Source organism: Levilactobacillus hammesii DSM 16381 (genome assembly GCF_001434395.1).
Classification (GTDB): domain Bacteria; phylum Bacillota; class Bacilli; order Lactobacillales; family Lactobacillaceae; genus Levilactobacillus; species Levilactobacillus hammesii.
This window is the reverse complement of the sequence record NZ_AZFS01000064.1, coordinates 221,633-273,808: the sequence shown is the minus strand read 5'-3', so window position 1 is coordinate 273,808 and position 52,176 is coordinate 221,633. Positions and strand designations below refer to the sequence as shown.

The 52,176-nt window shown below is 49.2% G+C and carries 55 protein-coding genes, 1 tRNA gene, 1 pseudogene and 1 riboswitch; of the genes and pseudogenes, 22 read left to right on the top strand and 35 right to left on the bottom strand.

The annotated features are described in order from the left end of the window. Positions 1 to 624 precede the first annotated feature (624 nt). Complete coding sequence (locus FD28_RS13285; RefSeq protein WP_157059895.1) at positions 625 to 795, bottom strand: hypothetical protein; 171 nt, start codon at positions 793 to 795, stop codon at positions 625 to 627. Positions 796 to 1,060: 265 nt separating this feature from the next. Here FD28_RS13285 and FD28_RS11700 point away from each other — a divergent pair, with 265 nt between their 5' ends. After that, entirely contained in the window at positions 1,061 to 1,255 is a 195-nt protein-coding gene (locus FD28_RS11700; protein ID WP_057735221.1) for an LBP_cg2779 family protein, read from the top strand. A gap of 471 nt (positions 1,256 to 1,726) precedes the next feature. On the opposite strand, the gene FD28_RS11690 is transcribed toward FD28_RS11700, so the two are convergent. From FD28_RS11690 to FD28_RS11675, 5 genes and pseudogenes are all read right to left on the bottom strand, one after another. Further along, the gene (locus FD28_RS11690) at positions 1,727 to 2,239 is read right to left on the bottom strand and encodes an O-acetyl-ADP-ribose deacetylase (RefSeq protein ID WP_057735219.1); all 513 of its coding nucleotides are present in this window, start codon (positions 2,237 to 2,239) and stop codon (positions 1,727 to 1,729) included. Positions 2,240 to 2,243: 4 nt separating this feature from the next. Further along, a pseudogene (locus tag FD28_RS13585) lies at positions 2,244 to 2,471 on the bottom strand (hypothetical protein); the annotation flags it as partial. A gap of 33 nt (positions 2,472 to 2,504) precedes the next feature. Next, positions 2,505 to 2,834 (bottom strand): hypothetical protein, encoded by a 330-nt coding sequence (locus tag FD28_RS11685; protein WP_057735218.1) that lies wholly within the window; start codon positions 2,832 to 2,834, stop codon positions 2,505 to 2,507. Positions 2,835 to 2,846: 12 nt separating this feature from the next. Further along, on the bottom strand, positions 2,847 to 4,013 hold the full coding sequence (locus FD28_RS11680) for a hypothetical protein (protein WP_191982175.1): 1,167 nt from the start codon (positions 4,011 to 4,013) through the stop codon (positions 2,847 to 2,849). Positions 4,014 to 4,134: 121 nt separating this feature from the next. Then, a complete protein-coding gene (locus tag FD28_RS11675) occupies positions 4,135 to 5,109 on the bottom strand; it encodes an asparaginase (RefSeq protein ID WP_057735217.1) in 975 nt (324 codons plus the stop codon). Between the two features lie 93 nt (positions 5,110 to 5,202). On the opposite strand from FD28_RS11675, the gene FD28_RS13275 reads away from it, so the two are divergent. The 5 genes from FD28_RS13275 (at position 5,203) to FD28_RS11655 (ending at position 9,459) form a co-directional block, all read left to right on the top strand. Next, a complete protein-coding gene (locus FD28_RS13275) occupies positions 5,203 to 5,352 on the top strand; it encodes a hypothetical protein (RefSeq protein ID WP_157059894.1) in 150 nt (49 codons plus the stop codon). Between the two features lie 58 nt (positions 5,353 to 5,410). After that, a riboswitch (purine riboswitch) is annotated at positions 5,411 to 5,509 on the top strand. 127 nt (positions 5,510 to 5,636) lie between these two features. After that, a complete protein-coding gene (locus FD28_RS11670; RefSeq protein ID WP_057735216.1) occupies positions 5,637 to 7,007 on the top strand; it encodes a nucleobase:cation symporter-2 family protein in 1,371 nt (456 codons plus the stop codon). Between the two features lie 189 nt (positions 7,008 to 7,196). Next, positions 7,197 to 8,093, top strand: a complete 897-nt coding sequence (locus FD28_RS11665) for an ABC transporter ATP-binding protein (RefSeq protein WP_057735215.1) — start codon at positions 7,197 to 7,199, stop codon at positions 8,091 to 8,093. After that, entirely contained in the window at positions 8,086 to 9,309 is a 1,224-nt protein-coding gene (locus tag FD28_RS11660) for an ABC transporter permease (RefSeq protein WP_057735214.1), read from the top strand. The genes FD28_RS11665 and FD28_RS11660 overlap by 8 nt, the downstream gene beginning before the upstream one ends. 77 nt (positions 9,310 to 9,386) lie before the next feature. Further along, positions 9,387 to 9,459: transfer RNA gene (locus FD28_RS11655), tRNA-Ala, on the top strand. A 600-nt stretch (positions 9,460 to 10,059) separates the two neighbouring features. Here FD28_RS11655 and FD28_RS11650 read toward each other — a convergent pair. After that, a complete protein-coding gene (locus FD28_RS11650; RefSeq protein WP_057735213.1) occupies positions 10,060 to 10,803 on the bottom strand; it encodes a LysR family transcriptional regulator in 744 nt (247 codons plus the stop codon). A gap of 116 nt (positions 10,804 to 10,919) precedes the next feature. On the opposite strand from FD28_RS11650, the gene FD28_RS11645 reads away from it, so the two are divergent. Next, on the top strand, positions 10,920 to 11,318 hold the full coding sequence (locus tag FD28_RS11645; protein WP_057735212.1) for a tautomerase family protein: 399 nt from the start codon (positions 10,920 to 10,922) through the stop codon (positions 11,316 to 11,318). Between the two features lie 161 nt (positions 11,319 to 11,479). Here the strand turns inward: FD28_RS11645 and FD28_RS13270 are convergent, their stop codons facing one another. From FD28_RS13270 to FD28_RS11605, 9 genes are all read right to left on the bottom strand, one after another. Next, on the bottom strand, positions 11,480 to 11,683 hold the full coding sequence (locus tag FD28_RS13270) for a hypothetical protein (RefSeq protein WP_157059893.1): 204 nt from the start codon (positions 11,681 to 11,683) through the stop codon (positions 11,480 to 11,482). 391 nt (positions 11,684 to 12,074) lie between these two features. Continuing rightward, positions 12,075 to 12,437, bottom strand: a complete 363-nt coding sequence (locus tag FD28_RS11640) for a nuclear transport factor 2 family protein (protein ID WP_057735211.1) — start codon at positions 12,435 to 12,437, stop codon at positions 12,075 to 12,077. A gap of 35 nt (positions 12,438 to 12,472) precedes the next feature. Next, on the bottom strand, positions 12,473 to 13,075 hold the full coding sequence (locus FD28_RS11635) for an NAD(P)H-binding protein (RefSeq protein WP_057735210.1): 603 nt from the start codon (positions 13,073 to 13,075) through the stop codon (positions 12,473 to 12,475). Positions 13,076 to 13,157: 82 nt separating this feature from the next. Then, on the bottom strand, positions 13,158 to 14,498 hold the full coding sequence (locus FD28_RS11630) for an MFS transporter (protein WP_057735209.1): 1,341 nt from the start codon (positions 14,496 to 14,498) through the stop codon (positions 13,158 to 13,160). 169 nt (positions 14,499 to 14,667) lie between these two features. Continuing rightward, positions 14,668 to 15,711 carry a zinc-dependent alcohol dehydrogenase family protein gene (locus tag FD28_RS11625; RefSeq protein ID WP_057735208.1) on the bottom strand — a complete coding sequence of 348 codons (1,044 nt, stop codon included), beginning with the start codon at positions 15,709 to 15,711 and terminating at the stop codon, positions 14,668 to 14,670. A gap of 14 nt (positions 15,712 to 15,725) precedes the next feature. Then, positions 15,726 to 16,208, bottom strand: a complete 483-nt coding sequence (locus FD28_RS11620; protein ID WP_157059892.1) for a flavodoxin family protein — start codon at positions 16,206 to 16,208, stop codon at positions 15,726 to 15,728. 152 nt (positions 16,209 to 16,360) lie between these two features. Next, positions 16,361 to 16,789 (bottom strand): MerR family transcriptional regulator, encoded by a 429-nt coding sequence (locus FD28_RS11615; protein WP_057735207.1) that lies wholly within the window; start codon positions 16,787 to 16,789, stop codon positions 16,361 to 16,363. Positions 16,790 to 16,809: 20 nt separating this feature from the next. Further along, positions 16,810 to 17,463, bottom strand: coding sequence for an NAD(P)H-binding protein (locus tag FD28_RS11610; RefSeq protein ID WP_057735206.1), 654 nt, complete (start codon positions 17,461 to 17,463; stop codon positions 16,810 to 16,812). 2 nt (positions 17,464 to 17,465) lie between these two features. Next, positions 17,466 to 18,047 carry a flavodoxin family protein gene (locus FD28_RS11605; protein ID WP_057735205.1) on the bottom strand — a complete coding sequence of 194 codons (582 nt, stop codon included), beginning with the start codon at positions 18,045 to 18,047 and terminating at the stop codon, positions 17,466 to 17,468. A gap of 497 nt (positions 18,048 to 18,544) precedes the next feature. Here FD28_RS11605 and FD28_RS11600 point away from each other — a divergent pair, with 497 nt between their 5' ends. Then, positions 18,545 to 18,742 (top strand): hypothetical protein, encoded by a 198-nt coding sequence (locus FD28_RS11600; protein ID WP_057735204.1) that lies wholly within the window; start codon positions 18,545 to 18,547, stop codon positions 18,740 to 18,742. A gap of 359 nt (positions 18,743 to 19,101) precedes the next feature. Beyond that, on the top strand, positions 19,102 to 19,908 hold the full coding sequence (locus FD28_RS11595; protein WP_057735203.1) for a hypothetical protein: 807 nt from the start codon (positions 19,102 to 19,104) through the stop codon (positions 19,906 to 19,908). 59 nt (positions 19,909 to 19,967) lie between these two features. Here the strand turns inward: FD28_RS11595 and FD28_RS11590 are convergent, their stop codons facing one another. After that, positions 19,968 to 20,315 carry an ASCH domain-containing protein gene (locus FD28_RS11590; protein WP_235806896.1) on the bottom strand — a complete coding sequence of 116 codons (348 nt, stop codon included), beginning with the start codon at positions 20,313 to 20,315 and terminating at the stop codon, positions 19,968 to 19,970. A 238-nt stretch (positions 20,316 to 20,553) separates the two neighbouring features. Between FD28_RS11590 and FD28_RS11585 the strand changes: the two genes are divergently transcribed. Genes FD28_RS11585 through FD28_RS11570 form a run of 4 tightly spaced genes read left to right on the top strand, consistent with a single transcriptional unit; the run spans position 20,554 to position 24,335 of the window. Next, positions 20,554 to 21,666, top strand: a complete 1,113-nt coding sequence (locus FD28_RS11585; protein ID WP_057735202.1) for an ABC transporter ATP-binding protein — start codon at positions 20,554 to 20,556, stop codon at positions 21,664 to 21,666. Beyond that, positions 21,629 to 22,468, top strand: a complete 840-nt coding sequence (locus tag FD28_RS11580) for an ABC transporter permease (RefSeq protein ID WP_057735201.1) — start codon at positions 21,629 to 21,631, stop codon at positions 22,466 to 22,468. Before FD28_RS11585 ends, FD28_RS11580 begins: the two co-directional genes overlap by 38 nt. Then, positions 22,465 to 23,268, top strand: a complete 804-nt coding sequence (locus tag FD28_RS11575) for an ABC transporter permease (protein ID WP_057735200.1) — start codon at positions 22,465 to 22,467, stop codon at positions 23,266 to 23,268. The genes FD28_RS11580 and FD28_RS11575 overlap by 4 nt, the downstream gene beginning before the upstream one ends. Beyond that, positions 23,265 to 24,335 carry an ABC transporter substrate-binding protein gene (locus FD28_RS11570; protein WP_057735199.1) on the top strand — a complete coding sequence of 357 codons (1,071 nt, stop codon included), beginning with the start codon at positions 23,265 to 23,267 and terminating at the stop codon, positions 24,333 to 24,335. The genes FD28_RS11575 and FD28_RS11570 overlap by 4 nt, the downstream gene beginning before the upstream one ends. Positions 24,336 to 24,389: 54 nt before the next feature. Here FD28_RS11570 and pstB read toward each other — a convergent pair whose 3' ends face one another. The 4 genes from pstB to FD28_RS11550 all read right to left on the bottom strand — a co-directional run bounded on the left by pstB (position 24,390) and on the right by FD28_RS11550 (position 28,009). Continuing rightward, entirely contained in the window at positions 24,390 to 25,193 is an 804-nt protein-coding gene (gene pstB / locus FD28_RS11565; protein WP_057735198.1) for a phosphate ABC transporter ATP-binding protein PstB, read from the bottom strand. Between the two features lie 11 nt (positions 25,194 to 25,204). Continuing rightward, positions 25,205 to 26,092, bottom strand: a complete 888-nt coding sequence (pstA, locus tag FD28_RS11560; protein ID WP_057735197.1) for a phosphate ABC transporter permease PstA — start codon at positions 26,090 to 26,092, stop codon at positions 25,205 to 25,207. Then, positions 26,082 to 27,035 (bottom strand): phosphate ABC transporter permease subunit PstC, encoded by a 954-nt coding sequence (pstC, locus tag FD28_RS11555; protein ID WP_057735196.1) that lies wholly within the window; start codon positions 27,033 to 27,035, stop codon positions 26,082 to 26,084. The genes pstA and pstC overlap by 11 nt, the downstream gene beginning before the upstream one ends. A gap of 83 nt (positions 27,036 to 27,118) precedes the next feature. Continuing rightward, positions 27,119 to 28,009: a phosphate ABC transporter substrate-binding protein PstS family protein gene (locus tag FD28_RS11550; RefSeq protein WP_057735195.1), complete on the bottom strand. Its 891-nt coding sequence runs from the start codon at positions 28,007 to 28,009 to the stop codon at positions 27,119 to 27,121. Positions 28,010 to 28,287: 278 nt separating this feature from the next. Between FD28_RS11550 and FD28_RS11545 the strand changes: the two genes are divergently transcribed. Further along, positions 28,288 to 28,638 (top strand): hypothetical protein, encoded by a 351-nt coding sequence (locus tag FD28_RS11545; protein WP_057735194.1) that lies wholly within the window; start codon positions 28,288 to 28,290, stop codon positions 28,636 to 28,638. Between the two features lie 405 nt (positions 28,639 to 29,043). On the opposite strand, the gene FD28_RS11540 is transcribed toward FD28_RS11545, so the two are convergent. Beyond that, positions 29,044 to 29,247 (bottom strand): hypothetical protein, encoded by a 204-nt coding sequence (locus FD28_RS11540; RefSeq protein WP_057735193.1) that lies wholly within the window; start codon positions 29,245 to 29,247, stop codon positions 29,044 to 29,046. A 65-nt stretch (positions 29,248 to 29,312) separates the two neighbouring features. After that, on the bottom strand, positions 29,313 to 29,576 hold the full coding sequence (locus FD28_RS11535) for a PTS sugar transporter (protein WP_057735192.1): 264 nt from the start codon (positions 29,574 to 29,576) through the stop codon (positions 29,313 to 29,315). Positions 29,577 to 29,729: 153 nt separating this feature from the next. Between FD28_RS11535 and FD28_RS11530 the strand changes: the two genes are divergently transcribed. Genes FD28_RS11530 through FD28_RS11520 form a run of 3 tightly spaced genes read left to right on the top strand, consistent with a single transcriptional unit; the run spans position 29,730 to position 33,699 of the window. Then, positions 29,730 to 32,093 carry an ATP-dependent DNA helicase gene (locus tag FD28_RS11530; RefSeq protein WP_083478186.1) on the top strand — a complete coding sequence of 788 codons (2,364 nt, stop codon included), beginning with the start codon at positions 29,730 to 29,732 and terminating at the stop codon, positions 32,091 to 32,093. Continuing rightward, positions 32,090 to 32,782 (top strand): hypothetical protein, encoded by a 693-nt coding sequence (locus tag FD28_RS11525; RefSeq protein ID WP_057735190.1) that lies wholly within the window; start codon positions 32,090 to 32,092, stop codon positions 32,780 to 32,782. Before FD28_RS11530 ends, FD28_RS11525 begins: the two co-directional genes overlap by 4 nt. Then, positions 32,779 to 33,699: a sce7725 family protein gene (locus FD28_RS11520; protein WP_057735189.1), complete on the top strand. Its 921-nt coding sequence runs from the start codon at positions 32,779 to 32,781 to the stop codon at positions 33,697 to 33,699. Before FD28_RS11525 ends, FD28_RS11520 begins: the two co-directional genes overlap by 4 nt. A 444-nt stretch (positions 33,700 to 34,143) precedes the next feature. Here the strand turns inward: FD28_RS11520 and FD28_RS11515 are convergent, their stop codons facing one another. Further along, complete coding sequence (locus FD28_RS11515; RefSeq protein ID WP_057735188.1) at positions 34,144 to 35,187, bottom strand: lactonase family protein; 1,044 nt, start codon at positions 35,185 to 35,187, stop codon at positions 34,144 to 34,146. 140 nt (positions 35,188 to 35,327) lie between these two features. Between FD28_RS11515 and FD28_RS11510 the strand changes: the two genes are divergently transcribed. Further along, positions 35,328 to 35,783 (top strand): GNAT family N-acetyltransferase, encoded by a 456-nt coding sequence (locus FD28_RS11510; RefSeq protein ID WP_057735187.1) that lies wholly within the window; start codon positions 35,328 to 35,330, stop codon positions 35,781 to 35,783. 153 nt (positions 35,784 to 35,936) lie between these two features. Here FD28_RS11510 and FD28_RS11505 read toward each other — a convergent pair whose 3' ends face one another. The 3 genes from FD28_RS11505 to FD28_RS11495 form a co-directional block, all read right to left on the bottom strand. Beyond that, positions 35,937 to 37,517 (bottom strand): APC family permease, encoded by a 1,581-nt coding sequence (locus FD28_RS11505; RefSeq protein ID WP_057735275.1) that lies wholly within the window; start codon positions 37,515 to 37,517, stop codon positions 35,937 to 35,939. Between the two features lie 96 nt (positions 37,518 to 37,613). Continuing rightward, positions 37,614 to 38,321: a VIT1/CCC1 transporter family protein gene (locus tag FD28_RS11500; RefSeq protein WP_057735186.1), complete on the bottom strand. Its 708-nt coding sequence runs from the start codon at positions 38,319 to 38,321 to the stop codon at positions 37,614 to 37,616. 15 nt (positions 38,322 to 38,336) lie between these two features. Beyond that, on the bottom strand, positions 38,337 to 39,023 hold the full coding sequence (locus FD28_RS11495; RefSeq protein WP_057735185.1) for a VIT1/CCC1 transporter family protein: 687 nt from the start codon (positions 39,021 to 39,023) through the stop codon (positions 38,337 to 38,339). A gap of 431 nt (positions 39,024 to 39,454) precedes the next feature. Between FD28_RS11495 and FD28_RS11490 the strand changes: the two genes are divergently transcribed. Continuing rightward, complete coding sequence (locus FD28_RS11490) at positions 39,455 to 39,958, top strand: Fur family transcriptional regulator (protein WP_057735184.1); 504 nt, start codon at positions 39,455 to 39,457, stop codon at positions 39,956 to 39,958. 230 nt (positions 39,959 to 40,188) lie between these two features. Continuing rightward, positions 40,189 to 41,271 carry a peptidoglycan recognition protein family protein gene (locus FD28_RS11485; RefSeq protein ID WP_057735274.1) on the top strand — a complete coding sequence of 361 codons (1,083 nt, stop codon included), beginning with the start codon at positions 40,189 to 40,191 and terminating at the stop codon, positions 41,269 to 41,271. A gap of 229 nt (positions 41,272 to 41,500) precedes the next feature. On the opposite strand, the gene FD28_RS11480 is transcribed toward FD28_RS11485, so the two are convergent. After that, complete coding sequence (locus FD28_RS11480; RefSeq protein ID WP_057735183.1) at positions 41,501 to 42,358, bottom strand: aldo/keto reductase; 858 nt, start codon at positions 42,356 to 42,358, stop codon at positions 41,501 to 41,503. Between the two features lie 7 nt (positions 42,359 to 42,365). Beyond that, the gene (locus tag FD28_RS11475) at positions 42,366 to 43,235 is read right to left on the bottom strand and encodes an aldo/keto reductase (RefSeq protein ID WP_057735182.1); all 870 of its coding nucleotides are present in this window, start codon (positions 43,233 to 43,235) and stop codon (positions 42,366 to 42,368) included. Between the two features lie 303 nt (positions 43,236 to 43,538). Between FD28_RS11475 and FD28_RS11470 the strand changes: the two genes are divergently transcribed. After that, the gene (locus tag FD28_RS11470; RefSeq protein WP_057735181.1) at positions 43,539 to 44,414 is read left to right on the top strand and encodes a LysR family transcriptional regulator; all 876 of its coding nucleotides are present in this window, start codon (positions 43,539 to 43,541) and stop codon (positions 44,412 to 44,414) included. A 548-nt stretch (positions 44,415 to 44,962) separates the two neighbouring features. On the opposite strand, the gene FD28_RS13580 is transcribed toward FD28_RS11470, so the two are convergent. The 6 genes from FD28_RS13580 to FD28_RS11435 form a co-directional block, all read right to left on the bottom strand. Further along, a complete protein-coding gene (locus tag FD28_RS13580) occupies positions 44,963 to 45,373 on the bottom strand; it encodes a thioredoxin family protein (RefSeq protein ID WP_057735180.1) in 411 nt (136 codons plus the stop codon). 22 nt (positions 45,374 to 45,395) lie between these two features. Next, the gene (locus FD28_RS11460) at positions 45,396 to 46,136 is read right to left on the bottom strand and encodes a hypothetical protein (protein WP_157059891.1); all 741 of its coding nucleotides are present in this window, start codon (positions 46,134 to 46,136) and stop codon (positions 45,396 to 45,398) included. A gap of 89 nt (positions 46,137 to 46,225) precedes the next feature. Further along, positions 46,226 to 46,411 (bottom strand): hypothetical protein, encoded by a 186-nt coding sequence (locus FD28_RS11455; RefSeq protein ID WP_057735178.1) that lies wholly within the window; start codon positions 46,409 to 46,411, stop codon positions 46,226 to 46,228. Positions 46,412 to 47,452: 1,041 nt separating this feature from the next. Next, entirely contained in the window at positions 47,453 to 48,238 is a 786-nt protein-coding gene (locus FD28_RS11450) for a YibE/F family protein (protein WP_057735177.1), read from the bottom strand. Beyond that, positions 48,235 to 49,353, bottom strand: a complete 1,119-nt coding sequence (locus FD28_RS11445; RefSeq protein ID WP_057735176.1) for a YibE/F family protein — start codon at positions 49,351 to 49,353, stop codon at positions 48,235 to 48,237. The genes FD28_RS11450 and FD28_RS11445 overlap by 4 nt, the downstream gene beginning before the upstream one ends. 1,050 nt (positions 49,354 to 50,403) lie before the next feature. Continuing rightward, the gene (locus FD28_RS11435) at positions 50,404 to 50,829 is read right to left on the bottom strand and encodes a universal stress protein (RefSeq protein ID WP_057735174.1); all 426 of its coding nucleotides are present in this window, start codon (positions 50,827 to 50,829) and stop codon (positions 50,404 to 50,406) included. A 217-nt stretch (positions 50,830 to 51,046) separates the two neighbouring features. On the opposite strand from FD28_RS11435, the gene FD28_RS11430 reads away from it, so the two are divergent. Continuing rightward, a complete protein-coding gene (locus FD28_RS11430; RefSeq protein ID WP_057735173.1) occupies positions 51,047 to 51,931 on the top strand; it encodes a hypothetical protein in 885 nt (294 codons plus the stop codon). Positions 51,932 to 52,176: the final 245 nt, after the last annotated feature.

The window sequence follows — 52,176 nt, the reverse complement described above, 5'->3', positions numbered from 1 at the left end:
TTTGAAGCCCGGCAAAGTTCACCGGTCTCCAAACACGTCCCACGCTGTAAGCCGAAGGGCATCGGCTAACACCGTCGTCACGGCTGCCTCCATTCCTGGCCTCCTCCGGTTTCACGGATGATTCCCCCTAACATCGACCGAAACACGACTGGCTGATCACGCATTAAGTCCAAGCCTTTGGCAACACACTGTGGAGCCGTGAGTGAACCAAATTTGGGCTCAGCCGTGGGATTTTCCAAGTGACTTTCTTGGGAAATGGCGACTTTGAAACGTGGGCTGCCGGTTCAAAGCGAGGTCAGAGACCGCTCCTCAGGCTCTGACCGTCCTGCCCACCGCGTTCCAGCCCAAAATTTGGCGAACGGTAAGGCGGCAAATCAATCGCACATTCCATGAGAAGTTAGACTTGCCCTGGCAGCCGCAGGTGACCATTCTCAGCCATTATTTCAGGTAAAAAACCGTGTTCAAAAAAGGTTTTCAGCACAAAAAGAAACAGACTAACCGAAGTTAGCCTGTTTCCCCGCTTGATAAACTACAAGAGACTGTAGTCATGTAATCAATATGATTACCAATAGTTAGATTGGAACAGCCGGTTGCCCGGCCCCGGTGGCGGAGAGGTCCCCGCAATTATTTGACCCGAATCTGTGAAGCGTGCGTTCGAGTCACACTGACCGCTTCAGGATGGGTGGTCACGTTCGTGATAGTGCGTTTGCCCATGGTAAACCAGGAAACGCCACTCACAATAGCTAAGATTACCACAGCCAGGGTCAAACTGGAAATTACACGTCTTAAATTCATCCTGTCACCTCGTCAGTCATTCTTACCGCTCAGCTTAGAACATGAATGTCACAAAGCCATGACAAGTTGACCAAATTGCGTTAACAATTTCCTAACTAAATCGACAGTAATTGTTATATTGGGTATAAGTTTACGCAATTTTAGCCCGTTCATCAAGTAGAATGCAAAAAAAATTACAGATATCGATGGTTATTTCACCGCTTTTGCAAAACTTCGGTATAATAAACGTAAGCAGTAATTTGGATTATCATTTGGAGGGATATTAATGAATCAAGAATTAAATGATCTTGCTGAAGCAATCATCGCCTACCAAAAGAAATATGATAAGACTGATGGCGAAATGGCCTTCGGCTCTCGCATTTCGGTTGAAAAGTACCACGCCATCAAGTCGGGTGAATTGGCCCCAACGAGCGACGAGCAAAGTTCCCTAAAGAGCCTGATCGCCAGCAAGCCAAACTAAGCCGCTTAATCAAGTCGGTTTACAAATTCTGTTGTCAATGTGATCAAGACAAGTGAGTCTGGGACGAAACTCCCAGGCTCTTTTTTTGCGCGCTAACCGTATATAGACGAAACGTGCGCCAAGGGGCAGCCAGCTCCGCTTAACACCATTAAGGTAACCATCCAAACCCGGGATTTTTACCTTAATAACGGTAATGCTCAGGAATAGTGTCTCTAACCCTATATAGACGAAACGTGGGACAGAAGGCAGATCCTTGCGCTTAACCCCATAAGGAGAATAATCCAAACCCAGGATTTTTCCCCTTATGACGTTAATGCTCAGAGATAGTCGCTCTAATCTTATATAGACGAAACGTGCGCCAAGGGGCAGATCCCTGCGCTTAACCCCATAAGAAGAATAATCCAAACCCGGGATTTTTCTCCTTATGACGTTAATGCTCAGGATCTAACCGCCCCTTGGCGCACTCTTTTTTTATTGCATTTTTTCCCACGCCGTTCGGTAAGCCGCCGCCGTGGTTTCATCAAACGCCACTAACCGCACCGACTGAACCGTCGTGGTGTGTGCTAGAACGGTGGCAATCGTCTGTGTCGCTACCGCCGCCGCTTCTTCCAATGGGTAGCCGTAAACGCCGGTGCTAATCGACGGAAAGTCCACCGTCTGGCAGTTCTGTCGATTGGCCAGATCCAGACTATTCTGATAGCAGGCCGCCAATAACTCGGCCTCATGCCGGTCACCCCCGTGCCAAACGGGCCCCGGCGTGTGAATGACCCACTTAGCGGGCAACTTGAATCCCGGCGTCATCCGTGCCTCACCGGTTGGACAACCATTGAAGGGCACACACGCCTTAAATAACTCTGGACCCGCTGCGCGATGGATGGCCCCGTCAACGCCACCGCCACCTAACAACGTGGTGTTTGCAGCGTTAACAATGGCGTCAACGTGACTCTCTGTAATGTCACCATGAATCACCGTAAACTTTGCCATGTACTCACTCCTTTGACCACGGCCAGTGCCACCGCTGTTTCTTCGGTGGCTGCCCGGTCGACTCACGTGCTTTTAACCGTTTCATGCCCTCCCGATATGGATTGGCATAAAGCGCCGATAAATTTAATTTCTGCTGATCCGGCTGGGGCGCCGTTGCGCGAAAGGGACGAAGATCCGTGTGACACTTGGGACATCGTTCATCCGTTGCCGCAACCGCTGCGCCACAGTGTGGACAGAATTTTAAGTCTTAAGCCATGATTGCCTCCTACTTTGGTCGCTGCTGATGTTGCTGATTTCGCTGACGCCGTGCCTTGGCGTGACCGACTTCTCGCAAAGCGGCCTGCCGTTGTTCTTCAGCGCGCCGTTCAGCGGCTTCGGCTTGCTTTTGCGCGGCCGCCTGTCGTCTTTCACGACTGCGATAACTCAGGAAGCTCCACACCCCGACGGCCAATAATGCCAGCACAATCTGAACGGGCACTAGTGACCAGTCCGCGTGTTTCACAACAAATAGATTATAAGCAATCAACAGAACTGACATGGCGCCCACCACCGAAAGGGTGTCGCGAAGCCAGCGAGGCATCTTTTTGGCTTTCATGGTTAAAACTCCTTAAAGGTCGCCTTCTACACGCAATTGACGCTCTACCAGGTAGGCATCCAAGTAGCCAAAGGCAATCTCATCAATATCGCTGATGCGGTAAACCTTGCCCACTTGATCCAGCTGGTTATCTTCCACTTCATGGAAAATGAACCGCTCGCCCCCCACCTGGCTCGGGTAGCCCAACAGCGCGGTGTTATCGTGCAACTTCAACCGCATAATGGTGCGGAAGGCGGCGGCTTGGGTCAAGCGTGCGCTAAACTGATCAACCGTCGGATCGAACAACCGCTCGTCATTGAGGACCGGCTGAATCTGATGTTGCCGCGCTTGGTTGAGCAGTGAGAAGAGCCGCATCGTTTGCAGGTAATCCGATTCAATCACGACCGCGTGCAGCTCAGTCAGGCGCATCAACGTGTACCCGCCAAATTGCCCGGTCATGTCAATCAGGTTCATGATCACCGCGTTCTGGGTGACCACGTTAATCCGGCCCACGAAGAAGAGCTCCTTATCGTGGCTGGGCACTAGCGCAACTAACGACTCATGACCAACCAGTTGCTGCAATGTCTCCGGTATGAGCTTAGCATCCGTGACTTCCTTGGTCGCCACGTGTGAGAGCTTGCGCAAATGTGGGGCCGCAATCCCCTGCAACGTTAATTCCTTCCCCTGAAATTCAATCACTTCCAGTTGATCGGGATTTAGCGTGAAAACGGGCTGATCCGAATAATCAAATTTATTCAATAACTGAATCGTGACTTGATCGGCCGCGACACTGGTGACCAGCCCCTCATAGAAGTGCTCATCATCTTTAACCACCAACATGACAACCAAGTGGTCAACCCACGCGTGGCTCAATACTTGGCGGCGTAAATCGCGCTGCCCGTCAAACTGCATGGTGAGCCCACCGGCCTGAATAAAGTCTTCTTCCTGAGCGGTCTGGATTCGAAAAGCCATGTTATCCAAATCGTCGCTGGAAAACTCCACTTCATCGATGACCTCAATGGCGAGGAATACGGCACCGTCCGGCAACCCAAAGTCGTCAAACGTGGCGAGGATAATTCCGTTCTCGCTAACCGCCGTCACGTAGCCGGTATACACAACTTCTTGGTTGGTCTGGTAAACATTGACCAGTATGTGTTGCGCCAACGCCCGGTTTAAATCATTCATAATCGAATTCAACATGACGACCCCCTTTTTATCTGCTAAGCACACGGCCTAGCCGCAGTCTTAGCTTATTTCTACTGTTCTGAAAAGCTTATCATATCTTGCTTAAAATAGCTCGTGAACCGCCACCAAATTTCGCTTAAGAAACGGCCGTACTCAGATACTCCGTGAGCCGTTCTCCCTGTAAGCCTGCGCTGAGGCCAACGAGTAGTTTGATCCGTGCCTTTTGACCGTTTAAGCCTTGACACAGCATCAACCCCATCTTGCGGAGTTCGATGCCCCCACCCTGGTAATCGTAGATGTCCTCGGCAACGCCATTATAACACCGGGAGACTAGAACCAGCGGAATGTGGTGATCCAGAAGCCGTTGAACGGCTGGTAAGGTAACTGGCGGTAAATTCCCCGCACCTAAACCTTCGATAACAATCCCGGCCGTCTGGTCATTGTTCAACGCGTCAAACAGGCTGGCATCCATCCCCGCGTAGGCCTTCAGCAAGTAGACGTGGTCAACCACGTGATCAATGTCGCAGGTATCTTCTCGAATCAACTGTTGGAAGTAGATCGGGTGACCCTTGGCAACCAGTCCGATGGGGCCAAAAGTCGGCGTCCGGAAGGTGGCAACGTTGGTGGTATGGGTCTTCGTCACGTAACGGGCCGTGTGAATCTCGTCGTTCATCACGACCATGACGCCATTGCCCCGTGAGGCATCGTCTGCGGCCACTTCGATCGCCGTCTGAAAATTGTATAAGCCGTCGGACCCAACCTCGTTAGACGAGCGCATAGCCCCCGTCACAACGACGGGAATGGTGCTGGGCAGGGTCAGATCGAGGAAGTAGGCCGTTTCTTCCAGTGTATCGGTTCCGTGGGTGATCACGACGCCGTCGATGCCTTCCTTTTCGCCCTGATTAATCCGTTGCTTAATCTTCAGCATTTCAACCGGAGTCATGTGGGGTGACGGGAGATTAAACAGCTCGTCTGTGATCAGTTCCACGCGGCCTTCCATGATCGTTTCCTGTTGGGCGATGGGGTTCTCCGCATTGGGGACGACCTCGCCCTTTTCATTTTGAGACATCGAAATGGTACCACCGGTATGGATGGCCAAAATTTTCTTCATTACCGTCAACTTCCTTCACAAAAGATTTCTTTCCCACATTGTACCTTATTTGCTGTAGAATTTAGTTAGAATTAGGAAAGGATGTTCGGAAAAATGGCAAAAAAAGATGAAAGCGCTAAACCCTACCGTCCTGGCGTGGTCGTTCACCCTAAAAAGTACAGTAACTCCGGTGGCGTCGCGGACTGGGGGCCTTTAATGGCTTGGTTTACCGGGATTTTCAAGAAACTATGGCAGCGGCATTAGAAAAGTCGACGGGGTGTTGTTTTTTCCTTTTTCCCGTGGTAAAGTAATCAACATTCCATTAAAAAAATAAGTGATTGCCTATATAATGCCAAGATAAGGTTGGCGAGTTTCTACCCAGAACCGTAAATTCTGGACTATAAGCAAATTGAGGACGAAACTCTTTTTGCCGATGAAAAGAGTTCGTCGGTAGAGTTTTCAAAGGCCCCTTTTTTGCAAAGGGAGCCTTTTTGTTTTCAATCGGTTTCTTGGCGGCGTATGGACATCACGAGAAGGAGGAACTTTTCTTGCAGTCCACTAAGTCCGCAACACCGTCGTCATCAGAAAAAGCCCCCGCCCTATCCACGTGGCGCGCGGCGATTCTCGGTTTTCAGCATTTATTAGCCATGTATTCCGGTGACGTCATCGTCCCCTTACTGATCGGGGGCGCGCTTCACTTCAACGCCATGCAAATGGCTTACTTAATCAGCGCGGATATCTTCATGTGTGGGGTTGCAACCCTTCTCCAACTCAAGCGGACCCCTCTCACGGGGATCGGCTTGCCCGTCGTTCTTGGCTGTGCGGTCCAGGCCGTCACACCACTGAGCGCCATCGGTAATCAATACGGCGTGGGCGTCATGTACGGCGCGATTATCAGCGCCGGGATCTTCGTCTTCTTAAGTGCCGGTTGGTTCTCGAAGATCAAGCACTTCTTCCCGCCCGTTGTGACCGGCTCATTGATTACCATTATCGGCTTCACGCTGATTCCTGTTGGTTTTCAGGATCTCGGTGGGGGCGACGCCACGGCTAAGAACTTTGGCGATCCCAAGATGCTCCTAGTCGGCTTTCTGACGATGGGAATCATCCTGGGCTTAAACGCCTTCGCGAAGGGTTTCCTAAAGTCGCTTGCCATCCTAGCTGGGATCCTGATTGGCACCTTCATTGCCGGTGCCATGGGTATGGTTTCGCTCAAAGCCGTGGGCCAAGCCAGCTGGTTCCACCTCCCCCAATTCTTCTACTTCGGTGCCCCCAAGTTCGAATGGTCGTCGATTCTGACGATGATTTTGGTCTCCTTAACCACGATGGTCGAGTCAACGGGGGTCTTCTTCGCCCTCGGTGAGATTACCGGGCGCAAGATTGGCGAACAGGATCTGAAGCGCGGCTACCGGGCCGAAGGAATTGCCGTGATTTTGGGCGGCCTGTTCAACACGTTCCCTTACTCCACCTTCTCCGAAAACGTGGGGGTTGTGCAACTGTCAGGCGTTAAGACGCGCAAGCCACTGTATTTTTCAGCACTGTTCCTCATGCTATTGGGCTTGTTACCCAAGATTGGCGCCCTAGCCACCGTCATTCCCAGTGCCGTCCTCGGCGGCGCCATGATTGTGATGTTTGGGATGGTTGGCGTCCAAGGGATTCGGATGCTCCAACAGGTTGACTTCAAGGACAACAACAATCTCCTGGTCTCGGCCATCTCCATTGGGTTGGGGCTGGGCGTCACCGTCTACCCCCAGATTTTCCAAGCACTTCCACAATCCCTGCAAATCGTGATGAACAACGGGGTCGTGATCGGAAGCTTTTCCGCAGTTCTCTTAAATATTGTGTTCAACATGCGGCCGCACCGTGCGGCTTCACCGGCGCAAGCTCAGGTGACCACCACGGCGCAACCGCAACATAAATAACGCTTTGTCGTCCGTCGCTATAGCCGATAACTGGGTCCTTTGCCCGGGTTATCGACTATTTTTGTCTCTCGAAAGGGACACCACCTGACAGCTCACCACCCATTCTCACCATTTCACGAGGATTCCTTTTGGTTTGCCGGAAGGGTTCGCGTATAATATGGGTATTAACTTCGAAGAGGAGAACGACGCATGCTAAGCATTCAACACATCAGCAAGCAATTTGGCCCCGTGAAGGCCCTAAATGACGTCAGTTTTGAGGTCCCGAATGGCCAGATTCTAGGTTTGATCGGCCAAAATGGGGCTGGTAAATCCACCACATTTCACAGTATTCTGAACTTCATCGCCTACGATGGGACGATCAGTTGGCAGGGCCACGCCCTATCCCCCGCTGACTTCGACACGATTGGCTACCTGCCCGAGGAACGGAGCCTCATGACCAAGCTGACCATCGAGCAGCAGATCATCTACCTGGCGCGGCTGAAGAATCAATCCGCCAAGGTCATCCGCCCCCAGATTGACGACTGGCTGGAACGATTTGCGGTCAAGGGAACCCGTAAGAGTCGGATCAACGACCTGTCCAAGGGAAATCAGCAGAAGGTGCAACTGATCTGTACGCTGATTCACCATCCCAAGTTGCTAATCCTGGATGAACCCTTCAGCGGACTGGACCCGGTCAATGCCGATCTGCTCAAACAGGCCATCTTGCGGGCGAGAGACGACGGTGCGGCCATCATCTTCTCCAGTCACGATATGGAAAACGTCTCAGCCCTGTGTGACCAACTCGTGATGCTCCGCAAGGGTGAAATGGTCCTGCACGGCACGCTCAACGACGTCCGGAATCAGTTTGGCAAGACGGAACTCTACGTGACCACCGACTGGTCCGCCACGCGACTGGCAACGCTGCCCGCCGTTAATCACGTCGACGTGCGCCAACCCGGCCAGTACCTGCTGCACCTCACGGATCCGGCTGCTGGCCCCACAATCTTCGCCGAGCTCACGCAGGGCCACTACATTGAAGAGTTCAGCCAGCAGCCACCGACCCTGGATGAAATTTTCCGGTTGAAAGTAGGTGAAGATCATGCGTAAAACCTGGATCGTCACGTTAGAAACCTATCTTCGGCAGATTAAATCGTGGAGCTTTCTCTTTATGGTGCTGGGTCCCTTCCTCATGATCGGATTGACCGTGGGCATCAGCTACGTCAGTGCCAACAGCGCCTCCAGTAGTAAACAGGTGGCCGTGATCAGCACCTCGCAGCCCCTGCGCCAAGCCTATTTGAAACAGCAAACCGACAACCTCAACACCAAGATCACCACGGTCTCGGCGGCCAAGGCCGCGATGAAGAAGAATCACCTGGCGGGTTACCTTCAGTTGAACGAAACGACCCAACAGGTCCGCGCCGACTATCACGGCAGTAGCCGCATGACGAGTGGCCTCAAGGCACAGACGCAAAACTTTCTGAGTCAGTACCAGCAGGCGCGCAACTATCAACAGGCCAAGCTCACCACGCACCAGCAACGCCTCATGGCTCGTACGCCCGTCTTGCAACAACATATTGCTAAGAAGGCCGGAACCGCTAATCTCGCGAAGACCATTTCCTTCTGGATTCTGGTCACCATGATCTACATCATCCTGATCACCTACGCCTCGATTGCCGCACAGGAGATTGCGTCGGACAAGGGCACCAAGATTATGGAAATCATCTTCTCGAGTACCACAGCGACCAGCTACTTTGTCGGCAAGATTGGTGGTATCCTGCTGGTGATTCTCACCCAGATTGTCATCTACTTGGTCGGGGGGTGGGCGGCCTTCCAGATTGCCCTCAACAATGCGTCGCTTAAGCCGTTGATCACCCAGAACCAAAGCTTGATTGATGCGGTGCTCCACAACCTTCTCAACATTAACCTCGTCTACCTGTTCCTGGGAGTAATCATTTACACGATTCTGGCCGCTTATAGTGGTGCGGTCGTTGCCAAGGCGGAGGATGCCTCCAAGGCGGCACAGCCCGTGGTTATGCTGGGCATGTTTGGCTTCTTTGCCACCTTCCCCTTCCAGAACAACCTCGATGCGCTGTTGGTTAAGGTGCTCTCGTACGTGCCCTTCTTCTCATCCTACTTCATGCCGATGCGCATCATTAACGGCACGGTCAACGGGTGGGAACAGGCCATCTCGTTGGCAATCCTACTCGCCGCGATCGCCCTATTCGCCAGCTACATCGGCAGCCAGTACCAGCGTCTGATTCTCCAAACGGATAACCGGAGCTTCTGGCAACATCTGATCCACGGTTGGCGTCGGCAAAAATAGCCTCACCATTTAGAAAAGATAATCCCATTACCCATTAACATTTTTAGCCAGCGTGCTATAATTAATGGGTAAGTTTCGGGCCCTTAGCTCAGCTGGGAGAGCGCCTGCTTCGCATGCAGGAGGTCGTCGGTTCAAATCCGGTAGGGTCCATTGGATAGGTTTCAGAGGAACGTAATGAGCGTCAAAGTATTGTTGTTACAGGGTTCTTGTTTTTGAAACATCACATATAGAATCATCTAATGGCATTTAATGGCATTTTAAATGGCATTTAATTCTGAACTAAATTAATCGATAGTGATAGATATGAATAGAGCGTGAGCTGAGAAATTAGCTCACGCTCTATTTTTCATTTCGCACCAATGACACCAACTGAGCATCACTTTTTGACCTCAATATCATTGAACCTTTTTAATAAAGGTTTCAACAATCATCCTGATAATGTCAGCAATCGGCAACAAAAGCAGACTATCTAATTGCCTTCCAAAATTCAGCTATATAAAATACGTATTCAAATAACAAGACCCCATTTTCACTTTGCCAATCCCTTGTCCCCCATAGAGTACAGCGAATACGAAATACAACTCAAAAACATTTTTTGGAATTTAAATACGACTTTACCACATTCCTATTCCACAAGAATAAATTGTGGTTCATTATGGATGGTATCAAAAAACGAGTCTGTCCCAGACTCGTTGCTTATAATTATTAGTCAATAACTAATGACGGCTTAATAGTAAGCTGTTTCCGTGATCAATCAGACGTTACTTTCTGAAACGTCCAGTACGGTATTTTCTGGGTAGCTGTTTCTGCCAGCGGCACGAGTTGATTTTGCTGCAACAGAAATTGGGGTAACAGCGCGACACCTTCTCCGGCTTTTACCAAAGCAACGATACCACTCCAAGAATCCACCTCACTGATGGGCGTCTCTGGTTTGGCCGCCGCCAACGTTGCCCGTCGAAACGGACAGGCCGGATCACTATTAATCAATAGGGGTTTACCCGTGACTTCTTTTCGCTGGGCAGCATAGGCGACCTGCAGCCAGCCACGTTCAAGTACACGGTAATTAGGATTTTTGAAATCCGCATAGGTAATGACTAATTGTGCCGTTTCTGTTGTATCATTCGCCAGCTTAGTCGACTTTTTAATGGCAAACTGGTATTTTTCCAAATCATATTTATGTTGCGTGACGACTAAGTAGTCAAACAGGAGCTCTGAAATGGCGATGTGCGTCCCCGTTTGCGTCTGGTCCAATTGTTGATGCAACCGGGTTGTCTCCGCTAAAACCTTTTGGGTATAACGATAAAAAGTGTCCCCAGCAGCTGTGGCGGTCAACCCCTGGTAACCGCGCACGAACAACTTAACCTGTAGTTCAGCTTCCAAGGCCTGGAGCCGGGCCGAGACATTAGACTGCGAATACCCTTGCTGGGTGGCGGCTCGATTAATTGACTTTAGCGTGTACATTGCCTGAAACAAACTGAGATCTTGAATTTGCATCGTTCATCCTCCTAGGTTATCGCATTTTACGATAACTATACCATATTTTGAACATAGGCAGGCTACCCATTTCTGGCTATACTAAGTCTTGTAAATCACTAAGGAGGACATTCATTATGCCATATTTAAATGTCAGAATCGCCGCACCCCAATCCACTGAGACCGCGCAAAAAGTCGCCCAACTCTTAACCAACCTGGCAACGGACACATTGGGAAAAGCCCATGACGTTGTCGCTGTAGATGTTCAGTTTGCCGATCAACCCCACTGGTTCGTCGGCGGCCAAGCCATTGCCAATCAGGATGCCGTCACTTTCTACATTGAAATCAAGGTCACCACAGGGACAAATACGCGCGATGAGAAGGCCCAATTTATTGAGAAAGCCTTCACGGGTATGCAGGCCATCCTAGGCCCAGTCGCACCTGCCAGCTACGTAGTCGTGAAAAATGTTGATGCGGATGATTGGGGCTTTAGTGGCAAAACCCAAGCCTACCGGTACATTGCGCCACAAATTTAACTCATAGATTAAAACATCGGTTACCAGCAATACTGTTGGTGACCGGTGCTTTTCGTGTATTTAAATTTTGTCTACTAAATTAGTAAACAGATCACCCTAAATTTTCAACACGCATTCGTGTCCAATAAACTTCAGAAATTGCTGATTTGATTATCGAGTCATTAAACTAACAACGCATACGTCTCCCGAAACTCCCGCAGAACAGTTGCCTCAAGTCCCGCTACCTGCTTCACGTCTAGCTTAGCCTGGTTGCTGGGCGCGAGCAGGCCTGCCACTTGAAGATGTAGCGTGGCTTCCAAGCAGTCACTCGCCTGATTCAATGACAACTGACGATCACGAACCTGATCTAATACGCCGCAGATCAATGCGCACCCGAAAAATAACGAAATCGGCACTGTACACGTCGAAAATGAACTGACTCTTCTGGGCCTGTTCTACTCTAAAGTTCAAATTATTATTTCAAAGTCTAGAGTTTTTGTCCCAGACTCGCCACATTTAAAATTAATTGATTAATCTTGGCGACCGCCTAATGCTTCCACCATCTTAGGATCACGGTGATCAAAGAAGGCTGATTTTTGCATGTCGAGGGCAGCGGAACATTAAGAAACACCAAGTCTTGACCACTTAAAGACGCTACTAGCTTCTCTTTGTCCTCTAAATCACCATCAACGAACTGAACGCACAAATTATCAATGGCTAAACGTTGCTTGACGTTGTGACTAAATATGCAATATCCAAAATCAATTATGTTTCACCCTAATAAGTAGTCACAACAGCCGCCGCGACTTGCCAACTTCCAGCAACCTGTTCAACTGTCATCACTGTATTTAACGGCCACTCATGCTGACGGCTTCCATGAATACTAGCCACCACTCGATTTTGACCAGTGACTTGCCAGCCAGTCGCCGTTGCGACCATCGTGACATGATCTTCAACCGATGAGAAATAGTGCATCGTGCCCTGTTGTATCTCATGCAACCATTCTCTTCGAGGCTGAACGTACCCCGTCATATGCGTCAATGTAAAGTTTGGTGCCAGCAACTGATCTAAAGCTACTGTGTCATTAGCTGCCATCGTTATATTGAAGGTCCGATATAAGTTTAAAATATCATCGTTCATCCATGGGACTTCCTTTCAAATCATCATTCGCCTTGTTAGTTCCGGTTAATTCCTAAACTATCACGAGCACCGAGCGGCTCATCATGAGCTAACCGAACGACAAGATCTGCAATACTCTTCCGTGAAACATCATGGCCGCCGAAAGGTTCACCCTTCTTAGTCACTTGATAATCCGTATCATTACCATTGTCAAACCATCCCGGACGAATAATCGTGTAATTAAGGTCGGACGCCTCAACAACATCGGCAGCCGCACGATAACCTTGTAACATGGGATTACTACGGAGATTACCACTAGCCCCTACACTCGCCGGAATTTCATTATAAATTCCCATTGATGTGATAAACACCAAGCGCTGAACTCCTACTGTATCCATAGCAGCAACTAAACTCCTAGCCATATTAGATAAATTGCCACTCAACGCCGCAAAAACGACGTCTTGCCCACGCAATGCTGTCCGTAGTGTTGCTACATCGGTGACACTGCCAGCAACTGCCTGTTCGCGATTGGACAGTTGACCCAAGCGATTGGTATTCCGTGCCATTAAAGTTAGTTGATCATCCGTATGATCCAAGAAATATTGCCGGGTAACACTCCCAATAGAACCAGTTGCCCCAATGATTAAAACGTTTGTCATCATCAATTCCTCCGTTCATTTATGAATAAGATTAGTGTAGTCCCTTGTAGTAACTGCAAGGCAAGCCTTATTTAAAACTTTTTTATTTTGATTTCTGCTCACCTGGCACAATCAACACGACAGCAGCAACCAGCGCAACCAGCAGTAAACCTGCCCCTACTAGAATTGCGTGCTGAAAACCTTCAATATGGCCACCAAATAGATCCTGTGTCGTCACCAGAATTGACAGTCCAACTGAGCCCCCAATCTGATGCATGACGTTAACCACGCCAGAAGCAGCACCAGCGTCAGTTCCTTGGGTATGGGCCACACCGGCTGCCGTAAAGGGACTCAGCGACAGTCCCTGGCCGATGCCAATCACAACCATTGGTGCCGCAATCCCCCACCAATAGCCAACAGGGGATGTAAACCAGCTTAACCACAACATGCCCGCTGCGGTTAACGCAATCCCTATTACCAACAAGCCACCATTGCCCCATTTAGCGGTCAGTCTTGCTACCTGTAACGCTACAATAAAGTTAACAATGGTTAAGGGGAAGAAGGCCACACCTGACATCAACGCGCTAAAACCTAATTGATTTTGCATCAGCTGTGGTGTAATGAACCAGAATCCCATCATGGCTCCCAGATACAGAAACCGACCGACATAGGCGCCGATCCGTTCACGATCGACAAATAAGCGCAGTGGCATGATTGGTTGTGCCGTTCGATATTCTTGATAGATAAAACTGACCAAACCAATCACGGCCACCACTAAGGCAAGCAATCGTGCCCGTTCGCCAATAATGCTGTAAACTAAGGCACTCATTCCCACCAAGGAGCTTAGCGTACCCCACCAGTCTAAGCGGCCACCCTGACCATGATCCAACTGTAAGTGCTTAACGGCCAAATAAAACATCCAAATGCTAATTGGCACGTTCATGAAGAAACCTACCCGCCAAGTCAATAGACTAGCAAAGATGCCACCAATGACCAAGCTAACACTAGCACCAATACCGGCCATGGCCCCATAATAAGCAATTGCCTTGACGCGCTCGGCCCCCTCATAGGTATCCATCAAAATCGCTAACGTTGTTGGTGCTAGAATGGCTGAGCCAATTCCTTGAAAAGCCCGTGCCGCGATGATCATGGGTGCATTGATTGCCAGTCCCACTAACAGTGATCCTAATCCAAAGATTACCAAACCTAGTTGAAAGACACGGCGTCGACCGAACAAGTCGCCGGCACGACCACCCAATAAGAGAAACCCACCAAAGGTTAACGAATACGCACTGCTAACCCAGGATAGGGTTGCTTGGTTAAGCGCTAAGTCGTGGGCAATCTTAACCGTTCCCGTAAAAATAATCGAGTTGTCTAGGAGAATCATAAAGTAGCTCATTAAAATAACCAGTAAAATCCAATCAAAACCTTTGCGTTGTTTCATGTCATTACCCCTCGTTCTTTCAAGTGAATGATTAGCAGTTTAGACCTTCACCTGTACTTCAAGGCAAGCCATAATTTTGTTTTTTTCAAAAATATTTTTTCATAACTAGAATTTATTACTAGCAAAAAAGGATGCCTGCTCAATGCAAACATCCTCGTTATTTTTAAATTTATTGATCGATCACCAATAATGACTTAATCGCTTTCCGCTGGTCCATTGCAGCATACGCATCGGCCACGTGATCCAAGTCAAAACGCTGTGTGAAGACTTTCCCTGGGTGAATATCACCTTTTAAAACGGCAGCCAATAACACATCACGATCATAAGTGGTGACCGAAGCGATACCGCCACGGAGCCCAATATTCTTCCAGAAAAGATTGTTCGTATTCATTTCAGCTTTCTGGGGAACACCCACGCGACCAACAACTGCGCCAGCCCGGCCAACTTTAACAGCCGTATCTACAGACTGAGCCGTCCCCACACATTCCAACACAGCATCTGCACCAGCGCCAGCTGTTAAGTCCATCACACGTTGAACGGCTTCGTCGCCACGTTCAGCAACAATATCTGTCGCACCAAATTCCTTAGCCAATGCCTGACGATCCGCATGCCGGCTCATCGCAATGATTCGTTTGGCACCACGGAGTTTAGCCGCAATGACGCCACAAAGGCCAACTGCACCGTCACCCATCACAACAACCGTATCACCGTCTTTGACTTCGGCAGTTGCCGCAGCATGGTAACCAGTGGCCATCACATCAGCCAGGGTCAACAGGTCGTTGAGTTGCGCATCCGAGTAATCGCTAGGTTGGCCGGGAACCTTAACCAGCGCCCAGTCAGCGTTCTTAAACCGTAAGTACTCGCCTTGATAACCGACAATTTCATCATCGGTCCGAGCATTTTCACAATTTCCATCAAAGCCTGCCAAACAAGCCGCACAGTGACCGCAACCGTGAGTAAATGGCGCAATCACAAAGTCACCGGGTTTCACGTTGGTAACGGCACTCCCCACACTTTCGACAATGCCAATGGCTTCGTGTCCAACTGGCGTATTTTTCTGTCGGTCATTGATCCCGCGATACCACCACAAGTCAGAGCCGCAAACACAGGCGCGGACAATCTTTAATACGGCATCTGTTGGATTCTTGACCGTTGGTTTAGGCAATTCTTGTGCTTCAACTTTTCCTGGCTCAATAAATACTGCTGTTTTCATGTCATTAGCCTCCACTATTTAACCGTTAATTTCTGTAGCCAATCAGCCACTAGCTGATTCGACTGTGTCAGTTCGCTAGCTGCGACACCTAATCCAGTCGCTACCGATAGACTTGGGACTAACTTAGCAAAATCAGTCTCATAATCACCGGGTGTGCCTGCATCTGTATAGAACGGCGCCACCGTGCCCTGATAACCCTGCAACTGCTGCAAGAAAGACCGGACCGGCGTTGCCACCTTACCCGACCAAACTGGACCACCAACCAGTAATAACTGGACCTGATCCAACCGTGGCTGCTCACTGGTCAGCATGGGGAGCTGACCAGTCGCCAACTGCTGATTGGCAACGTCAGCGGTCGCATACATGTCGTCAGAAAACGTGCCTGCCGCCACGGTTAAATCCAGCCGATCTGCACTAGTTTCCTGTTGGATGATTGTTGCTAGTTTTGCCGTATTACCAGACCATGAATAATCCGCAATTAGAACGTTATTTGTCATGTCGATTCCTCCTAAGCTTAACTACGCTCCAGTCTAGACCTTGAAGTGGACTTTAAGGCAAGCATTCTTCAAAATAAAACAACTGAAACAAAGCTCAGGTGCTTATTTGACGCCAAATATATATTAGAATTGGCGATTAATCATGAAATCCATTAGTCAGCTTCATTATTTTCCCGTTCAACCTTCGCTACATGTTGTTTCTCCAGCTCACGGAGTTCCTCTTCCGTTTCCTGCATATGATCATAGAAATGGTTAAGCTTATAGTTCAAATGGTCAATGGCGGCTTGCAGGTCATCTCGCTTTTCTTCCATCACGGCTAACTGTTCCTGCAACAATGCTTTTTGTTCTTTAGTATTATCCTCTTGCGCATCGAACAGCTCAATGTAGCGTCGTAAATTTTCAATACTCATTCCGGCAGCCCGCATCTGTGTCACAAACTTAATTCGTCGGATAATCCGGGCATCGATATCACGATTACCCACCTCAGTTCGATCGATTGGCGGAATCAAGGATTCCTTCTCGTAGTAACGAATGGCAGCCGAGGACACCCCTGTCTTTTCACTGGCTTCTTTAATGTTCATTTCGCATCACTCCCTATAAATTAATAAACTGGTCGCGTTTGTCCCTCAGTATCAGGATCTGCTATCCCAATACTATCACGACTATACTTGCTAGGGTCAGCAATAATGGTTAACACGACATCTGCGATACTTTGACGGGACCCTGAAACCCCGTTATAGGACTGATTACGGGTCGTAACGGTATAGTTGATGTCCCGATCATTGAGCCAAGGCAACCGTAGTGTCGTGTAGTCTAAACCTGAATCAGTCAATAACTGATCGGACTTTCGCGCTGGTACCATGCCAGCACCGATCATGTCAAGATTCCACTGACCGAACTCACCGCCAACTTCATCATATAGGCCCAAAACATTCGTAAAGATGACGCGAGATACTTGATTGGCTCGCATTCCCGCAATGACATTTTTCGTCAACCGATTCTGGCGATCATGATCGACGACGGCAACAAACACTAAATCTTGATTGGCCATTGCCGTCCGCACGGCCTCTGGATCGGTAATATCCCCGTCCACCAGCGTCACCCGTGGATCTGATTGTAAATCGGCCAGCCGCCCAGTATCTCTGAGAAAGAGGGTTAACGACACATCAGCAAATCGGTCTTCCGTTAAAATCCGTTGTTCAACAATTCTTGCAATCTGGCCATTTGCTGCTAAAATCATTACTTTTTTTGTCATGATTAAGACTCCTTTGTCTGCGTTAACCAGCGCTTAAAATCACTGGTCGTGTGTTCTAACTGCACATCGTGAATACTATAGTTGGGTAGAATCGTTGTGCTGTTCGGCGTTAGACATTCTAATACCTGCTGTGTATCACCCGATCCATACCCGGCGTTAGTTGAGAATGACGCGACTCGTTTACCGGCTAACTGCTTGCCAAATTGGATCAAAAATTGACGCATCGGATTAGCCGGGGTCATTGCCCAGATTGGGTGACCTAATAAAATCAAATCATACTGACTTAGGTCAGGCAGGTCGGTTACCTTTAATGTCGGCCAAGCTTGTCGCTCACGTTCTGCCGTTGCCCGGGTGACACTCGCTTGATAATCACTAGGATATGGCTGTACGGCCACTAACTCATAACTGTCAGCTTGTAGATAGCGCTGTGCTAATTCTGCCTGAGCTTCGGTATTGCCGCTTCGGGAGAAGTAAATAATCAGGGTCTTAGCCGTTGGCGTTAAATGTCGGTTTGGCTGTTCGCTTCGATTGGTATCTTGTCCATCAGAACGGGCCCCACGGCCTTTTGGTAACTGTTTTGTCATTATTCACTACCTTCTTTCTACTTGCTTGAATGGTTTTAGGTTAAACCTTAATGTGTACTTCAAGGCAAGTGAAAAATAAAAAAACATTCAATACTTGCATGTAAACCATCGAATAGTGGGCTATTCAGCAACTCTATTTTGTCGGATAAAAAAACTATCTAAAAACAATATTTATTACTCGCAGATAGTATAGAGAACTTGAAAATTGATACAGAGCGTGACCGTGCCAATTAGTAACAACAGTGCTCAGATGTCCATCTACGCGAGTTGCTTACTTTCTTAGAAGGAGAGACTATCTTCATTATTAAACGCACGTTCCGCAATGTTTTACTTCGTTTAACCATCCTTTTATGTTTTGCAGGTTAGGTGTATTTTATTAATAGATGCCGATAAGGTAATGAGTACCCGAGTAGCTAAATTTTATTGAACCATAGCGCTTGGACGACTCGGTTTTAATCTAGACTTTTGACTGCTAAAATTTCCAGGGAGGATTCAAAATGGCTAAAAATGAGTACACCGAGGCCCGGGCAAGAGCCAATAAAAAGTGGGACGACAAAAACAAAGACCGCATACGTTACATTAATGCACGGTCTGCTGCACGTAGCTTTATCCGAAACAAGTCCACACTTGACGATCTGCAAGAGCTTAAAGCGCTGATTGCCCAGCGAGAAACTGATCTAAAAACGCAACCCTAAAAGATTCTAAAATAGCCGTTGCCAGTAATCAGATGATTATTGGCAACGGCTATTTAGACCCCTATTGGTTCAATGGCCAGTCGGTGCACGATGCCACCCTCATTCTGAAAATCAAATTAATCCTCGCAAGACTATACTGCTCATGAGGTGATCACACGAATAGAGACGCCATGATTTCGCGGCAACTGTTACAACTGGCTCATAGAATTAAGCAGCGCCAAAATTTACGCACTGTGCTTGTTCTCCTAGACTGCGGAAACTAATCCACCAATCTTCCATCACTGCCCCACCTTATATGCTCAAACTCGCTCAGTAGCGTTACACTAGTTCTGTACAATAAATATTTCAGGGGGAATTACATGAAAAAACTTAAAGGCAAATCCATCGCCACACTCATGTTGCTCAGCGCTGTTGCAGGGATTGGGCTCACTGCGGGGACAACAGCCCAGGCATCAAGCAAATACTTAAATTTAGGGCAATCGGGCTACGTCCGTACCAAGAAAGCGATGTACGTGGGGATCACCCAAAAACAGGGGAACACCTACAAACCACTGCTAAAGAAAAAGGGCGCCCTGTTACGCGTTGCGCAGATTAGCCAACCGACTGGTAAGGGGCCTATCAAAGTCTCATTCACTTCCGGTCCGGTGCATTACAACCGCTTGCGTCACCTCAGATTCTCAAGCGATGCCACAATTCCCTTAACCAAGGCTAACTTTAAAAATGTTAATTTAAAGGCCCCTATCCGGGGAACGGTCTTACGCGCTGGCACGGGGTTCAAACAAGATCGCCACTACAACTACGGTAACAGCTCCGCTTTCTACCTAACGTTGGACAATTACATTCAGTATTACAGCAAGTCCGCCATGACGAAGTATGATGCTAGCGGCGATATGGTGATCACGGGTCACCTCACGGATAATTTCAAGCCCACTGCATCAGCCAAGATGACCAAGACGACGGTCAAGGGCAACACGACCACTGTTCAATACAATCGGGCGATTAAGGGCATCCCCGGGAAAAAGCTGAGTGCCCACAAATATCAGATTAAAATCACGAACCGCAATACCCATGACCTCAAATACTTCAGCGAAGAAGACCGGGGAAGCTGGACGAACTACACCGTTAATACCAAGCCTTACTTTGTCGGCATGATGTATGACGACTAGAAACGTTCAAAAGACCACTCGTCATGAGTGGCCTTTTTTCATCTGCCGGTCACGGCGGTCTAAACCAACTGCACCCCGATCGCCAGTGCGCCCCATTGCCGTTCCCGTTCCGGCGCGTAGGTCTCGTAAGTTTCGGCCACCATCTGGGCCAAGCTGTCCGTGGCTAGACTACCCACGGCCTCGTGTGGGTACTGCTGATAGAGTTGGGCAAACGTGGTAAACACCCGCAGGCTCACCACCCGCGTGGCCACCTGTTGCTGCGAGTCAGCCAGACTCACAAAGGTAATTGTATCGCCAACTTGTAGCTGTTGGCGTTTGGGATCGTTGAGCCGTACCTCAATCGCCTTGGTTCCGGCCCGAACCGTAGAAAAGGCCGCCGCATTCAGATGCATCATTCGTTTTGTCATTGCCACCCTGCTTTCATCATCCATTTTCACTTATCATCGCATTTATTCAGCGGCATTGCACGTCCATTATCCCCACGCTGACACCATTAACTGATTAAAATAATTTGTTACTTATCTCCCCTAATAATCATGGCTGATTACCATCTTTTTTCGTTCCCTTTTGTCAGGAAACCCGCTATAATCATTTAGGTTACACCATATTTTCTTTTAAAATTCTCAATCCAGAGGAGGTAGCCTGATGACCCAACCTATTATTACCCTACGCAACGTCACCAAGCGTTACGGCACCCATACCATTTTAAAAAACATTAATCTAACGCTCGAGTCCGGCAAATTTTACACTTTGCTCGGACCATCGGGCTGCGGCAAGACCACCATTCTACGGGCGATTGCCGGCTTCATGACCATTTCCGAAGGCGACGTGCTCTTCGCCGGAAAGCGGATCAATGAGGTCCCCGCCAACAAACGTAACGTCAACACGGTCTTCCAAGACTACGCGCTCTTTCCCCACATGACCGTGGCGGAGAATGTTGCCTTCGGTCTGACCCTCAAGAAGGTCGCCAAGGACGAAATTGCCCAACGGGTGGCCAAAGCCCTGCAGTTGGTCCAGCTGGCCGACTACGGTGATCGTGCCATCAGTGCCCTTTCCGGGGGCCAGCAGCAACGTATTGCCATCGCCCGCGCCATCGTCATGGAACCCAAGGTGCTGCTCCTCGACGAGCCCCTTTCCGCTTTGGACGCCAAGTTACGCCGGCAGATGCAATACGAGTTGCGTGACCTGCAACAACGTCTGGGTATCACCTTTCTCTTCGTGACCCACGACCAGGAAGAGGCCCTCGCCATGAGTGATGAGATCTTCGTCATGAACCAAGGAGAGGTCTTACAGAGTGGCTCTCCCGTCGACATCTATGATGAACCCATCAACCATTTTGTCGCGGACTTTATTGGGGAAAGCAACATTCTCCCCGCTAAGATGATTGCCGACTTTCAAGTGGCTTTCGGCGGCCATCAATTTGAATGCGCCGATGCCGGGATTCCCGACAATGAACCGGTGGAGGTCGTCATCCGTCCAGAAGATTTGACGCTCACGACCCGCGACCAGGCTAAACTCACGGTCACCATCGACACGCAACTCTTCCGGGGCGACTACTACGAGATTGCGGCGACCGATAACCTCGGTAACGCTTGGCTGATCCACTCCGTCAACCCCGCTGAAGATGGCGAGACGATCGGGATCACCTTCCGCCCACAAGACTTGCACGTCATGCGATTCGGCGAAAAGGAAGCGGAGTTCGATGCCCGCCTCGAAACCTATGAGGAATTGGAGGGTGATAACGTTGACGAAACGTAGAACTTGGACCTACTTTCTTCCTTATGGCCTTTGGCTCGCCCTGTTTGTCATTGCCCCGGTTGCGCTGATCATTTACCAATCCTTCTTTGACCTCGGTCACCACTTCACGCTGAGCAATTACAGCACTTATTTTCAATCCGCAACCTACTTAAAGATGACGGCCAACTCCGTGTGGTATGCCTTCTTAATTACGCTGTTCACCGGCCTGATTAGTTACCCCACGGCCTACTTCATTCATCAACTCAAACACCGCCAATTCTGGTTATTGCTGGTGATCCTACCGACCTGGATCAACATTCTGCTCAAGGCCTACGCTTTTATTGGCATCTTTAGCCAAGCGGGTCTTGCTAACCAGTTTCTGACCTTTATTGGCATTGGCCCCCAGCAAATTCTCTTCACCAATGCCAGCTTCATCTTCGTGGCCACCTATATCCAGATTCCCTTCATGATTCTGCCCATCTATAACGCGCTGGACGATCTCAACCCAGCCTTCATCAACGCCAGTCGGGATCTGGGTGCCAGCAATTGGCAGACCTTTCGCCACGTGATTTTTCCGTTGACCCTCCCCGGTGTGAAGGCCGGCATCCAAGCCGTCTTCATTCCATCGCTTTCCCTCTTCATGCTGACCCGGTTGATTGGTGGGAATAAGGTTATCACACTTGGGACGGCAATCGAAGAACATTTCCTGACGACCATGAATTGGGGAATGGGGTCCACAATTGGGGTTATCCTGATTGTGGCCATGATTGTCGTCATGCTCCTGACGGGTGATCAGAAACGCGAAGGGGGGACTCCGCGATGAAACGACGATTTGCCAATATTTATCTGATTATCGTTTTTGCCATTCTCTACGCCCCCATTATCTTTCTAATCGCCTACTCGTTTAGTCAGGGGGACACCATGACCAACTTTCACGGCTTCACCTGGCGCCACTACCAGACCTTATTCAGTGACACACGGATGCTGGCCATCGTGGCGAATACCCTGCTGATTGCCTTGCTTTCGGCGCTCATTGCCACCCTGATTGGCACACTGGGTGCGCTCAGCATCACGCGTACCACCAAGCGGGTGACCCGTGAATCCCTCCTGACGCTAAACAACGTGCTGATGGTCTCACCCGATGTGATCATTGGTGCAAGCTTCCTGATCTTCTTTACCATGCTGAAGATTCCCCTGGGATTTAGCACGGTCCTGATGAGCCACATTGCCTTTGAAATTCCGATCGTGGTCTTAATGGTTCTGCCACGGCTACGAGAAATGTCAGCGTCCCTCCTCGATGCCGCACAGGACCTGGGCGCAACCACTCGGCAGTTACTCACGCACGTCATCATTCCCTTTATTTCACCAGGCATCTTTGCCGGCTTCTTCATGGCGCTGACCTACTCTCTGGATGATTTTGCCGTCACGTTCTTCGTCACCGGAAACGGCTTTTCCACCCTCTCCGTTGAGATTTACTCCCGGGCACGCCAAGGAATTAATCTGGAAATCAACGCCCTATCTGGTGTCATGTTTCTCTTCTCCCTGTTGCTGGTTGGCGGTTACTATTGGATACAACAAGCCAGTCAGAAACGACGGCAACGTAAGCGGGAGGTGGTCTCATGAAACGGTTGATTAGTCTCATCGTCGGTCTGCTCGCCATTTGCGGCCTTCTCGCTTATGCGGGGCATCATCTCCAGGCCTCCAGTGGCAGTACCGGCAGTAAAGTTCTCAATCTCTACAATTGGGGCGACTACATCGATCCCCAACTACTGACAAAGTTCCAGAAAGAAACCAGCTATCACGTCAACGTGGAAACCTTTGATAGCAACGAAGCCATGTACACCAAGATTAAGCAGGGAGGAACCCACTACGACCTGGCCATTCCCAGCGAATACATGGTCGCTAAGATGAAACGCGCCCACCTCCTACAACCGCTGGATCGCAGCCGACTGACCGGTCTCAGAAATTACGACCCACAGTTCATGGGACGTTCCTTTGATCCCACGAATCGCTATTCGCTCCCCTATTTTTGGGGCACTTTAGGCATTATCTACAACGATCGGTTCGTGCGGCCTGGTACCGTCAACCACTGGCAGGATCTGTGGTCAGGGAAGTACCGCGATAAGATCATGTTAATTGATTCGGCACGAGACATCATGGGGATGGCCCTGGCCTCTCAGGGACAGTCGATGAATACCACCAATCCGCAAAAGCTGCGGGCCGCCGAGCAGAAGCTCACCCGATTAGCGCCCAACGTCAAGGCAACCGTTGCCGATGAAATTAAGATGTATATGACGCAAAATGAGGCGCCCCTGGCCGTGGATTGGTCCGGTGAGGCCGCCGAGATGCTCGCCAATAATCACCACCTACACTACGTAGTTCCCAGCGAGGGCAGTAACCTGTGGATTGACAACTTGGTCATCCCCAAGACGGCCCAACACGACCGAGCCATCTATGCCTTTCTGAACTTCATGGCGGAACCCAAAAACGCCGCCCAGAATGCGGAATACGTCGGCTATGCCACGCCTAATCGTGCGGCCAAGGCTTTGCTACCCGCTGCCGTTCGGGACGATCACCAATTCTATCCCAACACCACAACGCTACATCACTTGGAGGTCTACCGTGACCTCTCACCAACTCAGGTCGGGCTCTACAACGACCTCTATCTTGAATTTAAAATGCATCACTAGCCAACAAAGCCCCGCAACGACAGCAGATCGTTGTGGGGCTTTTGTCTGTCGGTACTAACCAAAGCTACCGGCAATATAATCTTGCGTGACAGGAATCTGGGGATTGCTAAACATCGTACCTGTTGGGGCATATTCCATGATATGACCCAAGTGGAAAAAAGCACATTGGCTACTAATCCGTGACGCCTGTTGCATGTTGTGCGTCACGATGATGATCGTATACTTCTTTTGCAACTCGAGTAACGTCTCCTCCACCTTAACCGTGGAAATGGGATCAAGCGCGCTACAAGGTTCATCCAGTAAGAGCACATCCGGTGCCATTGCAATCGACCGAGCGATACACAACCGTTGTTGCTGGCCTCCGGAGAGTGACAACGCACTCTTGTCGAGATTGTCCTTCACTTCGTCCCAGAGCGCCGCACCCTTCAAGCTCTGTTCGATGCGTTCTTCTAGTTCCGCCTTTTTCTTAAGGCCGTTAGCCCGCAACGCATACACGATATTTTCCCGAATCGACTTCGCAAATGGGTTGGGGCGTTGAAACACCATCCCGATATGCCGGCGAATTTCATAGATGTTCACGCCGGGTTCGTTGATGTTCACGCCATGATACCAGATCTTACCGGTTACCGTGGCGATCCCATCGTTCATGCGGTTTAGCGAACGCAGGTACGTGGACTTACCGGAACCCGAGGCGCCAATCAAGGCCGTAATCTGATTCTTCGGAAAGGCCAGGTTGGCATCAAACATGGCATGGTTTTCACCATAAAACACCTGCATGTTTTCGGTCTTCATGGCTAATGACGTCTTGTCATCAAACGTTTGTACCGCAGTTTCTTCAAATGAGTATTGTTTTAACATAGCTGTCCCTCCTACTTGCTAGCCGTGACGCGACGATACAGGTACGTTCCCAATAACCGTGCGCCCAGGTTGAAGAGGAGAACCGCAATAATCAGGACTGCCGAGGCCGCAGCGGACAAGGCCGCAGCGTTGCTCGCCAAACCTTCCGTGTTGACCTTCCAGATGTGAACCGCCAACGTCTCGGCTGGACGGAATGGATTCAACGGACTAGCCGGATCCATGGGATTCCAATCGGCAAAGTTGGTCACGGGCGCACTCTGACCCGCCGTGTAAATCAGCGCGGCAGCTTCCCCGAAGACCCGCCCGGCACTCAGGACGATCCCCGTCACAATACCGGGTAAAGCCACGGGCAGAATGATGCCCAATTCCGTCTTCCATTTGGATAACCCTAGTGATAACCCGGCTTCCCGTTGACTCCGGGAAACGGCACTCAATGATTCTTCAATGTTCCGCGTTAACAGTGGCAGATTGAAGAACGTCAGGGCGATGGCCCCAGAGATAACGGAGAAACCAATCTTAAACTTAACCACGAAGAGTAAGAAGCCGAACAGCCCCACCACCACGGATGGCAAGGAACTCAGAACTTCAATGGCCGAGCGAATCAGGCTCGTCCGCCAATTATCCTTCGCATATTCGGCCAAGTAGATCCCCGCGCCCAGTGAAATGGGAACGGAAATCAACATGGTCAAGACCAACAAGTAAAAGGAGTTAAACAACTGGACACCGATCCCCCCGGCGCCACTGAAGGCATCGGTGGCCCCGGTCAAGAATGACCAACTGACGTGAGGCAATCCCGCCGTTAAGATGTATGCCAGCAGGAAGAACAGAATGCCAACCACGGAGGCGACAATCAAATCAATAACGATCGTTGCAATGAGATCTGTGCGTTTAGCGTTCATGTTTGAGTTGCCCCCTCTTAGCAATGACCCGCACGATGGCGTTGAAGAATAATGACATCAATAATAGGATCAGTGCCAATGACCATAAGGCGTTGTTAGGCAGTGTCCCATCAATGGTGTCCCCAATACCCGTGGTTAACTGACTCGTCAACGTTGACGCCGGTGAGATCAGGTTCTTCGGCATAATAGCGGCGTTCCCAATCACCATCTGAACGGCTAAGGCTTCCCCAAAGGCCCGTGCCATCCCGAAGATAACAGCCGTTAAAATCCCAGAAGTGGCTGACCGTAAGATAACCCGAGACACGGTCTGCCAACGCGTGGCGCCCAAGGCTAAGGAAGCTTCCTTGTAGAAACGGGGAACCGCCCGTAAGCTATCGACCGTCATCGACGTAATCGTCGGTAACACCATGACAAACAACACGAAGGTTGCCGAGATGATCCCGAAACCGGAACCGCCGACTAAGTGCCGCATAAACGGCACAATGACCGCCAGTCCAATAAAACCATAGACCACGGAAGGAATCCCGACCAACAGTTCAATGACAGGTTGGAGAAACTTCCGGCCCTTGTTCGGTGAGATTTCAGTCATAAAGATGGCCGTCCCGACCGCAAACGGGGTTGCAACGATTGCGGCGGCGAAGGTAACAGCGAATGACCCGACGATCATCGGCAATGCGCCAATTTGGCCCTGATCAGGCGCCCAGTTGGTTCCCGATAGGAACTTCCACAGGCTCACATGGTTCTGTGTAAACGTCGCGATTCCTTTAGACGTGATAAACCACAGCATTGAGGCAACGACCAAAATAATAATGCCAATACAGAAGTAACTGATCCCACGACCGATCCAATCTTCACGGGTGGCTTTAGTTGCGTGGTGCAACTGTGTTTCCCACTCATGTGATTGGGCGTCTTGTTTTTTTAATTGAAAATTAGTTTGTTCCATTAAATGACTCCCCCTTAAAAAAAGTGAAGGTGCCTTTGACCGCACCCCCACTCTGTGACAACTTCTAATCGAAGGTTATGATCCTAGTTCTGGGTAACAACACCCTTCGCATCCTTAGTAACCTTCATGTCATGAATACTAATGTAACCCATGTCTTTAACCAAACTGTTTTGAACGTCCTTAGAGTCCATGTACTTCAAGAAAGCAGCAGTTGCCTTGTCAGGCGTGCCCTTCGTGTACATGTGTTCGTAGGACCAGATCTTCCACTTGTTCGTTTGCACGTTGTTATCGGTTGGTGTGACGTTATCGATAGAAACGGCTTGTAACTTGTTCGTGAAGTAAGAGAAGGCCAAGTAGCTAATAGCACCAGGCGTCGTTGCCACGATCTTTTGAACGGCACCGTTAGAGTCTTGTTCTTGTGACTTTACGGCCGTAGCACCCTTCAGGACAGCATTTTCAAAAGTTGCGCGCGTCCCACTACCTTGTGCCCGGTTGATGATGACAATCTTTTGATCCTTACCACCGACTTCTTTCCAGTTGGTAATCTTACCCGTAAAGATCTGCTTAACTTGGGCCATCTTCAAGTTTTTGATGCCGGCATCCTTGTTAACAACTGGGGCCATCCCCACGACGGCCACCTTGTGGTCCGTCAACTTGTCAGCTTTGATACCCGCTTTTTCTTCAGCAAAAATATCAGAGTCACCAAGTGAAACGGCACCGGCTTGGACTTGACTTAACCCAGTTCCGGAACCCCCACCTTGAACGGTCAAATTAACCTTGCTGTTCTTAGTCGTAAAGTTGGCACCAGCCTTGGCTGCCAAAGGTTGTAATGCAGTTGAACCAACAGCCGTCACCTTACCAGAAAGTGCTTCGCTGCTTCCCTTACTGCTCGTTGAGCTCGTGGCTTTCCCACAACCCACTAACAGTACACTAAGCGCTGCAATCCCCATTGCTAACTTTGATCCCTTATTCATCTCTGTCACTCCATGTCTTTAAAGGTAGTAGAACCATTTCGCAAAACTCAGATGAGCCTCACAAAATGCCTCCCCGTAACTTACAATCTTGATTCTAAGCGATGAATATATATTATTCGTAGCAATCGTGTAAATTTTCGGTAAATGTTGCCAAATTCCACATAAATTCATTTATATTTAGGTCGTTAACCCCCAAACACGATTGTTCCATTATATTTGGGCCGTTAATTGCGCCGCGCTGGGAAAATGGCTAGAATTAAGATAAGAGGTGACCAGAAGTGGCAAACAAAAATGAAAGAAAAGCACGACACGCCATGATCGTTGATATGAACGACTTTCTGATGGATTACGCAGCAGCCAAGCTCGGTGCCAAAGCAGATTTAGCACAAGAAGTGGCCGCTGCCGGTAAGCAAGACCTGACCGGTTTAGACGACTTATTCAAGGATAACGGCGTCGGCCGGCGAACCAAGTACCTAGACCTCGCCTCCGGTTTCTTACGAGACGAAGCGGATGCCAATGATGACGATGCGCCAACGGACATCGATGCCGCAACCAAGGCATTGGGCCAAGAAGCCATCGACTATCTGAGCAGTCATCCCCAAGAATTTAACCGTTGGGAAGAAGCTTAAACACAAATACCGTTAGCCCAGTGACTTTAGAAGCCAACTGGACCAACGGTATTTTTTCTTTGCATTTTTGTGACTTGTGATTGACGTTTTCCGTCCTGATAAATAAACCGGTATTAATATTAGCTGATTGCGTTTGGGGGCAGGAGTATTGTATTAACTTCATTGAAACGTGCGTCAAGGGACAGTCAGCTCCGCTTAACGCTATTAAGGTAATAATCCAAACCCGGGATTTTCCGCCCTATGACGTTAATGCTCAGAGACGGGTACTCTAATCTTATATAGCCGAAACGTGCGCCAAGGGGCAGATCCCTGCGCTTAACCCCATAAGCAGAATAATCCAAAACCGGGATTTTTCTGCTTATGACGTTAATGCTCAGGATCTAAACGCCCCTTGGCGCACTCTTTCTATTTCCAATCCCACAAATCTGCTTTCATATTCGTCCCAATAATCTGGGTCAGTAGATCAATGAACTGGTCCGGCATGTACTTGGTCGTGTCTAACTCGGTTGGTTGGTCGTTGACCTTGGTAATGACCAATCCTGAATGTTCCAGATGCAACCCATACTTGGGTGCAATTTCACATAATCTGGCAATCTGCTCTTCGCTCACCGCTAAGTCTCCTTGAAAAATGAATTACTTTGAGCTTAGCGAATCTTTTATGTGGCGTCAAGCAGCTAGTAGCAATACTTGTCCGTTGCCAATTGTTGATGGATGGCGCCGGCCAGTAAGGCCTCGTCTGGGCCCTCCGCTACTATCCGAACGTAATGACCCGCATAGTCCGTCAGCTCGGCCACTTCTTCATGTTGGCTGGGATCAATCTCGACATCACGAATCTTGATGGTCACCTTGCTAGCATGTTTTTGGCAAATCTTTTCCAGTGCTGGGGCTTCGTCAACGGTTGGCATTTCTTCAAATAATGGGAATCCAATTGTCTTCATCGTGATCACCTCTTACTCACATTGTAAGCGATTACATATAGAAAGCCAAGACTTTTCACTTTATTTCACAAGGAAACAATTCGTTCCGAACACGCGTTCAAACGACGGCCAAAGTATGGTATGCTTATTGCCAGAAATGGAGGCGATGTGGCTTTGACGATTAAACTAGGCGTGCGTGAATTAGTCGAGTTCACCTTACGAACCGGCGACCTGGGAAGTACCAGCAACAGTCAAAATACGGCGTTACTGGGCGCACGCATCCACCGTCGCCTGCAAAAACAGCGCGGAGAAAATTACCAAAAAGAATATTACCTCGATCAAAACCTCACTCTCAATGGCGAAGACTACCTGTTGCACGGCCGAGCCGATGGCGTGACACTGACCGAAGACGGCGCCAGTATCGAGGAAATCAAGACTTCAGAAACGGTTTTTGACCAGTTAAGCGAAAACACCTTGACCCTCTACTGGGGACAAGTGAAGCTTTACGCCTATCTCTTGATGGCAAAGGAAAGTGACCTCGATGAAGTCACCCTCACCTTAACCTACTTTCAGACCAATACGGAAACCACGACGCAAACCGAACAGGTCATCAGTCGTGAGGCTGCGAAAGCCTTTTTCGATCAAGTCATTACCGAATACGTTACTTGGCTGAAATTTCGCTCCGATCTGCGCGACCGTCGCGATCCCACCATCCAACAACTCACCTTTCCCTTCGATCACTACCGACCGGGCCAGCGTGAATTGGCCGTCGCCGTCTACAAGACCATCCTCACCAGCAAACGGCTCTTTGCCGAGGCGCCCACGGGCACGGGGAAGACGATTTCCACCCTGTTTCCCACCATTAAAGCCATCGGGGAAGGCCTGATTCAACGCATTTTTTACCTGACCGCTAAGCAGAGTACCCGGACCGTGGCCGAGGAAGCCATCAGTCTCATGGCTAGCCAAGGCTTAAAGCTCAAAAGTATCACGCTGACAGCCAAGGACAAGATCCAGTTTCCAGAGGAGGCCGACCTGCAGCCCGATGAGAATCCCTACATGTTAGGCTATTACGATCGGTTGAAGCCGGCCCTGCTCGACCTCATCCAAAACAATGACCAGCTCACCCGCCCCGTTATCGAAAAATACGCCCGCAAACACACCCTGGACCCGTTTGAATTTCAACTGGATGCCAGTCTTTTTTGTGATGTCGTGATTGGCGACTACAACTACCTCTTTGACCCGCAGGTACATCTCCAACGGTTCTTTACCGCGGAAGACCCCGACAACTTTTTTCTGATCGATGAAGCCCATAACCTGGTCAGCCGTTCCCGCGACATGTACTCCGCAGAAATAACCAGCCGGCCCTTGGATCGCCTCATCGAACAGAGTCGTGATCTCAGTCAGGCGACACCCAAGCTCCGGCGCCGGCTTCAGGACCTGCGGGCGACCTTTGACGACATCGTGGCGCCACTGATTCAGGAGGGGCAGACCGACAGTACCTTTCTGACCCCACCGGAAGACTTTAATCACGATCTCTCACGGTTGGTGGAAGCCATCCACGACTGGCTAGTCGATCAGCCCCAGACGCCCTTCACCCAAAGCATCCTTGACTACTACTTTGCGGCCATCAGCTACCAGCGTATTGGTGAGTACTACGATGACACTTATCGGATGCGCCTGACGCTTGAAGACGGCAACATCACCCTCAAGCAGCTTTGCCTCGATCCCAGTGCCTTTCTGGCAGACAGCCTGGCTTTGGGACACGGTGCCGTCCTTTTTTCCGCGACCCTGTCCCCCATCGACTACTACCAAACGGTGCTCGGCGGTGATGACGACAGTCTGGCTTACCGTTTAAACTCCCCATTTGAACCCGAACACCAAGCCATTCTGGTCACGAATTACATTCAAACGACTTACAAACAGCGTAACGCCAACCTGGCAAACATCCTTCTGGCTATCAAAACGCTGGTCGATGGCAAAGTGGGAAACTACCTCATTTTCTTGCCGTCCTATAGCTACCTCCTGGATGTGACGCAAGCCTTTCAAATGGCCTATCCACACGTCAAAACGGTCGTCCAACAGGCCAAGATGGCTGAGGCCGACCGGGCGGCCTTTCTGGCTAACTTCCAGCCCAATCCCGAAACGACCCTCGTAGGCTTTGCCTTACTCGGGGGGATCTTTGCGGAAGGGATCGACCTGAAGGCTGACCGACTGATTGGCGTCGGCGTGGTCAGCGTTGGTCTTCCCGGAATCAATCCGGAGACCGACCTGATTCGCGACTACTTCGATGTTCAGTCCCACCAAGGCTTTGCATTTGCCTACCAGCTGCCCGGTCTCAATAACGTCTTTCAAGCGGCCGGTCGCCTGATTCGGGGCTCTAAGGACGTGGGAATCATTCTTCTTATGGATCAACGGTTCGCCAGTCCCCGGTACACCCATCTTTATCCGCAGCACTGGCAACATTTCCGCCGCCTCTATCGCCCCGAACAACTCACCGCGGCCGTTACTAATTTTTGGCATCAGGAGGTCACCCCATGAAAACCAAGTTGACACTTGCGCTAGAAAAAACACTCTATTATTACTGTCGTGAAAACGGTGCTTCTCCCGTGGAAGAGGTCACCATGCCCGATGACGCGGGGATTGTCGACACCTTGAGCTACCAGGAAATGCCCGATCTCTCGATTGAATGGCGCTGTTATGAGCTTAAGGTTACCAAGTCTGACTTTCACTCGAAGGCCAAATTGTCCTTTGTGGGCCATTACAACTACTTTGTCCTACCTCTCAAACTGTATCAGGAGGTGGCCGACGAAATTCCCGCCGGCATTGGCGTCCTGATCTACCGGCCCTTTGATAAAGCCATGCTGGATACGGCGACCGAGGCCCCCGTTGCACCAGGCTACCTCACCGTGGCTCGACCACCACGTCGGCAAGACCTGCAAGTTCCCGAGAGTCAGCTGACTGCCCGGTTTATCGCCTCTCAGGGACGTGAGGTCAATAAAGCTAAGCAGATGGCCACTGGCCTCAAACAGTACAGTACCGATCGCCTCTACCAAGAGCTCAAGAAACGCCATCAGCACTACGACATCTACGATCCGGAAAGCAACTTTTACGACCAATTCATCGAAGACACCCAGTCCACGGCCGTTACAGCGCTCCAAACCGAGGTCGATGCCCTAAACCTAGAGGTCTACCAATTGAAACAGGCCCTAAAGGAGCAACGCCCATGATTTATTTTCCTTATTTTCGGGGACGGCAGTACGACCTCCAGGCCTTGAAGGCCATTGCCCAACAACAGATTCTACCGGCCAATATCATCCCCATCATTGAACCCGTCAGAGATATCCGCGGTCTCCCCCAAACCGTTGCGGCCTTCGTGGACCACGCGCAACCGGTCGTGGTCATCGCCAATCCCACGGTCAGTGACTATGCGCTGACCCAGCAAAAGCTGTACGACTGGCGCCCATTTCGGGACAATCCCGCCCTTATCGTCGGCCACATCCTGACGCCCACGCTGATTCCCGATGAACTCACGGCACCAAACGGCCACCAAACACTGCTGGTTGCGCGCCAGTATGACGAGCTCAAAGCGGCACAACAGGCCGGCTGGCTAACGGCTCCTAACTATCTTTTGGTGCCGCCAGAAGCCCGGATTCGCCAACTGCTGCAGCGGCCCACGGTTAGCCTCTTTGATCACGCCTGGTTCCCCGAACACGACCGTAGTTACGCCGACATTACCGACGGCTTCTTCAGTGACGACTGGGCGTTGACCACTCACGATTATAGCGGCTATAGCGACTACACGATTAGTGGCGGGCATTACAGTGAACACGGCTATCCTGCCAGGGCCGTGACCCTCCATCTCACGTATTTTCGCGGTGAGCAGCTGCGCATTCATCGCTTTGTCTCCACCGATCGGTCAGACTACAAGCATCCCAAAGAAAAATTCTTCCAAGCCGTGGCCCAGCTTGCGGCCTGGTTACCACAACAGCCCCTCAGCACGCAAACGCCCGCTGCTAAGCAATTGGCGGCGTACCATGAGCAGCAGCACTTTCCTGGACTGGGCGTGGTGAAACGGTTAAGTCTGGAACACCATCTGCAAGTGATGGCGGCGTACTTCAAGGAAAATTTTCCTATAGAAAAGTGAGCTTGAACAACTTGTTCAGGCTCACTTTTTTTGATTGTCCTGGATACTTTTACAGGGATAGTCGCTCTAATTCTATATAGACGAAACGTGCGCCAAGGGGCAGCCAGTTCCGCTTAACGCCATTAAGGTAACAATCCAAACCCGGGATTTTTACCTTAATAACGTTAATGCTCACAGATAGTCACTCTAATCTTATATAGACAAAACGTGGGACAGAAGGCAGATCCCTGCGCTTAACCCCATAAGGAGAATAATCCAAACCCGGGATTTTTCTCCTTATGACGTTAATGCTCAGAGGTAGTTGCTCTAATCTTATATAGACGAAACGTGCGCCAAGGGGCAGCCAGTTCCGCTTAACGCCATTAAGGTAATAATCCAAACCCGGGATTTTTACCTTAATAACGTTAATGCTCACTGACTAACCGCCCCTTGGCGCACTCTTTATTACTTAACCGGTACCACGCAAACACCCTCTGGTACCATGAAGTCCTTTTGAACCATAGTCAACTTACCACTGTCGGCGTCACGCGTGTATAGTGTGGCGTTGTCCGAGTTTTGGTTGACGACAATTAATAAGCTTTCGTCCGAGTTCAAGTTGAAGTCCCGTGGGAAGTCACCTTCCGTGGAGATCCGTTGAACCGTGGTCAACTTGCCTTCATCATCCGCAGCAAAGACCGTGATCGAGTTGTGACCCCGGTTAGACACGTAGACGAAGCGGCCATCATGACTCAACCGAATAGCGGCAGACCCGTTGTGGGCCGTCCAGTCATCGGGAATCGTGTGGCTGATTTGCTTGACCGTCAACTTACCCGCAGCGGCATCGTAAGCCAACGTTGCCACATTGCTGCTGAGCTCGCCGACCAAGTAAGCCGCGCTCTTCTTCTCGTCAAAGACGATGTGCCGTGGGCCATAGCCAGCTGGCAAATCGACGTGGCTGACCGCCGTTAACTTTCCGGCGGCGGAGACGTCATAGATGTACACCTTATCCGTCCCCAAATCGCAGACGACTAACCGGTTGTCCGGTGTCAAATCCGTGAAATGTGGGTGAGCACCATCGGCCTGTTCCGGCGCTGGCCCAACTGGATCGTCATCATGAATTTCATCCGTTTCCGTCAGGGTTCCGTCGTCAGCGATAGCATAGACGTCGACCAAGCCCTTGTGGTAGTTGGCCGTGTAGACCAATTGCCGAGCTTCATCAACCGCAACGTAAGCCGGCGAAGCACCGTGTTCCAGCACTTGTTGGATGGCCCGTGGCTTGTCTTCAGAAACATCATAGATAATCAAACCACCCTGGGTTTGGCCATCCGTTTCCTTCTTGTTGATGACGTACAGGCGTTTTGCAGCGGCTTTTGCAATGTAAGTTGGACTCCCTGCAGACGCTAGCCATTCGCAATCCATCAACTTAGGCGTCTTCGTGTCCAGACTCACCCGGTAAATACCGCGACTAATGCGCTTGGTGTAAGTCCCAATATAAAAATCTTCCGTCATATGTGCTACCCCTTTCAACTTACCAATATCTATTTCAAGTATAGCACAGCTCAGCCAACAACACCTATGAAGTCACTGGTAACCAAGTGGATTTACCGGTACAATAGGGATAAACCGTTTTAGGAAAGGAATCACCGTACATGTCAAGCTTTGAGGGTTACCACCCGTTGCTAACACCGAAATTTCGGTTCGACTGGCTTACCCGCTTTAAATTAAAGAATGTTGCAGAACTCACCAACCGCGATCTGGCAGAAACGGCCGACTGGATCAATAATACCATGCGGTCCACCATGAAACGCGCAACCCTGACTTGGGGCATCGAACGGCGCCAGACCCACAAGCTCGTGGGCTGGGGTGGTTTTCTCGAACTGGATCTTCCCGCCCACACGGGGCACGCCGGTTTGGCTGGCAAACGCCTACCGATCAGCGAACAACAAGAGATCGTTGACCGACTGGTTAATTTTGGCCGCGATGAATTGCAACTCACTGAACTCAAACTAACACCGTCCGCACACCTGGACGAGACCGTTCTCGCGGCTGCGGGCTTTACCGCCGACAGTACCGGCAAGGACTGGACCTGGCGCTTACACCAATAGACACAAAATGCCTTTAGACCACCACTTATGGCTGATCTAAAGGCATTTTTATACATTTTTTGAACGTTCAACTCTGAGCCACCCTTTCAACTCTTAGCCCCAACCGAATGGGTCCCTTACTAAGCGTTGTAGCGGCACCGCTGAACATTCCCCTTAATCCGCTTCCGTCACGCGCTGATTTAACTCGCGCGCAATGTCGAAAGACTCACTCCGATAAGCATCATGAACCCCGAGATAGTAACAAGCCAAGCTGCCCAGTGCCACCACTAGGAAGTCCAGCGGATAGGCAATTTGGCCCACCCCGCCAAACTCATGGCTCCCCGCATAAGACATCACGGTTAACCAAATCATTTCGGCTAACAACCAGCGACTTCCCTTAAGACTGGCCCGTAAAGCGTGCCATCCCGCTGGTTGACGAATTTCGTAATACACATAACACAGTAAGCCCATGGCGATCACACCAAAGACCTCCACCGTCGTTGGCCACTTCGCCCAGTAAATAGCCAGACTGGCCAAAACATAGGCTAATGGCGCCCACAGGTGAATCCCATGCAGCCGGAACGGCCGAATGAAATCCCGCCCCTGATGGCGTAGGGCCGTCACCGTGACTGGTCCGGTCAGATAGGCAATTAGCGTGGACGTGGAAATCACGTTGGACAAGGCACTCCAGTTCCGGAAACCCGCAACCAGTAGAACCCCCAGCAACATGTCCACGACCATTGCCCGCCGCGGCGTCTGGTACTTACGGTTGATTTCACCCAACCGCGTCGGCACGTGCTTGGTCCCGGTCATGGCCGCCAGCGCACGGCTGGTGGTTGCCACGAAGGAGACCCCCGTGCCAAACGGCGAGACGAAAGCATCTAGGTACAGTAGCGTCGACAGCCAGCCCAGGTTCAGCAGGATCGCGATATCGGCAAATGGCGACTGGAAGTTAACCCCCTGCCACCCATGAGCCAAGTTGGCCTCTGGCACGGCCCCAATGAAGGCCACCTGGAGCATGGTGTAGATCACCGTGCTAATCCCAAAGGCAATCACGATTCCCCAGAGAATGTTCCGCTCTGGATGGTCAATCTCATTCCCCATGTTAATCGTCGTTTGAAAGGCGTTGTACGAGAAGATAATTCCGGCAGCCGTGGTGGCTGAAAAGATTGCCGCACTCCCACTGGGCATAAAGCCCGCGGTATGAGCGAAGTTCCCGGGTTCAAATCCCGTTGCCAACAAAACAATGATCGTTAATGTAGGAATTCCTAATTTAAAGATCGAAATGAAGCTGGTAAACCGCGTCAACAGCTTCACCGACCAAAAATTCAATAACGTAAAGGCCAAAATAAACAGGAAGACGACCATCAATCCTTGATTGGTAATATTCCCATTTTTCAGGAAGCCCCTGGTCCAGTTCGCCCAGGCCCAGGGCCACGAACTCATATACTGGACGGCCGCTACCGCTTCGATCGGAATGATCGTGAGTAGTGATAGCCAGTTCGACCAACCCGCAACGAATCCCAATAAGGGACCATGGGAGAAGGCCGCGTATTGGCTCATCCCCCCGCTGGTTGGGAACATCGTCCCGAGTTCAATATAATTCAATGCAATCAGGCCGATAACCACGGCCCCCAAAATCCAAGATAGGATAGCGGCTGGACCGGCAATCTGTGCGGCCATTCCCGCACCAAACAACCAACCTGAACCGATGATGGCACTCAGCGTTAGCATGACTAAAGAAAATAAACTCATCTTGCGCTTCAACCAAATTCCTCACTTTCAAAAAAGATATTGGCCCATTGTACACTAGGAATCTGGCAATGTGCTAAGAAAGCAGCGATATTTCACTTAGAAGAGTTGCCCAACGTAATAGTGAATCAGCATGGTAATAATTCCCACAATCACGTTTCTGATAATCGCTGTGCGGACTAACCCGTGTCCTAATTTAGCACTCAGAAAACCGGTTAAAGTCACGGATAATAAAACTGAAATGATGGTTGCTGGCCACTGCCAAGCCGTGGAGAAGAGACTCATGGCAATCAGTGGAAAGGCCCCTCCCAGCGAAGCCGCAATCAGTGATGAAAAGGCCGCATTCCAGGGATTCATGTAATGTCCCAGCTGAATGTCTTCCTTGACATTCACCACGGTTGCCAAAGCATCCTTGTGCATCAAATCCTGAGCAATCGCCAGCGACGTGTCAGCGGAGACCCCCCGTTCCTCGTAAAAACGTTGAACCGCGGCTTCTTGATCGGCATAATTGCTCTTTAACAGCGCGGCTTCCTGAGCCACGGCGGCTTGTTCCGTATCCTTCTGCGTGCTGACGGAAGCGTACTCCCCCGATGCCATAGAGAAGGCACACGCCAGTAAGTCCGAGAGCCCCGCAATAAAGATCGTAAATTGATTGTTCGTAGCTGCCGCGACACTGAATAGCACCCCAACAACGGTTAAGATCCCATCGTTAGACCCCAGTACACCGGCCCGTAACGTATTTAACTTTTCACTCATCGTTTGTTGTTTCTTTTGCTTTTTTACTCGTACTTCTTCATTAGCTGCCATTGAATTGGCCCCCCTCTAGGCGAATAGACTCCCAATGCCGTAAGTGACCAGCATCGTTAAGATTCCCGCAATGACGTTCCGCATCGTCCCGTTGCGGCGGTTGGCGTTTCCCAACATTGCCGCCACATAACCCGTGATCGACAACGCAATGATCACGGCGATAAAGGTCCCCAGAATCCGCCACTGCTCGGGCAGCAACGTAATGGACACTAACGGCAGGATTGAGCCGGTAGGAAAGGAAATCATGGACGCAATCGCCGCCGAATAAGGGTTGGTGTATTCCCCAACATTAAAACCAAACCGTTCACGAACGGTGGTCTTCAAGGGATCCTCGCTCATCATTTCCTTGGCCGCTTGATCGGCCAACTCTGGGCGAATCCCACTAGCTAAGTATTTATCACGAACAAACGTGAATTCCCCTTCATAATCATTATCCAAGGCAACGGTTTGGGTCTCAATGGCCTTTCGTTGCGCATCCTTCTCAGCATTCACCGAGACGTACTCGCCCATGGCCATGGAAACCGTGCCGGCAATCATCCCCGCGATCCCTGAAATAAAGATCGCAAAACTACTGGTGGCCGCACCGGCAACCCCCACAACAATCCCAGCAACGGACAAGATGCCATCATTGGCCCCCATCACGCTGGCCCGCAACACGTTGATGCGTTGCGCCAACGTTGCCTTTTTCTTCTCATTTTTCATCAATATCTACCCCCAGATTATGTCCATCTCTCATCTTAACACTCTTATAAATAAAAGTTAGGTGACACAAACTAAATAATGATACGACTCGCAATTTTTCCCGGATTCGCCACCACATTTCAGGATAAACTGAACCACTACCAGCAAACCGCTGTCAAAATGTGGTATGCTTTTAAAATGTGTTTACGCGGTGATTCTACGCAAAATTGTTAATCTAATTTAGAATCATTATTATCTACTAACAAATCCATTGTACTCAGACTTCCCCTAAAAGTAAACTCTAAAATTGCAAGTCTTTCAATTCAGGACACTGGGATTCGAAGTTGAGGCATAAAACTGGAAGTATTGCCAAAATGTGGTTTAATAGAGGCAAACTAGAGTGATTACAAATAAGAAAGTAAAAAAACGCTCACGTAAAAGGAGGGATTATCATGGCAAATCAGCAACAACTTTTAAAGCAAGCCTTGCAGACCTTGAAGGATCATCACGTGCGGGTCACCCCGCAGCGACAGATTATTTTGACCTATCTGGTCACGCATCACAATCATCCCTCGGTGGACACCATCTTTAACGCCTTAGCTAGCCAGCTGCCGAACCTCAGTATGGCGACGGTCTACAACACGCTGAACCTACTGGTCGATCTGGGCGTGGTGATTGAACTGCCAAACGATAATGGTGGCCTGCGCTATGACTTCTATGGACGTCCCCACTACCACGTCATCTGCGAAAACTGTGGCAAGATTACGGATGTCTTTGCCCCGGACTTTCCACAGATCGAACAGCGTCTTAACGACGAGGCCGCGGCGCAGACTGGCTACCTCATCACAAGCAATCACGTCGAAGTCTACGGCTTGTGTCCCGAATGTCAGCAGAAGCTTCACATCGATCCCCGCCGACAAAATTGGGCCGCTGACAGCCAGAAACCGCTGTCATAGCAATGTTACAGCCACATTACAGGTGTCGTTAACTTTTAATGTATTTGAAAACACCCTGAACAAATCCCGTCAGCATCGTTATTAACCTCGTAATATTACAAGGGAAGCCCCGTCCGACGGTTGTCGCGGCCCCCGATAATGTATATAGTTGATAACGAAGAATATCGACTGAGCGACCACATCAGGTCGTCACATGAATAAAAAAGATTTGAGGGATGATCAGGGTGAAGATGCATAAAGTAGTTTTAACCGCACTGGCCGCCTTGGGCGTTGTGGGCATTCTCGGTGTCAGCAACACAACCACGGCTAACGCGAGCTCCAAAGTGAACGATTATATTAGTAACAAAAATATTAAGCCTGCTAAGGTGACCAAATCCATTTGGAATGGTTTTCCAAAGAACAAATATCGTCATGGTAAGGCCAAGCCTGAAGGGGTTGTCATTCACGAAACGGCTAATCCATCTTCAACGATCTACAATGAAATTGCCTATATGAAGCGTAATTACAACAACGCCTTCGTTCACAGTTTCGTTGATGGTTCCCGGATTATCAACATTGCCAATACCGATTACCTGGCTTGGGGAGTTGGCTTCCCTGGAAATGCCCGTTTTGTTCAGTTCGAACAGGTTGAAGTCCACAGCAAGTCTGCCTTTGCCCACGAAGTTGCTAACGCGGCTTGGTACACGGCTTACCTGCTGAACAAGTACAACTTGAAGCCTAACGATGCCGCCTACGACGGTAAGGGAACGGTTTGGTCCCACGGTTCCGTGGCCTCCCATCTCGGTGGTTCGTCGCATACCGACCCAGTTGGTTACTACTCTGCCACCGGTAAGAAGTACTTTGGTCAGAAATACACCATGGCTGCCTTCTACCAGATGGTTAAGAAGTACTACAATGGGATGAACGTTAAGCACACCAAGTTAGTTAATGCCACTTACACGTCCGTTGATAAGCAAGCTAAGTTGAGCAGCAAGTACACCAAGTACTACCTGTACAACCACGTTAAGGGCGCCAACAAGAACGCCAGTCGCCAAAGTTGGTCAAAGATCTCCCCTAAGGTTGGGAAGACCTACTACATCGACATGGTGGCCAAGAAGAGCTCTGGCACCACTTGGTACCGGATCAAGACTTCTAAGAACACCACGAGCAAGACCCGTTACTGGGTTTACTCCGGTAATCTGACCGGCGTTAAGGATGTGCCAACGGAAACGACCGCAACGGCTACGAGTGCCAGCGCAAGTTCCAACGCCGCATCATCATCGTCATCATCTGCTAGCGACTCCAGCGTCAGCGCAAGTTCTAGTAGCAACTAAATTTTAAAATCGAACGCGGTTGGGATTCTATCCCCACCGCGTTTTTTTACGCATAATTTTCAGGTCTCACATCCCATTTCTATATTCAAAGGGATTGGGACATAACTCAAAACGACCCTTTCAGAATCTCTCTGAAAGAGTCGTTTTTATTTTTGCCATTGTGGCACCGAAACGTGGAACAGAAGGCGTCTAGATCCTCATTCGACCATTTTTCCAACACTTCACGCGCTTAATCATTCGCGTGAACATCATAAGCACTTAACATCTCCACGACACCCGGAGCATCCGGATCATGTTTACCTTTTCCTTTATCCAAAGCCGCCATTTGGGCCATTTCTTCAGGATTCAACGTGAAGTCAAAGATATTTAAATTACTTTTGATTCGTTCAGCATGAACGGATTTTGGAAATACAATCACACCCAGTTGGTTTTCAAACCGCAAAATAATTTGACCAGCATTCTTATGGTGTGCTGCAGCTATTTTAGCAATAACCGGATCATTCATCAGCGTTTGGTCCCCTTGTCCTAGTGGGGCCCAGGCTTCTAACCTAACGTCATCCGCCGCCATAATTTTCCGAATTTCCTTTTGCTGGAAGTACGGATTAAATTCAACTTGGTTAACAGCGGGCATGACCTTAAATTGGGGCACGAAGCTTTGCCAAATTTTAGGGGTCATGTTGGAAACGCCAATAGATTTCAGCTTGCCATCCCGTTGTGCTTCCTCCATCGCGCGCCAAGCCCCCGGAACATCCCCATAGGGTTGGTGAATTAGGTAAAGATCCAAGTAATCTAAGCCCGTCTTCCGCAGCGATAAGTCAATTGCCCGCTTCGCCGGATCGTAACCGAAATCTTGTAGCCAAAGCTTACTGGTTACCCAGATTTGATCACGCGGAATCCCACTGTCCTTGATGGCACGACCAACCTCGGCTTCATTGAAGTAAGCAACGGCCGTATCAATGTGTCGATACCCCGCCTTTAATGCCTCAGTCACTGCCGCATAAGTTGAACCATCGTTGGGAATTTGAAAAGTACCAAACCCAATTGCTGGGATTTTGTTGCCATCATTTAAATTAATTGTTGGTGTCATCTTGCGATTACTCCTTTAATTGTCTTAAGCTAGAGCCAAAAATTTGTTCAATTGTCTGCGGATCACGGTGGTCAAAGAACTGACTCTCCTGACGGTCTAAACCGGCCATCACGGCTAGCTCATCAGCCGTCAACTCAAAATCAAAGACGTTTAGGTTCTCCACCATCCGTTCACGGTGAACGGACTTGGGAATGACCGTGATTCCCCGTTGCAACAGCCAACGAAGAATGACTTGCCCCACCGTTTTGCCATGAGACTGCGCGATGGCCTGAATCGTCTCATTCGTGAAGATCCCGTGCTTTCCCTCAGCAAACGGGGCCCAGGCCTCGACCCGAACATTCTCAGTCTGGTTAAACTGAACTTCCGCGGGCTGTTGATACCACGGATTGACTTCAATCTGGTTAACAGCCGGGGTCACATTCATCGTTAATTCTAGATTTTTTAGTTGGTCTGCATAGAAGTTGGAGACCCCGATTGACCGAATTTTACCGGCCTGCTGTGCCTCTTCAAGCGCACGCCAGGCCCCCATTGTGTCCCCATAAGGCTGATGTAACAGGTATAGATCAAGGTAATCCAGGTTTAAACGACGCAATGAGGCGTCAATTCCCTGTTTCGCCCGATCATAAGTAAAATCGGATACCCATAGCTTAGAGGTGACAAAGAGGTCATCTCGAGAAACGCTACTCTTCTTGATGGCTCGACCGACAGCCTCCTCATTACGGTAGGCCGTTGCGGTGTCCAGCAACCGATAACCAGCTTCCAGAGCTGAACTCACGGCATCTTCACATTGTGCCAAATCAGGCACCTGAAAAACACCAAAGCCTAATTGTGGCATCTCTACACCGTCATTCAATTTAACTGTTGGGACAATCGTCATAGTCGTGATACTTCCTTTCATCTTTTGAATAAGTTCACTTTAGTCCCAAACCAATCGTTTGAAAATTACTACTTACTCATGCTAGTATACGAATAGCGTATACTGAGGCTGGTTACCTTTAGTCCTGACCAATCACGTCAACCGACCGCAAGCTTAACGCCCATCTTTCTCCATAATCCACGATTACTGGCTTGATGCCTATTACGGTATACAGTTCAGAAATACTTCTAACAAGAGACCACTTTAAAGTACAGTACCCACTAAAAGGTAAGCTTGGCTCGTCATTTCCCTAGGAGGAAACTTATGATTGAAAATTATTTACTAGAAGAACTGGTCACCTTTGCACAGACCGGTACCCTAGCCAAAACGGCGGCGGCCCTCAACGTGACCCAGCCAACGATTACCCGTGGCATGCAGAAGTTAGAAGCCGACTGGGATGTCCAACTCTTTGTTCGCCAACCTAACCATTTATCTCTGACCCCGACAGGACAGCTGGCGGTCAAAGAGGCAGCAGCCTTATTAACCGCGACCCAGCAAGCTGTGGAACGTGTCCGCAACTTTGAACGTAGCCAGTATATCTGTACCCTCGCCACTAGTATTCCCGGGCCCTTGATCGTTTTACGTAACATCCACTCTCAGCTTCCCACTAATACACGATTACCACCCCAGTCTGTGCCTGAATCTCAACTCATCACCGGCCTGAAGGCTAATGACTATTCGCTTGTCTTTTCCAATCACCCCTTAAGTACCGAGACGATTGACTCCCAATACATTGGCACTGAACGTTTGGCTGTAAATCTTAACCAGTTCATGTTTCAGGCCAATCAGACAACCATCACTTTTGCGGAACTCAAAGGCCTCAGCTTCGTCGTTCTTAATGATATTGGTCCATGGCGTAAGATCATTCAAGCGAACATTCCCAATGCTAATTTTTTCTATCAGGAACAACGCACCGCACTGACTGAAATCACCAAATATGCTGACTTCCCTTATTTCAGCACTAACATTTCCGGCTTCGATGAAACGCTTCCCCAACAAGACACAGCTAACGATAGTCGTGTCTGTCTCCCCATTAGTGATTCTGCGGGGCAGATGCCCATCTATGCCCTGTACCGGCATACCGAAAGGAACCGGGTTCAACCGATCATTTCACAATTAATAGCCGTATGGCCGAAATAGTTAATCGTCATCAACGCAAGTGGGCCATATTGGCTAAAAAACGGCTTTTTCAGAATATAGAAAGCGACATGCCAATTAGCCCGAACGGTTAGTTGGCATGTCGCTTTATTTTTATCGACCGGTCCAGAACCAATGCCCCGTCAGGCACCGGCCCCGCCCAATCCTAATCTTGTTTTTCATCGTGACTACTTTTAGTGGCACGGCGCCGTTGACCCGCCCCAAGGAGCCAAAGAATAACGTATTAAAGGTAATCTCAATGCAAAATTTGGTGACTTAGTGGCATCAACAGTTCCATCATCGTTAAATGATACTTACTCAATGGGTTCTTCAATAACTAAGTTAGCCTAATCAAGGACAGTAGACGCTTTTTGACAAAAAAGTACTTAAATAGAGAATCATAGATTGTGCAAAGTGGTTCCGATTATCTAATCTTAGATGAGAATTATAGAAGAACACCTAAGATCCCAAAATTGCGATCTTAAGTGTTCTTCTAATTTAGATTTCAATTCAAGAGCCCATGAATAGTAAAGTCTCTAGCCAATCGCCAATTATTCTAATAATGATTTCACTTTTCGAAATTCATCAAGCCCAGTGTATGTTTTAACTACCTTGCCATTCTTAATAACCAAAAAGTCGGGTACGGACGTAATATTTAACTTTTTGAGTGTCGATGTAAATCGCTTATCATTCCGATTGGCATTTGTATTGTAGTAGTAAACTTTTGGTCTAAAAATATTATTCTTCATTTGGGTAACAAGTCTAGAGTTGAAGACCTCACAAGCAGGACAATTAGGACGTCCGATATATACCAGTGTTTCTTTTTTATTTGTAACTATACGACTTAACTGAACTGTATTAATCTTAGTTAAGGGATCAGCAGTTTTCCGGTGGTAAACAAATATTCCCGAACCTAAAACTAGGATTAGAACTACAATTAATAAGATGCTACTTCTCTTCACTCAATAAGCCCCCGATTTACATTTAGCATTTGTAATGCGCACAATGGAAAACTTCAGTACCATAGCCAGCACCTACCGCCGAAACACAGGCAGCACATCCAGTTCCTGCAGTACCAATGCAAACGATCGCACAGCCAGCACCAACTGCACCGAGTATCCAAGTCGGAACTCCCATACCGCTTAAACATTTACCCATGCAAGACATCCAAGATTTTTTGGTTTTCTTCTTCTTTTTCTTAGCAGCTGCCATTAAGCGCATCCCATTGCCTTTTTTTGCAGCAAAATTTGTTGAAGAGTTGGTACTGCTCGAGAGAACATTCCCATCTTCATCAAGCGTAGCGGCAAAAGTTTGCTTTCCATTACCGTAAATATAAGCGTTTACTCCTACGCTTGAAGATACCCCCATAACCATTGATGTATTAGTTAACTGTCCATTTGTCTTATAAAACAAGGATAGATAACTCCCCTTTTTAATATTAGCGCCCGTTACATCGTAATATGCAACATAATAAGTATCTCCACTTTTGTTAGTTAAAGTTTTAACAGTAGCCTCTTTTGAAACTGAAACATTCTCAGAACGAGTATTGGCGTAATCCTGTGCATCCTTTAGCGTGGTTGCATTCTCGTTTTCCCAAGAATTCACTTTGGCTGTGATGGAAGAATCAGATAAAGTAAATTTATTGTCGTTAAATGAATTGACAAAATTTTCACCTACAGCAGTTTCTTGGCTAGTTTCATTCGCACTTGCCTTGACGTTTCCCAAAGCAGCGATAAAAGTCCCTAGCACCAAAATAGATATGGCTAAAACAATATTAAGTAATTTCCCCGATTTTTAAATGTCATCATTAATCATTATTCCCCTTTTTTGTGATCACGACTGCTGATCCCAATTGTGATTATTGCAATCAATAAAAACAAACCACCTCCGACAAAGATTATAAAACTGTAGTGAGGAATAAAATTAGCTGCGACGATCATCATTAAAGTGGAAAAGACAATGAGGGAACCAACCCCAATCAGTTTTATATTATTAGACATTTTCTCACCTCCTTAACTTGTTAAAAATTAGTAAAAGCTTTTACTCCTGATAAACACTGACATATTGTGTTTGCAAAATCTAAATATTATCTTATACGTTGATAAAATAGCGTCTATTCTAAGTCAACACGATTATTAGTTGCGATACATCACTTATAACAGTATAGAACAAAATATCGACAAAATACAATAAATGTTTCAAAGAAATGTTTTTTTTGTGAAATTTATATGAATTTTTTCTCAAAACGTTAAATTCAAACACATTTCACTTGCTCAGTTTTTAAGAATCTAGGGTTAAAACGCTCGTTGACTTAAACAACCGTAATAATCAACATATTCATTGGATAAATTCAAAATTCTTATGTCATTTTCATATGTCTTCGTAATGAAATATGAGATGACCAATAGCGAATATTCCCAAATCGCATCATAATCAGTTGGATAGTGCAATCGATAATACAGATATTGGCAGTACCATCATGTAAAGAGGGTGACAACCAATAAAATTTGAACTAGGACGCAGTGAGTGGGAGGAGAGAAGTCTTAACTCGTAGTCTCCTCTTCTCCCACTGATGAGTTCAAATTTGGCTCACTCACGGCTCCACAGCTTGGGATGAACACTACCAGTCTAGCGATGCTTCAGTCAACATTAGTGTTAAATATCAGAGCATAACCGTAGGCGGCCAGAGATGTAGGCAGCCGTGACGACGGTGTAAGCCGATGATCTTCGGCTTACACCGTGGGACGTGTTTGGAGACCGGTGAACTTTACCAGGCTTCAAACCGAGCCGGAGGACCGCTTCTCAGGCCGCAGGCGGTCCCCACAGCAGCCGGAATCTCTGGCAGCCGCAGGTGACGCGGCTAATATTCAGAACCCTGGTTAGACGGCGTTTGTCAGATAACCTTTAACTTGAATTCTTCTGGTAATCAGAAAGCGACATGCCAATTAGCCTGAACGGTTAGTTGGCATGTCGCTTCATTTTTTTAACGATCGGTTCAGACCTGATGCCCGGTCAGACACCGGCCTCGTCCAATCCTAATCCTATTTTTCATCGCCACTCCTCTTAGCGGCGCGGCGCCGTTGCCCCGCGACCGCACGGGTCATGACCCACGCCGTAATTGGCACGGTCAGGATCACACTGACCATCGCGAAGAGAATCATCAGGATCTCCGACACAAAGATTTTATCATTCAGAATTTCCCCAAAGGAATAGTGCACGCCGGTAAACCAGATGAACAACGCCAGAAAGCCACCGAAGAAACCAAAGAACAGCGTATTAAAGGTGGTCCCGATGATCTGCTTGCCCACCGTGATACCGTCCCCTAGCAGGGCCTTAGTGGTCACTTGGGGGTGTTGCTCGAGGATTTCACTGAGTCCCGCCGCAATGGCCATAGCAGCCTCCGCAATGGCGCCTAGCGTGCTCAGAATGGCCGTGGCCGTTGTTACCTGCACAAAATTGATGCCGATCAGGACGGAAAGTCCCTCCAGATCCTCGCTATCCTCCGGTCCGAACCCCTGAACTAATGCCCAGTGCTCAACCGGTACAATTAGGAGCACCAAAATCACCAGCACCGCCGCCGAAGCCAAGAAGGCCACGGTGCTCGAGAGGTCATCCCCACTGCTCATAAAGATCGTGAGCGCCAGCACCAGCAGCCCGACCACGAGGGTCACCGGCAATGGTGGAAAGTGAAAGGCAACCAAGACGATGGCCAAGAACAACAGTCCAAAATTCAGCAGTAGCGCTAAAAAGGACTGTAACCCCGCTTTGCCACCTACGAGTACCATCAAGATCAGAAGCACCAGGCCTAAAACATTAATTGTACTCATGCGCGCACCTTCTTTACCATGAAACGACTAGCCAGGTAGCTTGCCAATGGGACGGCTAAGACGATCCCAATCCCACTTATCAGGCTCTGGACAACCCCCATCGACATATTCATCGAGAAGGTATAGCCCCAACTGTTTCCATTTTTCAAATAGAGCATGGCCATAGGAAAGGTGTCCGCAACGAAGATAAAGAAGAGCACGTTGATCAGGGGCCCCATGATGGTACTCCCAATCTGCCGCCCAGACTTGAACACCTGACGTGCCGAAAGCTCCGGTCGTTCCCGTTTTAGGGCAAATAGTGACGAGATGATATCGGTGGATTCATCCATAACCGCCCCCAGTGATCCCAACAGGGTTTCCGCTAAGAACAACGGTCGTGGCAGCTGCGTGACGTATTGCATGGATTCGTAGTACATGCCCTTTTCATGGGTAAAATGAAAGACCAGCAGCGCCACGATCAGCGATAACGCCGTCCCTCCCAGCGTGGTGACCAAGGTAATCAGCATCTGCCGGTTGGCCCCAATCACGAGCCACAGGGTCAGCGTCGCAAAGACCACCGCCAGACTGCCGAAAATCCAAAGCACCCGGGCCCCCTGCGTCGACCCATTCAGGATAATGGCGATGAGGAACAACACCCCATTGAGAGCCACGCTGAGAAACGCCATGAAGCCGCTAAACTGCATAATCAGTAGCAGTAGCCCCACGACCAACCACAGCATGAAGACCAGTGGCGTGTCACGTTTGGCATCCTTGGCCGTCGCCGTCAGCTGACTGGCCCGATGCTGATGGATGACCACAAAGAGTTGACTCCCCTTATGATAGTGCTGATCCATCGCCCCCGATAGCGAGTAAGTATTGGTGACCGTTAGCTTCTGCCCGCGGTACTTGCCATTTAAAATGTGCCCGCGCAGAACCTGTTTGGTTTGCCGGTCTACATTGTGGAAGTCATCTTCCTCTTTGGTGGCCGTTCCCGTCTGCACGTGGGTCACTTGCATGATGGGATCCCGATACAGGCCGGCATTATGCGCTGTCCCCCAGACCAGCAAGCCACCGATCACGAGGACGAGGAGCCACAGGCCTAGTGTCACCCTTCTATTCTTAAGTAAGCCTTGCATATTCCCGATCCCTTCTAACCTTTGACGCGTTGCATCCAATATACCACTTTCCGTGGGGTCACTTTCACCCCAATAAAAATTTTAACCAAATCACAGCAATCGTTGCTCTAGCAACTCTACTAGGGGGTGAATCACCAGAGAATCCCCGGTAGCCCTTGCATTTTGTGAAAATTAACGATAGAATGGTAGCCGATTGTTATTTTAATTAAGCGAGGGTTTTTACAATGAGAAAAGCACATCCAAATGGCGTTCAAGGCCGTCGGAAGGTTAACCGTAAAAAGGACCGGAAGCGGCGCGACGAAATTTCAGATTTACAACGTTGGTTAAAGAACAAAAAGTAAATCTGACGCCTATACCATAAAACGCACTGACAATTTTTGTCGGTGCGTTTTATTTTGGTCTGATTTTCAACATTTTGCCTCTGTCGTATCCCGTAACTTTTACTAATCAGGATTTGCGCCACTAAATAAGGCCTCACTGCCCACCCGCAGTTAACCTCGTCTCCGATAGTCGAGCAGCATAGGGACTTGATCTAACAACAACTAGCCACGTTGACCAAGACATGATGGCTTACTTCTTCAGCTTTTCATCTTTAGTTTTTCTAAGACTATTCAATGTCCCGAGAACCCCAACACCCAAAATAAGCCAATTTGAAACTGTTGCGTGTATAGCCTCACCTTTAAGTACAGGCCACAATATTAAGACAATAAGTCCGATGTTAAGCCAAAAACCCGGCGTTTTATAAAAGTGTTTATTGAAAGTGAACGTCATTTTTCTCACTCCTCTCACCCGCTAAGCCGATACTTTGCCATTTAATTATAAACGGCCGGCTAACAGTAGATAGCCGCTTAACTCTTTAAAAGTTAAGTGACAATAGGATCTGGAAACGTTGTGCCACCCTCAACACATCCTTATAAGCCAATCATGACAATCAATGACCTTTTAACGTAAAAATGGTGTTGCCGGATTCCCCCGCAACACCAAATAACCTTGTCACGACTAACTGTTACCGAAAAAAAAGGACCGGGCATCCGCCCCGTCCAATTAACCTTAATCAACAACTAAGACGCTGGTTTTAGAATTGTGGACCACATAACTCGTGGTAGATCCCATGATGGCCCGACCTAAGCCGTGGGCCCCAGAACGACCGATCACCGTCAAGTCCGTGTTCAACTCTTCGGGCAACGTAACGGCAATGGTTGGCTTGGGAAGCCCCGTCTTGAAGCGCGTTTCAACCGGCACACCAGATTGCTTAACCTCTTCAACCGCGGTATCCAAGAACTTCGAAGCCGCTTCCTTGAAGTGGGTAACAATTTCACTGCCAAATTCCGCGCCGTAGTGGGCATAGGTCTGATCACTAGCGACGGAAACGATGAACAGCTTTGATCCCAGCTTTTGGGCCAATTTGGTTGCCTCCACCAGTGCTTTGTGGGCATTCTTACTCCCATCCATTGGTACTAAGATCCGTTCATACATCATATCCCGTCCTTTCCATATTAAACCATCAATGTGGTATCGCTTTCAACACCTTTATCATAGCAATAAATGGCGCTGGTTGAAAGCCCAATGCACAAATTTTCACGAGATTTTTAGGGTTCTGGGCAAATGTTTAGGCGATTCTCATTCTCGCATTATTTCCCGATTGTGGTAAGATAAATCAAATGACTGAATTAGAAGGATGGTTACAAATATAATGAAAAAGTTTTTGCTGGGCGCCCTGGGATTACTTGCACTAACCCTAGCTGGCTGCTCGAATAACCAGCTCACCACCAAAAAGAACAGCTATCGCCCAACTGCCCTGACGGCTGTCGTCAAGGGGAACGCCAGCGCCAAACGCGTTAGCTACCAAATTGATAATGGTAAGAAGCAATCGGTTAAGGTCAAGGGTGGTGCCTATTTCTTCCAGGTTCCGGCCGCAACGAAGGACCAGACCGTTAAGATTACCGCCGGCAGCGCTAAGAAGACCATCACCGTCAAAAAGGTCAAGGCCCTGGGCAACTACAAGACCCTCGCTGCCAAATACAACCAAATGGTGATTGGCACTTACCTTCCCGCTAAGGTGCAAAAACAACTTCAAACAGCGCAAAAGACGCAAGCGGCAACCAAGAAAAAACTGACCGCTCTCGCTAAGACCGACCCAGTTGCCGCTGCCGCAGCCATTCAGCAACAACAGGCCGCCGCTAAGCAGCTCCAAGCACAGATGGCCACGGCTAAGAAGAAAGCCAAGGACAGCCTGCTCCCCACCACAACCAAGGATGGGGTCAAGAACCTGACGGACACCAAGTACACCACGGTTCGGGCAAACGTTCAGGATGGCAAGCTCATGGGGATCGCCATGATCACCCCTACCAAGCAGATGAAGACCAAGACGGGGCAAAAGAAGTTCGGCACGACCTTTGCCCTGTTGGGGACTACCTTAAAGGCAAAACCTAAGTACGTGATTAACAAGTTCGAAAAGGTTCTGAAGGATGCCAAGAAGAATAGTTCATCGACAACCACTAAGACCATCGAATCCAACGGTATCCGCTTCAACACCGGTTTCTCAACGGATCACCTCTACATCTACATGACCAAGTAATTCCAGCAAAGACGCGGCATGGCCGCGTCTTTTTTTGTTGCCAACATTGCCTTGCCGCCTTGCCGTTCGCCAAATTTGGGCTGCAATCCAATTAGACGGACGAAAAAATCCAGTTAACCAGGATTCGGGACATTAAATTAATGATCAACCGTCACCTGCGGCTGCCAGAAATTCCGGCTGCTGTGGGGACCGCCTGCGGCCTGAGGAGCGGTCCTCCGGCTCGGTTTGAAGCCCAGCAAAGATCG

What these genes read in the sequence shown, in the direction of transcription:
- FD28_RS13285 (WP_157059895.1), bottom strand. Translation starts at nt 795, where the DNA reads ATGAATTTAAGACGTGTAATTTCCAGTTTGACCCTGGCTGTGGTAATC.
- FD28_RS11700 (WP_057735221.1), top strand. Translation starts at nt 1,061, where the DNA reads ATGAATCAAGAATTAAATGATCTTGCTGAAGCAATCATCGCCTACCAA.
- FD28_RS11690 (WP_057735219.1), bottom strand. Translation starts at nt 2,239, where the DNA reads ATGGCAAAGTTTACGGTGATTCATGGTGACATTACAGAGAGTCACGTT.
- FD28_RS11685 (WP_057735218.1), bottom strand. Translation starts at nt 2,834, where the DNA reads ATGAAAGCCAAAAAGATGCCTCGCTGGCTTCGCGACACCCTTTCGGTG.
- FD28_RS11680 (WP_191982175.1), bottom strand. Translation starts at nt 4,013, where the DNA reads ATGTTGAATTCGATTATGAATGATTTAAACCGGGCGTTGGCGCAACAC.
- FD28_RS11675 (WP_057735217.1), bottom strand. Translation starts at nt 5,109, where the DNA reads ATGAAGAAAATTTTGGCCATCCATACCGGTGGTACCATTTCGATGTCT.
- FD28_RS13275 (WP_157059894.1), top strand. Translation starts at nt 5,203, where the DNA reads ATGGCAAAAAAAGATGAAAGCGCTAAACCCTACCGTCCTGGCGTGGTC.
- FD28_RS11665 (WP_057735215.1), top strand. Translation starts at nt 7,197, where the DNA reads ATGCTAAGCATTCAACACATCAGCAAGCAATTTGGCCCCGTGAAGGCC.
- FD28_RS11660 (WP_057735214.1), top strand. Translation starts at nt 8,086, where the DNA reads ATGCGTAAAACCTGGATCGTCACGTTAGAAACCTATCTTCGGCAGATT.
- FD28_RS11650 (WP_057735213.1), bottom strand. Translation starts at nt 10,803, where the DNA reads ATGCAAATTCAAGATCTCAGTTTGTTTCAGGCAATGTACACGCTAAAG.
- FD28_RS11645 (WP_057735212.1), top strand. Translation starts at nt 10,920, where the DNA reads ATGCCATATTTAAATGTCAGAATCGCCGCACCCCAATCCACTGAGACC.
- FD28_RS11640 (WP_057735211.1), bottom strand. Translation starts at nt 12,437, where the DNA reads ATGAACGATGATATTTTAAACTTATATCGGACCTTCAATATAACGATG.
- FD28_RS11635 (WP_057735210.1), bottom strand. Translation starts at nt 13,075, where the DNA reads ATGACAAACGTTTTAATCATTGGGGCAACTGGTTCTATTGGGAGTGTT.
- FD28_RS11630 (WP_057735209.1), bottom strand. Translation starts at nt 14,498, where the DNA reads ATGAAACAACGCAAAGGTTTTGATTGGATTTTACTGGTTATTTTAATG.
- FD28_RS11625 (WP_057735208.1), bottom strand. Translation starts at nt 15,711, where the DNA reads ATGAAAACAGCAGTATTTATTGAGCCAGGAAAAGTTGAAGCACAAGAA.
- FD28_RS11620 (WP_157059892.1), bottom strand. Translation starts at nt 16,208, where the DNA reads ATGACAAATAACGTTCTAATTGCGGATTATTCATGGTCTGGTAATACG.
- FD28_RS11615 (WP_057735207.1), bottom strand. Translation starts at nt 16,789, where the DNA reads ATGAACATTAAAGAAGCCAGTGAAAAGACAGGGGTGTCCTCGGCTGCC.
- FD28_RS11610 (WP_057735206.1), bottom strand. Translation starts at nt 17,463, where the DNA reads ATGACAAAAAAAGTAATGATTTTAGCAGCAAATGGCCAGATTGCAAGA.
- FD28_RS11605 (WP_057735205.1), bottom strand. Translation starts at nt 18,047, where the DNA reads ATGACAAAACAGTTACCAAAAGGCCGTGGGGCCCGTTCTGATGGACAA.
- FD28_RS11600 (WP_057735204.1), top strand. Translation starts at nt 18,545, where the DNA reads ATGGCTAAAAATGAGTACACCGAGGCCCGGGCAAGAGCCAATAAAAAG.
- FD28_RS11595 (WP_057735203.1), top strand. Translation starts at nt 19,102, where the DNA reads ATGAAAAAACTTAAAGGCAAATCCATCGCCACACTCATGTTGCTCAGC.
- FD28_RS11590 (WP_235806896.1), bottom strand. Translation starts at nt 20,315, where the DNA reads ATGACAAAACGAATGATGCATCTGAATGCGGCGGCCTTTTCTACGGTT.
- FD28_RS11585 (WP_057735202.1), top strand. Translation starts at nt 20,554, where the DNA reads ATGACCCAACCTATTATTACCCTACGCAACGTCACCAAGCGTTACGGC.
- FD28_RS11580 (WP_057735201.1), top strand. Translation starts at nt 21,629, where the DNA reads ATGAGGAATTGGAGGGTGATAACGTTGACGAAACGTAGAACTTGGACC.
- FD28_RS11575 (WP_057735200.1), top strand. Translation starts at nt 22,465, where the DNA reads ATGAAACGACGATTTGCCAATATTTATCTGATTATCGTTTTTGCCATT.
- FD28_RS11570 (WP_057735199.1), top strand. Translation starts at nt 23,265, where the DNA reads ATGAAACGGTTGATTAGTCTCATCGTCGGTCTGCTCGCCATTTGCGGC.
- pstB (WP_057735198.1), bottom strand. Translation starts at nt 25,193, where the DNA reads ATGTTAAAACAATACTCATTTGAAGAAACTGCGGTACAAACGTTTGAT.
- pstA (WP_057735197.1), bottom strand. Translation starts at nt 26,092, where the DNA reads ATGAACGCTAAACGCACAGATCTCATTGCAACGATCGTTATTGATTTG.
- pstC (WP_057735196.1), bottom strand. Translation starts at nt 27,035, where the DNA reads ATGGAACAAACTAATTTTCAATTAAAAAAACAAGACGCCCAATCACAT.
- FD28_RS11550 (WP_057735195.1), bottom strand. Translation starts at nt 28,009, where the DNA reads ATGAATAAGGGATCAAAGTTAGCAATGGGGATTGCAGCGCTTAGTGTA.
- FD28_RS11535 (WP_057735192.1), bottom strand. Translation starts at nt 29,576, where the DNA reads ATGAAGACAATTGGATTCCCATTATTTGAAGAAATGCCAACCGTTGAC.
- FD28_RS11525 (WP_057735190.1), top strand. Translation starts at nt 32,090, where the DNA reads ATGAAAACCAAGTTGACACTTGCGCTAGAAAAAACACTCTATTATTAC.
- FD28_RS11520 (WP_057735189.1), top strand. Translation starts at nt 32,779, where the DNA reads ATGATTTATTTTCCTTATTTTCGGGGACGGCAGTACGACCTCCAGGCC.
- FD28_RS11515 (WP_057735188.1), bottom strand. Translation starts at nt 35,187, where the DNA reads ATGACGGAAGATTTTTATATTGGGACTTACACCAAGCGCATTAGTCGC.
- FD28_RS11510 (WP_057735187.1), top strand. Translation starts at nt 35,328, where the DNA reads ATGTCAAGCTTTGAGGGTTACCACCCGTTGCTAACACCGAAATTTCGG.
- FD28_RS11505 (WP_057735275.1), bottom strand. Translation starts at nt 37,517, where the DNA reads ATGAGTTTATTTTCTTTAGTCATGCTAACGCTGAGTGCCATCATCGGT.
- FD28_RS11500 (WP_057735186.1), bottom strand. Translation starts at nt 38,321, where the DNA reads ATGGCAGCTAATGAAGAAGTACGAGTAAAAAAGCAAAAGAAACAACAA.
- FD28_RS11495 (WP_057735185.1), bottom strand. Translation starts at nt 39,023, where the DNA reads ATGAAAAATGAGAAGAAAAAGGCAACGTTGGCGCAACGCATCAACGTG.
- FD28_RS11490 (WP_057735184.1), top strand. Translation starts at nt 39,455, where the DNA reads ATGGCAAATCAGCAACAACTTTTAAAGCAAGCCTTGCAGACCTTGAAG.
- FD28_RS11485 (WP_057735274.1), top strand. Translation starts at nt 40,189, where the DNA reads ATGCATAAAGTAGTTTTAACCGCACTGGCCGCCTTGGGCGTTGTGGGC.
- FD28_RS11480 (WP_057735183.1), bottom strand. Translation starts at nt 42,358, where the DNA reads ATGACACCAACAATTAATTTAAATGATGGCAACAAAATCCCAGCAATT.
- FD28_RS11475 (WP_057735182.1), bottom strand. Translation starts at nt 43,235, where the DNA reads ATGACGATTGTCCCAACAGTTAAATTGAATGACGGTGTAGAGATGCCA.
- FD28_RS11470 (WP_057735181.1), top strand. Translation starts at nt 43,539, where the DNA reads ATGATTGAAAATTATTTACTAGAAGAACTGGTCACCTTTGCACAGACC.
- FD28_RS11455 (WP_057735178.1), bottom strand. Translation starts at nt 46,411, where the DNA reads ATGTCTAATAATATAAAACTGATTGGGGTTGGTTCCCTCATTGTCTTT.
- FD28_RS11450 (WP_057735177.1), bottom strand. Translation starts at nt 48,238, where the DNA reads ATGAGTACAATTAATGTTTTAGGCCTGGTGCTTCTGATCTTGATGGTA.
- FD28_RS11445 (WP_057735176.1), bottom strand. Translation starts at nt 49,353, where the DNA reads ATGCAAGGCTTACTTAAGAATAGAAGGGTGACACTAGGCCTGTGGCTC.
- FD28_RS11435 (WP_057735174.1), bottom strand. Translation starts at nt 50,829, where the DNA reads ATGTATGAACGGATCTTAGTACCAATGGATGGGAGTAAGAATGCCCAC.
- FD28_RS11430 (WP_057735173.1), top strand. Translation starts at nt 51,047, where the DNA reads ATGAAAAAGTTTTTGCTGGGCGCCCTGGGATTACTTGCACTAACCCTA.